General features: G+C 42.7%; 50 protein-coding genes and 2 pseudogenes. 21 read left to right on the plus strand and 31 right to left on the minus strand.

Annotated elements, in window-relative coordinates; genetic code table 11:
* Positions 1 to 69: 69 nt before the first annotated feature.
* The 9 genes from LN995_RS04495 to LN995_RS04535 form a co-directional block, all read right to left on the minus strand.
* The gene (locus tag LN995_RS04495) at positions 70 to 1,686 is read right to left on the minus strand and encodes an Ig-like domain-containing domain (RefSeq protein WP_229958801.1); all 1,617 of its coding nucleotides are present in this window, start codon (positions 1,684 to 1,686) and stop codon (positions 70 to 72) included.
* 83 nt (positions 1,687 to 1,769) lie between these two features.
* Complete coding sequence (locus LN995_RS04500; protein ID WP_229958803.1) at positions 1,770 to 2,657, minus strand: class I SAM-dependent methyltransferase; 888 nt, start codon at positions 2,655 to 2,657, stop codon at positions 1,770 to 1,772.
* The gene (gene mnmG / locus LN995_RS04505; RefSeq protein WP_229958805.1) at positions 2,658 to 4,520 is read right to left on the minus strand and encodes a tRNA uridine-5-carboxymethylaminomethyl(34) synthesis enzyme MnmG; all 1,863 of its coding nucleotides are present in this window, start codon (positions 4,518 to 4,520) and stop codon (positions 2,658 to 2,660) included.
* A gap of 65 nt (positions 4,521 to 4,585) precedes the next feature.
* Positions 4,586 to 5,014, minus strand: a complete 429-nt coding sequence (ybeY, locus tag LN995_RS04510) for an rRNA maturation RNase YbeY (RefSeq protein WP_229958808.1) — start codon at positions 5,012 to 5,014, stop codon at positions 4,586 to 4,588.
* Entirely contained in the window at positions 4,998 to 5,423 is a 426-nt protein-coding gene (locus LN995_RS04515; protein ID WP_229958810.1) for an ATP-binding protein, read from the minus strand. Before LN995_RS04515 ends, ybeY begins: the two co-directional genes overlap by 17 nt.
* A 37-nt stretch (positions 5,424 to 5,460) precedes the next feature.
* Positions 5,461 to 8,775 carry a DUF4175 family protein gene (locus LN995_RS04520; RefSeq protein ID WP_229958812.1) on the minus strand — a complete coding sequence of 1,105 codons (3,315 nt, stop codon included), beginning with the start codon at positions 8,773 to 8,775 and terminating at the stop codon, positions 5,461 to 5,463.
* Between the two features lie 151 nt (positions 8,776 to 8,926).
* Positions 8,927 to 9,688: an exodeoxyribonuclease III gene (locus LN995_RS04525; protein WP_229958814.1), complete on the minus strand. Its 762-nt coding sequence runs from the start codon at positions 9,686 to 9,688 to the stop codon at positions 8,927 to 8,929.
* A gap of 161 nt (positions 9,689 to 9,849) precedes the next feature.
* Positions 9,850 to 10,197: a hypothetical protein gene (locus LN995_RS04530; RefSeq protein ID WP_229958816.1), complete on the minus strand. Its 348-nt coding sequence runs from the start codon at positions 10,195 to 10,197 to the stop codon at positions 9,850 to 9,852.
* A 124-nt stretch (positions 10,198 to 10,321) separates the two neighbouring features.
* Entirely contained in the window at positions 10,322 to 10,675 is a 354-nt protein-coding gene (locus LN995_RS04535; protein ID WP_229958818.1) for a carboxymuconolactone decarboxylase family protein, read from the minus strand.
* Positions 10,676 to 10,782: 107 nt separating this feature from the next.
* On the opposite strand from LN995_RS04535, the gene LN995_RS04540 reads away from it, so the two are divergent.
* Positions 10,783 to 11,457, plus strand: a complete 675-nt coding sequence (locus tag LN995_RS04540; protein WP_229958819.1) for a ComF family protein — start codon at positions 10,783 to 10,785, stop codon at positions 11,455 to 11,457.
* Between the two features lie 170 nt (positions 11,458 to 11,627).
* Here LN995_RS04540 and gldJ read toward each other — a convergent pair whose 3' ends face one another.
* Positions 11,628 to 12,857: a gliding motility lipoprotein GldJ gene (gene gldJ, locus LN995_RS04545; RefSeq protein ID WP_229958821.1), complete on the minus strand. Its 1,230-nt coding sequence runs from the start codon at positions 12,855 to 12,857 to the stop codon at positions 11,628 to 11,630.
* 63 nt (positions 12,858 to 12,920) lie between these two features.
* Positions 12,921 to 13,937 (minus strand): PorP/SprF family type IX secretion system membrane protein, encoded by a 1,017-nt coding sequence (locus LN995_RS04550; protein ID WP_229958823.1) that lies wholly within the window; start codon positions 13,935 to 13,937, stop codon positions 12,921 to 12,923.
* Positions 13,938 to 14,082: 145 nt separating this feature from the next.
* Here LN995_RS04550 and LN995_RS04555 point away from each other — a divergent pair, with 145 nt between their 5' ends.
* Positions 14,083 to 17,094, plus strand: a complete 3,012-nt coding sequence (locus LN995_RS04555) for an AsmA family protein (RefSeq protein ID WP_229958825.1) — start codon at positions 14,083 to 14,085, stop codon at positions 17,092 to 17,094.
* An 84-nt stretch (positions 17,095 to 17,178) separates the two neighbouring features.
* Here the strand turns inward: LN995_RS04555 and LN995_RS04560 are convergent, their stop codons facing one another.
* The 5 genes from LN995_RS04560 to msrA all read right to left on the minus strand — a co-directional run bounded on the left by LN995_RS04560 (position 17,179) and on the right by msrA (position 19,793).
* Positions 17,179 to 17,655, minus strand: coding sequence for a DinB family protein (locus LN995_RS04560; protein ID WP_229958827.1), 477 nt, complete (start codon positions 17,653 to 17,655; stop codon positions 17,179 to 17,181).
* 10 nt (positions 17,656 to 17,665) lie between these two features.
* Complete coding sequence (locus tag LN995_RS04565; RefSeq protein WP_229958829.1) at positions 17,666 to 18,046, minus strand: DUF6970 domain-containing protein; 381 nt, start codon at positions 18,044 to 18,046, stop codon at positions 17,666 to 17,668.
* Positions 18,047 to 18,149: 103 nt separating this feature from the next.
* Positions 18,150 to 18,536 (minus strand): diacylglycerol kinase family protein, encoded by a 387-nt coding sequence (locus LN995_RS04570; RefSeq protein WP_229958831.1) that lies wholly within the window; start codon positions 18,534 to 18,536, stop codon positions 18,150 to 18,152.
* A 117-nt stretch (positions 18,537 to 18,653) separates the two neighbouring features.
* Positions 18,654 to 19,136, minus strand: a complete 483-nt coding sequence (locus LN995_RS04575; RefSeq protein ID WP_229958832.1) for a GNAT family N-acetyltransferase — start codon at positions 19,134 to 19,136, stop codon at positions 18,654 to 18,656.
* Positions 19,137 to 19,247: 111 nt separating this feature from the next.
* Positions 19,248 to 19,793, minus strand: a complete 546-nt coding sequence (msrA, locus tag LN995_RS04580; RefSeq protein ID WP_229958834.1) for a peptide-methionine (S)-S-oxide reductase MsrA — start codon at positions 19,791 to 19,793, stop codon at positions 19,248 to 19,250.
* Positions 19,794 to 20,074: 281 nt separating this feature from the next.
* Between msrA and LN995_RS04585 the strand changes: the two genes are divergently transcribed.
* Positions 20,075 to 20,761, plus strand: a complete 687-nt coding sequence (locus LN995_RS04585; protein WP_229958836.1) for a peptide-methionine (S)-S-oxide reductase MsrA — start codon at positions 20,075 to 20,077, stop codon at positions 20,759 to 20,761.
* 24 nt (positions 20,762 to 20,785) lie between these two features.
* On the opposite strand, the gene LN995_RS04590 is transcribed toward LN995_RS04585, so the two are convergent.
* The 5 genes and pseudogenes from LN995_RS04590 to LN995_RS22145 form a co-directional block, all read right to left on the minus strand.
* Entirely contained in the window at positions 20,786 to 21,118 is a 333-nt protein-coding gene (locus LN995_RS04590; protein WP_229958838.1) for a peptide-methionine (R)-S-oxide reductase, read from the minus strand.
* Between the two features lie 91 nt (positions 21,119 to 21,209).
* Positions 21,210 to 21,605, minus strand: coding sequence for a methionine-R-sulfoxide reductase (locus LN995_RS04595; protein ID WP_229958839.1), 396 nt, complete (start codon positions 21,603 to 21,605; stop codon positions 21,210 to 21,212).
* 100 nt (positions 21,606 to 21,705) lie between these two features.
* Positions 21,706 to 21,870, minus strand: a pseudogene (locus LN995_RS04600) (PhnA domain-containing protein); the annotation flags it as partial.
* A 964-nt stretch (positions 21,871 to 22,834) separates the two neighbouring features.
* Complete coding sequence (locus LN995_RS04605) at positions 22,835 to 23,650, minus strand: TIR domain-containing protein (RefSeq protein ID WP_229959274.1); 816 nt, start codon at positions 23,648 to 23,650, stop codon at positions 22,835 to 22,837.
* 139 nt (positions 23,651 to 23,789) lie between these two features.
* Positions 23,790 to 23,897: pseudogene (locus LN995_RS22145) on the minus strand (hypothetical protein); the annotation flags it as partial.
* A gap of 357 nt (positions 23,898 to 24,254) precedes the next feature.
* Between LN995_RS22145 and LN995_RS04610 the strand changes: the two are divergent.
* Together LN995_RS04610 and LN995_RS04615 are read left to right on the plus strand one after the other, a co-directional pair.
* Positions 24,255 to 24,887, plus strand: coding sequence for a SusD/RagB family nutrient-binding outer membrane lipoprotein (locus LN995_RS04610; RefSeq protein ID WP_317206930.1), 633 nt, complete (start codon positions 24,255 to 24,257; stop codon positions 24,885 to 24,887).
* Positions 24,888 to 25,037: 150 nt separating this feature from the next.
* Positions 25,038 to 26,561, plus strand: a complete 1,524-nt coding sequence (locus LN995_RS04615; RefSeq protein WP_229958845.1) for a S10 family peptidase — start codon at positions 25,038 to 25,040, stop codon at positions 26,559 to 26,561.
* Positions 26,562 to 26,771: 210 nt separating this feature from the next.
* Here the strand turns inward: LN995_RS04615 and LN995_RS04620 are convergent, their stop codons facing one another.
* The 3 genes from LN995_RS04620 to LN995_RS04630 all read right to left on the minus strand — a co-directional run bounded on the left by LN995_RS04620 (position 26,772) and on the right by LN995_RS04630 (position 32,461).
* The gene (locus tag LN995_RS04620; protein WP_229958847.1) at positions 26,772 to 29,687 is read right to left on the minus strand and encodes a tetratricopeptide repeat protein; all 2,916 of its coding nucleotides are present in this window, start codon (positions 29,685 to 29,687) and stop codon (positions 26,772 to 26,774) included.
* 490 nt (positions 29,688 to 30,177) lie between these two features.
* The gene (fumC, locus tag LN995_RS04625; RefSeq protein ID WP_229958849.1) at positions 30,178 to 31,575 is read right to left on the minus strand and encodes a class II fumarate hydratase; all 1,398 of its coding nucleotides are present in this window, start codon (positions 31,573 to 31,575) and stop codon (positions 30,178 to 30,180) included.
* Positions 31,576 to 31,744: 169 nt separating this feature from the next.
* The gene (locus LN995_RS04630; protein WP_229958851.1) at positions 31,745 to 32,461 is read right to left on the minus strand and encodes a hypothetical protein; all 717 of its coding nucleotides are present in this window, start codon (positions 32,459 to 32,461) and stop codon (positions 31,745 to 31,747) included.
* Between the two features lie 377 nt (positions 32,462 to 32,838).
* Here LN995_RS04630 and LN995_RS04635 point away from each other — a divergent pair, with 377 nt between their 5' ends.
* From LN995_RS04635 to LN995_RS04655, 5 genes are all read left to right on the plus strand, one after another.
* Entirely contained in the window at positions 32,839 to 35,748 is a 2,910-nt protein-coding gene (locus LN995_RS04635) for a CHASE domain-containing protein (protein WP_229958853.1), read from the plus strand.
* Between the two features lie 221 nt (positions 35,749 to 35,969).
* Positions 35,970 to 37,349 carry a DNA repair protein RadA gene (gene radA, locus LN995_RS04640; protein WP_229958855.1) on the plus strand — a complete coding sequence of 460 codons (1,380 nt, stop codon included), beginning with the start codon at positions 35,970 to 35,972 and terminating at the stop codon, positions 37,347 to 37,349.
* A 232-nt stretch (positions 37,350 to 37,581) separates the two neighbouring features.
* Complete coding sequence (locus LN995_RS04645) at positions 37,582 to 38,778, plus strand: baeRF3 domain-containing protein (protein ID WP_229958857.1); 1,197 nt, start codon at positions 37,582 to 37,584, stop codon at positions 38,776 to 38,778.
* Between the two features lie 132 nt (positions 38,779 to 38,910).
* Positions 38,911 to 39,930, plus strand: coding sequence for an SPASM domain-containing protein (locus LN995_RS04650; protein WP_229958859.1), 1,020 nt, complete (start codon positions 38,911 to 38,913; stop codon positions 39,928 to 39,930).
* Positions 39,931 to 39,963: 33 nt separating this feature from the next.
* Entirely contained in the window at positions 39,964 to 40,905 is a 942-nt protein-coding gene (locus LN995_RS04655) for a mechanosensitive ion channel family protein (RefSeq protein ID WP_229958861.1), read from the plus strand.
* 107 nt (positions 40,906 to 41,012) lie between these two features.
* On the opposite strand, the gene LN995_RS04660 is transcribed toward LN995_RS04655, so the two are convergent.
* The 6 genes from LN995_RS04660 to LN995_RS04685 all read right to left on the minus strand — a co-directional run bounded on the left by LN995_RS04660 (position 41,013) and on the right by LN995_RS04685 (position 44,892).
* Entirely contained in the window at positions 41,013 to 41,354 is a 342-nt protein-coding gene (locus tag LN995_RS04660) for a hypothetical protein (protein ID WP_229958863.1), read from the minus strand.
* A 162-nt stretch (positions 41,355 to 41,516) separates the two neighbouring features.
* A complete protein-coding gene (locus LN995_RS04665; protein WP_229958864.1) occupies positions 41,517 to 41,699 on the minus strand; it encodes a FeoB-associated Cys-rich membrane protein in 183 nt (60 codons plus the stop codon).
* A gap of 33 nt (positions 41,700 to 41,732) precedes the next feature.
* Positions 41,733 to 42,536: an inositol monophosphatase family protein gene (locus LN995_RS04670; protein ID WP_229958866.1), complete on the minus strand. Its 804-nt coding sequence runs from the start codon at positions 42,534 to 42,536 to the stop codon at positions 41,733 to 41,735.
* 11 nt (positions 42,537 to 42,547) lie between these two features.
* Positions 42,548 to 43,774, minus strand: coding sequence for an Lnb N-terminal periplasmic domain-containing protein (locus tag LN995_RS04675; RefSeq protein WP_229958868.1), 1,227 nt, complete (start codon positions 43,772 to 43,774; stop codon positions 42,548 to 42,550).
* Positions 43,775 to 43,792: 18 nt separating this feature from the next.
* On the minus strand, positions 43,793 to 44,497 hold the full coding sequence (gene rsmI / locus LN995_RS04680) for a 16S rRNA (cytidine(1402)-2'-O)-methyltransferase (RefSeq protein WP_229958870.1): 705 nt from the start codon (positions 44,495 to 44,497) through the stop codon (positions 43,793 to 43,795).
* 149 nt (positions 44,498 to 44,646) lie between these two features.
* On the minus strand, positions 44,647 to 44,892 hold the full coding sequence (locus LN995_RS04685) for a 4a-hydroxytetrahydrobiopterin dehydratase (RefSeq protein ID WP_229958873.1): 246 nt from the start codon (positions 44,890 to 44,892) through the stop codon (positions 44,647 to 44,649).
* 113 nt (positions 44,893 to 45,005) lie between these two features.
* On the opposite strand from LN995_RS04685, the gene LN995_RS04690 reads away from it, so the two are divergent.
* The 7 genes from LN995_RS04690 (at position 45,006) to rpiB (ending at position 50,178) form a co-directional block, all read left to right on the plus strand.
* Positions 45,006 to 45,863 (plus strand): SDR family oxidoreductase, encoded by an 858-nt coding sequence (locus LN995_RS04690; protein ID WP_229958875.1) that lies wholly within the window; start codon positions 45,006 to 45,008, stop codon positions 45,861 to 45,863.
* Positions 45,864 to 45,947: 84 nt separating this feature from the next.
* The gene (locus tag LN995_RS04695; RefSeq protein ID WP_229958877.1) at positions 45,948 to 46,289 is read left to right on the plus strand and encodes a hypothetical protein; all 342 of its coding nucleotides are present in this window, start codon (positions 45,948 to 45,950) and stop codon (positions 46,287 to 46,289) included.
* Between the two features lie 94 nt (positions 46,290 to 46,383).
* Entirely contained in the window at positions 46,384 to 46,617 is a 234-nt protein-coding gene (locus LN995_RS04700; protein ID WP_229958879.1) for a hypothetical protein, read from the plus strand.
* A gap of 100 nt (positions 46,618 to 46,717) precedes the next feature.
* Positions 46,718 to 47,413 carry a metallophosphoesterase family protein gene (locus LN995_RS04705; RefSeq protein ID WP_229958881.1) on the plus strand — a complete coding sequence of 232 codons (696 nt, stop codon included), beginning with the start codon at positions 46,718 to 46,720 and terminating at the stop codon, positions 47,411 to 47,413.
* Positions 47,414 to 47,595: 182 nt separating this feature from the next.
* Positions 47,596 to 48,870 carry a serine hydroxymethyltransferase gene (glyA, locus tag LN995_RS04710; RefSeq protein ID WP_229958883.1) on the plus strand — a complete coding sequence of 425 codons (1,275 nt, stop codon included), beginning with the start codon at positions 47,596 to 47,598 and terminating at the stop codon, positions 48,868 to 48,870.
* A gap of 31 nt (positions 48,871 to 48,901) precedes the next feature.
* Positions 48,902 to 49,741, plus strand: coding sequence for a twin-arginine translocase subunit TatC (tatC, locus tag LN995_RS04715; protein ID WP_229958885.1), 840 nt, complete (start codon positions 48,902 to 48,904; stop codon positions 49,739 to 49,741).
* Positions 49,741 to 50,178 (plus strand): ribose 5-phosphate isomerase B, encoded by a 438-nt coding sequence (gene rpiB, locus LN995_RS04720; protein ID WP_229958886.1) that lies wholly within the window; start codon positions 49,741 to 49,743, stop codon positions 50,176 to 50,178. Before tatC ends, rpiB begins: the two co-directional genes overlap by 1 nt.
* Positions 50,179 to 50,188: 10 nt before the next feature.
* Here rpiB and LN995_RS04725 read toward each other — a convergent pair whose 3' ends face one another.
* Entirely contained in the window at positions 50,189 to 51,589 is a 1,401-nt protein-coding gene (locus LN995_RS04725) for an LTA synthase family protein (protein ID WP_229958889.1), read from the minus strand.
* Positions 51,590 to 51,691: 102 nt separating this feature from the next.
* Here LN995_RS04725 and rbfA point away from each other — a divergent pair, with 102 nt between their 5' ends.
* From rbfA to LN995_RS04745, 4 genes are all read left to right on the plus strand, one after another.
* Entirely contained in the window at positions 51,692 to 52,090 is a 399-nt protein-coding gene (rbfA, locus tag LN995_RS04730; protein ID WP_229958891.1) for a 30S ribosome-binding factor RbfA, read from the plus strand.
* Between the two features lie 20 nt (positions 52,091 to 52,110).
* Positions 52,111 to 52,920, plus strand: a complete 810-nt coding sequence (locus tag LN995_RS04735) for a class I SAM-dependent methyltransferase (RefSeq protein ID WP_229958893.1) — start codon at positions 52,111 to 52,113, stop codon at positions 52,918 to 52,920.
* Between the two features lie 223 nt (positions 52,921 to 53,143).
* On the plus strand, positions 53,144 to 54,367 hold the full coding sequence (locus tag LN995_RS04740; RefSeq protein WP_229958895.1) for an ABC transporter permease: 1,224 nt from the start codon (positions 53,144 to 53,146) through the stop codon (positions 54,365 to 54,367).
* 324 nt (positions 54,368 to 54,691) lie between these two features.
* Entirely contained in the window at positions 54,692 to 57,598 is a 2,907-nt protein-coding gene (locus LN995_RS04745) for a DEAD/DEAH box helicase (RefSeq protein ID WP_229958896.1), read from the plus strand.
* Positions 57,599 to 57,671: the final 73 nt, after the last annotated feature.

The following is a 57,671-nucleotide window of genomic DNA, read 5'->3' on the forward strand; positions in this document are numbered from 1 at the left end:
CCATCATTACTTCTGAAGGAATACCAAATTTCTCATGATGTTATTTTCTGTACTCAAGTTAAATATAATTTAAAACTCCAGGTTTACATCTTCCCTTATCCAATTAGCTCTAACCTGAATTGCTTCTGGATATATATAAACCTTTTCTGGCTTTTTCTCAAGGTTAGGATCTCCCGAGTACCAGGTACCATCATTGTTTTCATCCACCAGTACTCTAATCCTGTAGGTTTCTGGATCTACATTTTTAAACTCAAACCTAGACTGTACATCCTTTAATTCCTGAACAGGTTTAAAATCTTTATTGATTAACTGAAGCACAAAGTTTGTATAGTTTGAAGTGACTTTACCAGAAATGCTTCCTGTACCTTTGCTTTCAGATATGCTCAATGGCAGTACAGGGAACTGTAGTCTTTCTCCTTCTATCGGTACTATGGCTGTGCTATCTATTACCAGGCTTAAATTTTTATTCCTGTTTTCAAGTTTGGGAAATGTAAAACTTAATTCTGTAGCAGTTCTGTCTAACATTATTTCCTTTGGATATTTTAAAGTCGTTAATGTGATGGAATCGGCTAAGATGCTTACAGGTGCTGCACCTGTGATAGTAATGGGTGTTTGAAATTCAATCGTTACCTGCTGATCTGGTTTGTATCCATTACTACTTCTGCTGTTGATAACTTTCAATTGAGCTCCTTTAATTTGTTGTGCTATCTTACCTTGAAAGCTTATTTCAATAGTATCTGTCGCTATATTTCCTGCAGAATCAACAGCTGAGAGTATCGTTTTTCCACCAGTGTAATTTGTAGTTTTAAACAGTTCTGCAGCCTTTCCGTTCGTGTTTATTTTGTGTGCCAAGGTATCATTTGCATTTCCTAATGGTTTAGCAAGGAAGCTTCTAATTCCTTCATTATAGTTAGCCCTAAATCTATCTGCATAAGTTTCACGCTGCATCAGGATTGGCTTCTTCGTATCTATTTTTATAGTTTGGAGTTTTACATTTTGCTCTTGAGCTGCTACATAAACTGTTGTGTCCAGATAAGCTATTTTCTCATTTTCATTATCATAGAAAGAGTTGTTGTTCTTATCTACAATAGCATACAACCTATACTCTCCCTCTTTAATATTCTCCAGATTATAGTTACCTGCTGAGTCAGTTTGAGTCTGGTAGTAAGGCCTGTTCTTTCTGACATTGAGCGTATCGTTTGTCGGATATAAGGCTACCACTGCCTCTTTTTCTGGCACTTGTGTAAGCAGATCTACAACAGTTCCGCTTACGCGACTAGAGTCAATAAATGACCCGGTACTAAAGGCAATTTTCAACCCTTGGGCTACATTCTTTTCTGTTATGTCCTGAACCCCTTTTCTAAAGTTAAAAGTGAAGGTCGTGCTATCCTGTAATTGATTATCAAACTCAAGTGTCAATTGCTCTCTTTTTGAGTTTACCGTGTATTTATTTTGAGTATTTGGAGTGATCAGCAACTCTCTTGTCAGATTATTTGGCTGTACTTCTTCATCAAAAGTTAGTGTAACCGTGTTTGTTTTTACATTTAACTGTTGGTCTTTTGGTGTGCTGCTTACCAATTTTGGAGGAACCAAGTCCCGTTCACCTCCCTCAGGTGTATTTATTGTTGCGCATGAATTAAGTGCGCCTATGGTTGCCACTGTTAATAATATCTGGCGTAGCGTCATATGTGATAAGGGTTCTTTTAAAGTAAAAGAGGCAAGCGTAAGTTTGCCTCTTTTACCATATTTATCTTTAATAAAAGCTTTTGCTATTTTCGCTTAGCTACAAATATCAGGCTGGAATAATCGTTACCGTTTTTCTCTGCGTAACTGTTCGACTTGTAGCCATTCATTACGCTATTAATAACGTTTGTTTTGCCGTCTTTATGTTTCTCGCTTAACATACTTACATAGTAAGCATCAAACTTCATAGGTAAAACCTCTTCTAACTTCATTTTATGCTTTTTCAGAAAGCGTTTCATAGTAGATTGAGTAAAATGGTACAGGTGGCGGGGCACATCATAAGCTGCCCAGTTTTCCTTGTACTGCTTTGCATCATGAGAATCTGCATTGGGTACTGCAATAATCATTGTTCCATCTTCCTGAAGCAGCGATAGAATACTGTCCATCGTCTCATTAAGTTTGTGGATATGTTCCAGTACATGCCATAGCGTTATTACCTCAAACTTCTCTCCTTCTATATCCTGCAAATCTGATGCTATTATCTCCTCCGTTTCTGTAGATGCGATTTCTCTTGCTTTTGCATTAGGCTCTACACCACGAATCTCCCACCCGTCTTTTTTACATGCTCCTAAAAAAACGCCAGTGCCACAACCATAATCCAGAATACTTCCTTTGCTATGCGCGTACCTGTTGATAAGTTCTACTTTCTGTTTGGTAGTAATTGAGCGTACCACATGGTACGCTCTGTTGATAATTCCTGTCTTAATGTTGCTGTGTGAGATGTATTCCTCAGATTCATAGTACTTACTTAAGCTTTCTTCATCTGGCCTTGGGTTCGTAAACTTGAACGTGCAGTTCTCACATTCAACAATTACAAAACTCTCTTTCGATACAGCATTATCATTTACTACTAAAAAATTTTTGAACTCTTGTTTGCCGCAGATCGGGCACTGTTCCAGTCTTTCGTAGCTCATTTATTTTCCCAGGTATACCATTAACACTGATATGTCAGCAGGTGTTACACCGCTAATGCGTGAGGCCTGACCTATAGTTTCCGGATTAACTTTCAGCAACTTTTCCTTTGCCTCAGCTGATAAAGCAGGGATGTTGCGGTAATTGATTTTTTCCTTGATAATGTAGTTTTCAAGTTCACTCATCTTCGTAGCCATTGAATACTCCTTCTCGATATAGCTTTCATATTTTACGGCTACACCTGCTTGCTCAATGCTATCTATCTTAAACTTGCTCAGGTATTCTTTTACTGATGGAACTGCAGCAGCAATGTGTTCTATCTCAATATTCGGGCGCTTTATAAGCTGACCCGCACGCTGCTTTTCTACAATAGGAGCAGAACCTAAGCTCTCTAGCATACTGTTGATATCTTCAGGATCAATCGGCTTATTATTCAAATAGGCGATGATTTCTCCTGTTTCTTCAATCTTCTTATCCACAGCTTTCATTCGGGTTTCATCTGCTAAGCCTAGTTTATAACCCATGTTGGTAAGCCTTATGTCGGCATTATCCTGGCGTAACAGAATGCGATGTTCTGCCCGAGATGTAAACATGCGATACGGTTCTTCTGTACCTTTATTTACTAAGTCATCAATTAATACACCAATGTAAGCTTCTGAGCGCTTCAGTACAAATGGCTCTTTATTGTTGATCTTATTGTGGGCGTTTATGCCAGCCATTAATCCCTGGCAAGCTGCTTCTTCGTAACCTGTTGTTCCATTAATCTGGCCAGCGAAGTATAGGTTTTCTACCAACTTTGTTTCTAATGTCAGGTTAAGCTGCGTTGGTGGGAAGAAATCATATTCTATGGCATAGCCAGGTCTGAACATTTTGGCATTCTCAAAACCGACAATTTTTCGCAGTGCTTTTAACTGTACATCTTCTGGCAAGGAACTGGAAAAACCATTTACATAAACTTCTACTGTACTCCATCCTTCGGGCTCTACAAAAATCTGGTGCCGGTCTCGATCTGCAAAACGATTGATTTTATCCTCAATTGATGGGCAGTAACGAGGACCTAAACCTTGGATACGGCCCTGGAACATTGGAGACTTTTCAAATCCTGTTTTTAGAATCTCATGTACTTCAGAATTTGTGTAAGTAATATAGCAGCTACGTTGTTGCTGTAGTGGTTCAGTATCGGTATAAGAGAATTTGGAGGGGTTCTCATCGCCGAACTGTTCTTCCATTTTACTATAGTCAAGTGAGCGTCCATCTACACGAGGAGGTGTGCCTGTCTTCATCCGACCTGCTTCGAAACCCAGATTTTTCAGATCTTCTGTAATACCTTTTGCTGATTTTTCAGCAGCTCTCCCCCCCCCTAGTTGTTTTTCTCCTATGTGGATAATTCCATTCAAAAACGTACCATTAGTTAAGACTACCGCTTTTGCGCGTATAGTTATCCCCAGGCTTGTTCGTATACCAACCGCTTTATCGTCCTCTACTTCTATACCTGTTACCATCTCCTGCCAAAAGTCTACATTTTCCGTTTGCTCTAAAGAAAGTCTCCAGGCCTCAGCAAAACGCATGCGGTCACTCTGTGCTCTTGGGCTCCACATAGCGGGCCCTTTTGATTTATTAAGCATGCGGAACTGGATCATGGTTTGGTCAGTAATAATACCGCTCATCCCACCCAACGCATCTATCTCGCGAACTATCTGCCCTTTGGCTACACCACCCATTGCCGGGTTACATGACATTTGGGCAATTGTATTCATGTTCATGGTTGCTAGCAGCACCTTTGAACCCATCTTAGCAGCTGCGGCTGCGGCCTCACAGCCCGCATGCCCAGCCCCTACTACTATAATATCGTATTCTGGAAACATGTACTTCTGATTTTATAGATGTTTCACGTGAAACATCTGCGGGAGAAACCTAATTCCTTTTTGAGTTAAAATTTTCTCAAAGATAAGGAAGAATCCTCTTCTTTACGCATAAGTGTCTCTTCCTCTTTAGTCTTATCTTTGAAGCCCAATAAATGAAGGACACCATGTATAATAACACGGTGTAGTTCATCTTCAAAATTAGTCCCTAAAGAAGTTGAGTTGTCGCGGACTCGGTCTATACTTATAAAAATATCACCTTCAACGGTGCCATCCTCATCGGCATTGTTGAAGGTGATTATATCTGTGAGGGTATCATGGAAGAGATACTCAACATTGATCTCGTGAAGGTAATCGTCAGAGCAAAAAATGTAAGTGAGATTAACTAAGTCGTGATCATGTTGCTCTACTATAGTTGCTATCCACTCTGATATTTGATCCTGGTTTTGTAGCGTGAACTCTATGTCTTCGCTAAAGAACTCAATTGGAAGATCCATTCTGTGAAGGAGCGATATTAAATATTAACTGTACTTTTTTGCCGTCTTCAGAAAAATTAACTTCATCGCAAAGGTTCCGCATTAGGAAAATGCCACGGCCACCAGGATTCTCAAGGTTCTCTGGTGCAGTTGGGTCAGGCAGGTTCTCATAGTCAAAGCCAGGACCTTCATCTTCTACCTCAAAAATTAACTGATTCTGATCAACCTGTAAAGTAAGATAGACGTTCTTGTCTTTATCAAACTTATTGCCGTGCCGGATGGCATTGTTTACAGATTCTGTAACAGCAACCATAATGTTGCCATAAATATCATCCTCAAACTCGAATTCTTCCTTAGAGTTATCTATAAAGCTTTCAATTACTCGGATGTTCTCGATTAAGGAAGGAATCTGAATTTTAACTTGATTCATATTAATCTACGTGTGTAACTATAGGTGCTTAATTGATTTATTTATTACTAATGCTTTGGAAATACTCATTAACCTTCTGCTTGTAATACGGAGACAAAGCCGGAGGTATGGTTTTAAGTAATTCCGTTTGCTTTTCTTTTGCTTTTAAATATTTCTCGAATTTTGGAGGTATTTTACGAGGAACATTCTGAGCTGTTTTAGCTTCACGTTTGTTATCAAGCTCCCGCTCTTTCATGGATTTCTCAGCCTCCAGCAAACGCGTCAGAATTTCTCGTTGGCGCATTATGGTTTGCTCAGTCAAACGTTTATTAACGAGATCAGTCTCGCTTTGTTCCATCATCTTACTGATATTTCCGACGTCACCATTTTTGCCCTGCTCACCAGGTTTACTACCCTGCTTTTCCATTTCTTTCATGGCATTTCGGAGAGCCTCCTGCTCAGCAGCCAATTTAGCTAATTCTTCAGAAAGAGCCTTGCCTGATTTGCCTCCTTTTTTTAATTCTTCCATTTTTTTATTCAAAGCATCCTGCATTTTACCTAGATCACCAGGTTGAGGCTTGTTTCCTTTCTGGTTTCCGGCCATGCCGCCCTGCATTTGTTGCATAGCCTGCTGCATTTGCTTCAGAGCATCGTTCAGCATCAGAGCAAGATTATTCATAGACGTCATGGCTAACTGTTGCTGGGCGGTGGCTTTGCCAACGTTCCGGTCGCGGAGTTCCTGCATACTGTTGTCCATGCTCTGATTCATTTGCGCTACCTCACGTGTAACATAGGACTGAATCTGGAACACTTTCTTTGCTAAAGAGAAAAGGCTATCTTCAATAACTTTTGAGTTATCACGAAGGTTGAGCTGTTGCTGTGACAGCGTGATAAAACGCGGGTCGCTCTGGTTTACTCCACGGAATTGCTTCATCAGAGCTTCCTGATCAAAAGAAAGCTTAATAAGGTTTTCTAATATATCCCGAAGATGGTCTAAGTTCTGCTGCATGCCCGACATGCTCATGCTAGTGTTCATCTGCTCCATTTGCTTAGCCATTTCCTGCATCTTCTGCCCTGTTTTCTGCTGCGATTCGCTGGCTTTCTGGTTTTGCTGCTTTTGGAGCTGTTGCTGACTCTGTTGCATTTGCTGTTCAACCTGCTTCTGATCCTTTTGCTGCTGCTCTTCATCCATAGCATTAGGGTTTTGCAGCTTTTTATTTAGCTCCTTCATCTCTTCCATCTGCTCTTTCAAGCCTTCAAAGTCCTGCTTTATCTCCTCTTGCTCCTGTTGTAGTTGCGCATTGTCTTCCTGCTTTTGCGCTGTTTTTTCAGATAACTCCTGTTGTTCCTTTGCCATCTCCTCTAGCTTTGAAGTTACATTGTCTAGCTTCTGTTCAAACTGAAGTTGTTTAAAGAGTTCCAATGCACGGTCAAGCTCTCGTTCCAGGTTTCGTTCCCGATTGTCAAGCTTGCTTAACAGTTTCTGTAATTCAGGGTCATTGGCTTGTTTCTCCTGCAGCAGTTTCTCTAGTTCTTCGTACAGCTTTTTTGTTTCCTCATCTAAGAGGTCCTCCATTAGTTTCTGAAGTTCTTGGCTTTTCTCTGCAAGTTGTTTGTCCTGCTCGCTTAATATGTTTTGCCTTTTATTAAGCTCATCAAAAAGCGATTTCATGGAGGAGATATCCTGCTCCAGTTGTTTCTTCTTCTGAACGAGATCTTCCAGCTGCTTTTTGTCCTGCCAGCTTAGCTCCCGCTTTGTTTTCATTTTCTCTTCTGATTTAGCCAGTTCATCTTTTAGTTGAGTTGATTTCTGTAAAGACTTACTTAGCTGGCTCGCCACCGATTGGGCATTATTATCCAGTTCCTTTTGTAGTTCGTGCTTGCTAGGTACTTTTAGCTCGAATGTGCGGGTGCGGGCACTTTTATGACCGTGGATACCATCATTATCCCACACCTGTACAAAGTACTCCAGCTTATCGCCAGGCTGCATATTTAGAGCAGTTGTATTCCACTGATAGTAATAAGTCTGGCTTAGCTGTTGCTTGTTGAGCGGAAGTGCCTGTGCTTTATATGTTGCCTCCGGATTAGAATCGTTGCTGACGCGGTAGTTCAGCGTAAGCCGGGTTAAACCATAGTCATCCGACACATCTCCACCTAAAACCAAAAAGCTATAAAGGGTAGTATCCTGGTACTGCTCAATGCTTATCTGAGGCTGACGATCAGGAATAGTGCTTACTTGGTAACTGATCTGCTCTTTGTTGCTGCTATGGTTGTTTGTAAGCTTAATACTATAGTTCTGGCTCTGGTTAAACTTTTTACTTGCATCAAAAGAATCTCCGTCTTTTTTAGTAGTTATGGTTTCTCCTGGTTCTTCAAAAATAAGGCTGACTCTTTCTGTTTCTGTAGCTTTAAAGTTCCAGGTAAGGGTACTTCCTTCGGGTATGGTGGCATTACCAGTGTTTTGCACCACTTCTGGTTTACGGTTTAGGTAAGCCGGGTACTTAACCTCCATCTGAAAGTCTTTAAGGTTAGGGCGGGACAAAAGCTGTAGCTGATAACTATCCGACATAAAACCTGAGCCTTCCAACTGAAACTCTACAGGTTTTTGTGGTTGCTTAAAAGTGTAGGAATAAATGTTGTTGCCATTGCTGCTTAACTTCTGACGACGCCCATTATAGTTAATGTATACCTCATTAGGAACAGCTGTTCCCTCCACTCCTACATTTAAAACGAAGTCTTCGCCCCGGTAAGTCCGGAGCTGGTTGTTTTGCACTACAAACTCAAATGGTGCCAGCGGGGCATAATATTTTTTATAGTTAACGATACGCTCTGTGCCCTGTACAAAAATGGCGGGGTAAACCAGCGCTATAAGTAGGGCCGCTACTACCGGAAGTGCTATGTATTTGAGCAGAGGCTTGTTCTCTTTATATGTGACAGCCTCTGAAAAACGAAGATTATTTAACTGCCCTGTTCGTTGTTCTATACTGGCAGCAATAAGCTCATTGGTTTTATCGAAGTTCTTAAGCTGAATAGCGTTTAACAGCTTATCCCGTACGTCAGGGTAATGGGTACCTACATTAAGTGCTGCCTGTTCATCGGTTAATAGCTTCTTCAGGTTTGCAATGGCGGAAAGCGGTATGGCTATCCAGCGAACAAAAACATAAATTACTAATGCAACAAAAGAGAACAGCAGGAAAGCCCGCACATACTGCGGAAAGTAAAATAGGTATTCCAGTAAGCTATAAATAATATAAATGGAAATAAGCATTCCCACAGCAAAAATGCTACCTCTGAGCAGTAGGTTAAGGTAGAATTTCTTTTTGTACTTCTGGAGCTGATGCAGCAGCCTGTCAAGGGCATCGTTGTTTTTCATCTCTCTGCTTTTAATACTTTTAAGGCATGATAACTACAGTTATTGGTTAAGCCTGTGCATTTAACTTGTTGCAGATTAATGCATAGTGGGTTTAACAGGTGACTAAAGTATAAACTATGAACGTTTATACTTTAGTATACTACCTCTCCTCCTACTCTATTTCCAATAACACGGGGCAATGGTCTGAATGTTTGGCTTCTGTGAGAATGGCCGCCCGCTTCAATCTATCGCTTAGGTTTTCTGTTGCCATGTTATAATCAATACGCCAACCAAGGTTTTTGTTCCGTGCTCCGGCACGATAACTCCACCAGGAATAATTATGCGGTTCTTTGTTGAAGTGCCTGAATGAGTCTATAAAACCGCTTTCTATAAATTTGCTCATCCAGCTTCGCTCCTCAGGTAAAAAACCAGAGTTGTTAGCATTAGACTTAGGGTTATGTATATCAATGGCTTGGTGGCAAATATTATAGTCTCCGCTTACCACAAGTCCGGGCAATGTTTCTTTTAAGTTATTAATGTAATTGTAGAAATCATCGAGCCATTGCATCTTAAATGCCTGCCGCTCATCACCACTAGACCCTGATGGCATGTATACGCTCATCACCGAGAAATTGTCGTAATCAGCACGAAGTACACGGCCCTCATTATCATAGCTTTCTATGCCACAACCAACTTCTACATGATTAGGTTTCTGTTTAGACAGTATTGCTACGCCACTATAGCCTTTTTTTATGGCTGGGTGCAGGTACACATGGTATCCCAGATCTTCAAAAATAGTGCGATCAAATTTTGTTTCGTCTGCTTTTATCTCCTGCAGGCAAAGTACATCCGGGTTTGCCGCTTGTAACCATTCTGTAAATCCTTTGGTAATAGCAGCTCTAATGCCGTTAACGTTGTAGGTTATAATTTTCATGGGTGATTTAGAGAATCAGGTAGCACATATTAAGTAACACAGCTCAGCTTCCAGTTAACTATCATGAAGTAAAAACTAGCTGTACTTATATTTTCATTAAAAAGCACAAGTAGGTTTAAAGTGCTACTACTTGATACGGGCTACGTGATTCTTATAAAGTTTTAAAATTCATCGGCATGGTCAAAATACTCCAGTATGTGCCACTTTAGCATTTTTTCCTGTTCTTTAAGATTGGTAAATGGCAAAGGTTTAGCCGATCGGTAGTGAGGCCACCCCTCTTCGTCTATGCCTGTTAGTTCGTAGTAGCCGGACAAGCTGAACACTTTGCAGGTGGCAATGTGCATCAGGTCCTGCTTCTCTTCTTTGGTAAAGTTACGGATACCTTTCCCTAGCTCCTGAATTCCGATCAGAAACAAAATAGCATTCAGGTCGGGCTTCTTGCCAAAGGTTTTCATCATAGATGCCCGTAGGTTCGTCCATCTATGATCTAAGTTATCAGATTGTTCCATAGTTTAATAATGTAGTTGCTGATTTGTATTACTGCTCCGAAGAATTTATAACTTCATTTCGGGAGAGCCAATAAGCCATAACAATCAACAACTACATTATAGTTTAATATCAAACATTAAGTGCCTATTCTGCGCTACCCCGTTCTTTCAGTTCCTCCCAGTATTCTACAGCCCTTCTGAAATGAGGGATAACTATGGAGCCTCCTACTAAGTTAGCGATAGAAAAAACTTCCATAATTTCTTCGTCCTTGATACCTTGCTCGTAGCATTTGCCTACATGGTACTTAATACAGTCGTCGCAACGAAGCACCATGGAGGCAACTAAACCCAGCATCTCTTTTGTCTTAACATCCAGGGCACCTTCCATATAAGTATTAGTGTCAAGGTTAAAGAAGCGTTTAATTACTTTATTGTCATAAGACATAATGCGCTCATTCATGCGCATGCGGTAGTCATTGAATTCTTCTACTAAGCTCATTGTTGTGTAAAATATCGCTGATTCAGCATTAAAAAAGTGTTACATTAAAGTTACGCGAAATTATCAAGAATTCCTTAATACGACTGCCCCTTGTAGCTTTAGACGACTTGCTTTCGTTGCTGTTTCCACAGGTTTGCTATGCCTGTGACGGCGCCTTAGTACGTGGCGAGAAGTTTATCTGCACCGATTGCAATATAAAGCTGCCTTATACCGATTATCATGTTCATGGAGCTACAGCGCTTAATCCATTGCAACAGAGGTTCTGGGGTAAGGTGCCTGTGCGGTTTGCTTTCTCCTATTTACATTTTCGATCTAAAGGAAGGGTACAGCGGCTTTTGTTTAAGTTAAAGTATAAGGGAGCACAAGAGCTCGGAGAGTTTTTGGGGCAACATTATGGGGCTCTCCTTTTCGACCACCAATATGCTTCGCAGTTCGATTTAATTTTACCAGTACCGCTGCATAAGCTAAAGCTGCGCAAACGTGGCTTTAATCAGTCTGATAGCTTTGCTAAAGGTTTGGCAGAGGCGATGCAAATACCATGGAGAGGTAATGTACTGGAGAGAACAGTTAATACTTCTACACAAACAAGAAAGAACAGATTAGACCGCTGGCAAAATGTAGAACAGGTATTTCAGGTGCGGCAGCCAGATCAGGTAAAAGGAAAGCGTGTTCTTTTAGTAGATGATGTGCTGACAACAGGTGCTACTTTAGAGGCGTGTGCTGTGGCATTACTCAAGGCTGGTGCTGCCGAAATAAGCGTGGCAACTATTGCTGCAGCTTAAGCAAAATTGAAATGGTTTTCCAGAGAAACAAGTTGCTAAGTGCTGTTCTATATTACTTTAAAGATAAATTTAAAAGTAATATAGAACAGCTCCTTAAAAGGAAAGTAGCCAAAAGCAAAAAGGCCCGGAACTACCCGGGCCTTTTTGCTTTTGATTATCTAGTATCTATTTTATTTGTTAGAGCCAGCGTTGATCATGGCGCAACGGAAACCGATTGTTGCAGTTGCAGAGTCCTGAGTCATAAAGCGGCGGGTACCTGGTGATAGCCAGTAAGCCACATCTTTCCAGGAGCCTCCTTTGAAAACGCGTACTTCATCATTTATCAATGAATGGAAACCTTCATTAGCATCATAATTTTCAGCAGCATCCTGGTAACCATCACGACGGAATGGGTTTAAGTCTTCAACATCCTGGTAAGATAGTGGACGGTAAATATCCTGTACCCACTCGTTTACGTTACCAGCCATATTGTACAAACCGTAGTCATTTGGAGGATAACTGTAGATATAGTCAGTAATCATTGCTCCATCATTCAGCGAGCCAGCTATACCGGCGTAGTCACCACGGCCACGTTTAAAGTTTGCCATAAACTGACCCATTTGCTTTCCGTAAGGGTTACGCACCTGATGACCATCCCAAGGGTAAAGCCTCCTGTTGTTCTGGTTTTCATCTTCGGTGTATTGTGTACCGATCATAGCCTGAGCTGCATATTCCCACTCCGCTTCTGTTGGGAGACGGTAATTCGGTAATACATAGCCAGACTCAATAGATGGTGCAGCGCCTTCTGTAGCTCCATCATTGCCGCCACCTCTGCCAAATAAACCTCTTCTGCCGCCACCGCCGTTAGCTTCTTTGGCAAGGTTCTCATTAACCTTAGCTGTACGCCAGGTGCAGAAGTCGTTTGCCTGTAGCCAGCTTACACCAACAACCGGGAAGAAACGGAAACCGGGGTAACGCAGATAATATGTTACGTAAGGGTCGTTGAAAGACAATTGGTTAGACCAAACAGTTGTATCTGGTAGTGCAGCCTGATAAACCTCTGGTAATGAGTCGCGCTTTAAATCGTGCAGATACTCCAGCCAGTGAATGTTGGCTACTTCAGTTTCATCCATATAGAAAGAAGCAACAGTTACAGTTCGCTCAATATTGTCACGTGTCATGGCAATATCTTCTTCCATAGAACCTAAAACAGTACGACCGCCTTCAATAAATACCAACCCCGGGCCACCTGGTATATCAGCATATTCTGCTACGTCAAAAGCATTCTCATCTTCTCCATACCTGGCACCTGTGGCGGAACTGTATTCGCCAGGGCTTGTACTGGTTGGATTAGATTTGGAGCAGGCTGTTACCAAGAAGCCACCCACAACCGCAACCGATAAATACTTAATAAATTTCATAAAATAGCACCCAATTAAGATAAGGTTCTTGTAATGTAGTTTAATATGCAATTATAAATAAAATTAGAATGCCGGACAAGCAATGTTATTCTTTGTTTGATGCCCTAAGCGGCTTTTAAACAACTTATTAAAATCAATTTGTTCAAAAACAAGTGAAATTTCGTTAGCACCCCCTGCCTGATTACTAAATCCTTTTAATCCAATATCGTGGCTGAAGCCTACCTTAAACTGTTCCAGTTTCAACCCTACAATTACGGACAAGGCTTGGTCCTGGTTAGTTCCATTTACTACAGGTACACCTTTATATATTAGTCCTAACGTAAATGGAGTATAGATAGTGTGCACCCCTAAGTCAATTCTTCTGAAATTTTTTTGTTGAATATAAGTTACAGAAGGTGTGAAGCTTAGTTCAAATAACTGACCCTGTGTTTGGTAAGAACTAACATACAATTTATACCCGGAATTTAAAGTAAATCGCCTTGGAAGTGCAATCGTTTGCCCTATCCCATACTGTGGTTTATTTAAATTTGTTACTGTTAGTCCGAGCCAGAATTGGTCTGTAAACACCAGGCCTCCTGTACTGAAACTCATGTAACTGGTAGGCTCAAAAACATTTGCTTCGGCAGAGGCCAGTGCAATTTGCCCATTATCTGATAACTGATCTCCGAACACAAGATTATCATAATTTACCCGAAGGGAGGCTATACCTGCCTGTAAACCCGCTGACATAGCCCAATTTTGATTTATCTGTGTTTGGTAAGCATAACCAATACTGGCCTGTAATTTTTGCAATCCTCCAACACCGGCTTTATCTTGTTGCAACACCAGCCCGATTGCACTTTTTGTACCTGAAACCCTGTAGTCGGCAGCTAGCTGGTTTGTTCTGAAAGAGCCGTTTAAGGCAGGCCACTGGTCGCGGTAGGCAGCTGTTACACTCCAACTGTGGTTAAGACCGGCAAACGCTGGGTTCAGGTACAAACGATTCGCATACTGCTGCGTAAAATGCACGTCCTGGGCAACCGCTATAGAACAGCTCCAAAAACAAAACAAGCAGTAACAAATCTTTATTTTCAACTTCATATTAAATACTAAACTACAAACATAAACGCTTATTACATGCACTACATAAAAAGGTTATGGATAAATTAGCACGGTTTTAGCTATAATATGTAATGTAGTTAAGCCTTAAAAATAAAGAGTTACACCAGATATACCACTCAATAATATGAAAAAAGTAGTAATTGGTTTTTTTATCTTTCTGGCACTGTTGCTTGTAATTGCAGCTGTAGTACCAGTTCTTTTTAAAGATAAGATAAAACAAGCCTTAGACAAAGAGATTACCAAGAACATAAATGCAATCGTTATTTACGAGACAGATGATGTAAGCCTTTCGCTTTTCAGAGATTTTCCTAATCTATCTTTAGGTGTAGATAATCTTTCTGTAATTGGTAAAGACTCTTTTCAGACAGACACGCTGGCACAGATTCCCTCCTTCCGCTTAGGGCTGAACCTTGCCAGTGTGTTTGGAGATAAATTGAAAGTAAACAGTATTGCACTGAACGAGCCTACAATTCGTCTTATAGTTCTTAAAAGCGGGAAAGCCAACTGGGACATTTTTATAGAAGATACGACTGCCACGACTTCTGCTGATACGGCAGCCAGCGAGTTTAACATGGCTATAAAAGGATGGGAGATTAATAACGGTACCTTCTTTTACGACGACCTTACTATTCCTTTTGGTATTGCAGCTTATAACGTAAACCACACAGGCAGCGGCGACTTTGAGAAGAGCGTGTTCGATATGGATTCCAGAACTACTGCCGATCGCTTTACTATGACTTATGCCGGAGCTAATTACATAGAGAATGCTAAGCTGAACGCCGATGTAACGCTGGCGATGGACCTGGAGAAATCGCTTTATACCTTTAAAGACAATAACATCAGAATAAATGAATTCCCTTTTCAGTTTTCAGGTACCATTCTGTTGCCAGATGCTGATTACATGGATTATGACCTTACTTTTAAAGCAACAGAAACTGACTTTAGAAATGTGCTGTCGATAGTGCCTGGCATGTACAGCGAGCAGTTCGAAGACATTAAAACAGAAGGAAAACTAAGCTTTGACGGCTTCTTTAAAGGACGCATGACTGATTCCTTAATGCCCAGCTATGGTGTTGATCTCAAAATTATAGAAGGGATGTTTAAATACCCTGATTTACCTGAAGCTGCCCATAATATTAACGTAGATATGAGCGTGGCCAGCCAGGATGGCACTCCTGCTGCTACTAACGTTAATGTGCGTCAGTTTCACCTCGATTTAGGTAAAAATCCTGTGGATGCCAAGGTTGTAGTGAATGGGTTAGAGCCGATGCAGGTAGATGGTAACGTGAAAGCTAATGTAGACCTTGCCGAAATAACCAAGGTGTTTCCGGTGGAGGGTATGACATTGCGCGGACTACTAAAAGTGGATGCAGATGCCAAAGGTACCTATAGCGAAACCAGTATGCCTGTGGTTAATGCCGATATGCGCTTGACGAATGGCTATGTGAAATCTGCTGATTTCCCTGCGCCTATTCAGAGCCTAAATGTCATAGCTAATATTCTGAATACCACTGGCAACACCGACGATACCCGCATCAACATACAGAATTTTAATATGACACTGGATGGTGAGCCACTGGAAGGTCGTGTTTTGGTACAGGGTATTGATCAGCCTGCTTTCGACGCAAACGTTAAAGGTATACTAGACCTGACGAAGCTTACAAAGATATTCCCGCTGGATAACATGACTGTTTCCGGACGAATAAATGCGAACATTGCTGCGAAAGGTAAGGTGAGCGATATAGAGGCAGAACGTTACAACAATGTTACTGCAAACGGTAGCATGGCTGTGAACAACCTTAACTTTGTGAGCACTGATTTGCCCCAAGGCATTAAAATAGACAAAGCGAATGCTGTGTTCAACAATGAACGTATCGAACTTCAGAACATGAGCGGTTACCTGGGCAAGAGCGATATTCAGGCTAGTGGTACTATCTCTAACTACCTGGGCTATGCTTTGGCAGAAAATCAATCATTACGCGGAAACTTTAACCTGAGCTCTAACAAATTTAATGTAAATGAGTGGATGGTTGACCAGAACACAGGTGAAAGCGTGTCTGCCTCGCAGGAGGCTGAGGGCGTTGTGGAAGTGCCCGCGAACTTAGACGTAACGCTTAATATTGATGCCAAGCAGGTTGTGTATAATAACCTGAACCTGAATAACGTAAGTGGCCGTGTTCTGGTGAAAGACCAGGTGGCGCGCCTGCAGCAGGTTTCTTTCAATACACTTGGTGGTACATTTGCCACCAGTGGTAGTTATAATACCCAGAACCTGCAACAGCCTCTGTTCGATGTGAATCTTGATATTAAGAATCTGAAGTTTAAAGAGGCGTTCAATGCTTTCAGTACAATTAAAACACTGGCTCCTATTGCTGGTTTACTGGAGGGTACTTTCTCTACCAAGTTCAACTTTGCCGGAGAACTTGGTCAGGACATGGCGCCGGTTTTTAAAACTTTAGACGGACAAGGTATTATAGATGTTGTAAGGGCTGCCGTGAGTGATGTGAAAATTGTAGACAAGATCAGTAGCCTGACAAATTTTGAAGAGCTTAAAAACTTTGTGGTGGAAGGCAAGAGATTAGAAGCTGAAATTGTAAATGGAAGCTTAGTCGTTAAGCCGTTTGACCTGAACATAGGTAACATAGATATGACTGTGGGAGGATCTAACAACGTGAATGGCCAGATTGATTATGTAACAGCTTTGAAAGTGCCTGCCGGTAAAGTAGGCCGTGAGTTAAATACGAGGCTAGCCAGCCTGTTAGGTAACGACCAACTACAGAACTCGGAGCGTATTACGCTAAACCTTAATATAGGAGGTACTTTGTCAGACCCTCGTGTTGCTTTAGCTGGCGGTTCTGTTAAGGAACAGGCAACAGAAGTTGTGAAGAATGTGGTGCAGGATAAACTGAACAATGCCAAAGCCCAGGCAGAACAGCGTAAACAGCAACTTCAGGATAGTGTTACAGCCGAGTTGAACAGGAGAAAAGAAGCGGCTGAACAAAAAGCCCGTGAAGAGCTGGAGAAGAAGCGAAAAGAAGCTGAGCAGGAGGTGAAAGGCAAAGCAACCGATCTGCTGAAAGGCCTTCTTAAACCAAAATCAAATACTCAGCCTGATACAACCAAGACAGGTAATTAATGATATCATCAATACAAACCAAAACGAGCTTTCCAAATGATGGAAAGCTCGTTTTGGTTTGCTAAATGGTGGTTTTGCATGTTATCAATAAACCTGCCCCATTAGCTCCCGCACATAAGTAACATAGTCAGTGTTAGGAGGGGTGTGCCCGTTTTTACGCAGGTCAGTAGCTACCTGAGCACGATGGTAAGAAGCATGGTTAAATGCGTGCGTCAGGATGTCCAGTACTCGGGTACTGTACTGGTTGCCAAGGCTGTTAGAGTAGTCGATCAGGCGGTTAAACTCTGTTTCGTCGCTGTTAGCTACCAGCTCAGCTATTTTGTAAGAAGCTGATTGGTGTAGTTCTTTCAGTTGCTCCAGGTTATGCTCCTGCCATACTTTCACAGGGCTATCAGTGCCGGTGATACGAGCAATCCAGATAGCCTGTGCATTCAGAACATGGCTAAACAGTCGCAGCGAGTTTGCTGGCACTTCCGGCAAGCTGCTAAACACATCCAGCATTGTTTGGTTTGCCCAGATGTTATACTCCGACAGGTTTTTTAATACGTCGTTTCCAGTCATTTTTATTTGTCTATCGTTTATCTTCCCAAATTAAAGTTTCTTCTGATCTTTTTTCAAAAAAATCGGTACAACGACCGTCTCCCTTGCCCGTTATGCCTCCGTCTGGTTCACAGAGAGTGTTACTCTTTACATCGTAAAGCTTGCCTGGTATATCGCAGCAGCGGCCTGTAAGGTAATATACTTCCTGATCGTTATAGGTATAGCGGTAGATTTTAGCAGGTGGGTTGGCAGGGCCTTCTGCTTCTAAGTCACGAATAAGATCGCTTAGCCACGGTGCACTTTTTGCGTTGGCATTCTCACCAGCAGAGCCTTGAATAGACTTTCCTGGTGTGCAGGCAACTAATAAGCATAGCAGCAGGACTATTAGAAATGATTGTTTTACGGTAGCCATACAGGCGCTCAGAAAGTAATAAGCAAAAGTAAATATTTAATTACGAATTATGAGCCTATATTGATGAATGTGTAGGTCTGATAAGACAAGCAGATACCAAGCTTTACGTGTGCTTTGCCAGGTTAAGGAAGGATATCACATAAGGTACAAAGATGATAAGCCCTACAATAGCAACGGCAATGGACGCGGCTAGTACCGCACCAGCGGCTAAATCTTTGGCTTTTCCTGCCAGGGGATTATATGCAGGAGAAACTAAGTTTACAACAGTCTCAATGGCTGTGTTAAAAACTTCAGCTGTAAATACTAAGCCAATACAACCAATTAGCAGACACCACTCTGTCTTTGTCACATCAAAAAAGAAACCTGCTCCTACTACTCCTAAAGTAGAAAGCACGTGCAAACGCATGTGCGGCTCAGACCTTACGGCAGAGTTCAAGCCCCTGAAGGCAAACTTAAAGCTGTTGTAGCGTTTTTTGAAGTAGGTCTGCAACCTTGTACAGTTATAGATTTAAAATATGAATGGTTATACTTAGCCGTGGCAGATGGAGTTAAGCTAAATTATATTTCATGAAACTTATTAGTTGCTGTAGTTCATCAATATTCTGAATTACAGCTTACGGTACATAATATATGCGTCCACCAATCCTTTTTCAGCGTGATTAAAGCCTTCAGGTATAATGCCTACAATCTCAAAGCCTGCTTTTTGCCAGAGGTTTACTGCTGGTGTGTTTGTACTAACCACAATATTGAACTGCATGGCTTTAAAGCCTTGGCTTCTGAGCTCTTCCAGAGAGTGTTCCCATAGCCTCTTCCCTATTCCTTGCCCGTGTGCCTTCGGGTGCACCATATAAGATCCGTTGGCAACATGGGAGCCTAAGTCGATCTGGTTTGGCTTTATGATGTATGTACCTAATATTTCATCATCCACTTCAGCAACATACGTATGCATGTAAGGAGCAAACCAATGTTTGGGTAAATCAGCTTTTGGTGTATCCGGCGAGAAGACGTAGGTATCTCCTGACTTTATCACTTCTCGAAAGATTTCCCACACAGCATCCAAGTCTTCAGCTGTGGCTTTTTTAATAACCATAGGTTTTATTAAAAGAACATTAATATAAGAAAACGACTGTAAAAAATTGCTTATAAAGCAGCAGAGCCGCAACTTTTGCGGCTCTGCTGCTTTATAAGCTAAAGTCTCAGGTTAATTGTCTGTATATTCTGACTTCAATTTATGGCCGAATACTTTTCTGAACTTGTCTACTTTCGGGCGTATCACAAAGCTGCAGTAGGGTTGCTGCCCGTTGTTCTCAAAGTAATTCTGGTGATAGTTCTCCGCCGGATAATAATTTGTAAGTGGTTCTATGGCCGTAACAATAGGATCATTAAAAGCCCCGGATGCATCTAATTCCTGCTTATATTTCTCCGCTAGCTGCTTTTGCTCTTCGTTATGGTAGAAAATAACGGAGCGGTATTGCGGGCCCACGTCATTTCCCTGTCGGTTTAAAGTGGTAGGGTCATGGGTTTCCCAGAACACTTCCAGTAGCTCTTCAAAGCTTATTTTCTGCGGATCGTATGTGATTTGGAGCACTTCAGCATGCCCTGTAGTTCCTGTGCAAACCTGCTTATAACTAGGGTTTTCCACATGGCCTCCTGCATAGCCTGATGCCACTTTTTCTACTCCTTCTAATTGTTGAAAAACTGCCTCTGTGCACCAGAAGCATCCGTTACCAAATGTTGCTATTTCCATATTTATTTTTTGTTTGAATAAGGATGCTGGCATTAGTTTAACCAGTTCCTGATACCGCTACCATCTATGCCTTTGCTTGTTTGCCTGAACACCTCTTGAGGCTATCAATATTGCGGTTTCCTAATTTAAAGATAACTCAAAAATCCCTTATGATTGCTATTGTCTGCTATACGTTTCGTAAACCAGAGTGGGTTGTTAAGCTATATAAGAACAAATTCAAAGCAGGATAGTTTGAAACATTTTGTTAGGAACTGACTGTTACTAACAAAACAATCAGACGAATGACAAAGGCAGCAGACACTCATAAGCCTCTTATAGAGCAGAGCATTCCGAAAGATTTAGAAACGGCAACCTTTGCTATGGGTTGTTTCTGGCGCCCAGATGCACTATTCGGAAGCATCGAAGGCGTTGTGCGAACCCGGGTAGGTTATACAGGAGGTACTACAGAAAATCCGACCTACTGGATGCTGGCAGATCATATTGAAACCGTTCAGATAGATTATGACCCTGCTGTGACAGAGTACAGAGCCTTACTAAATATATTTTTCTCCAGCCACAAGGCTACACAGGAGGCGTGGAAACGGCAGTATATGTCCGCTGTGTTTTTCCATAATCGGGAGCAGGAAGGATTGGTTTACCAGGCAAAAAAGAACCTTGAAGCACAATCAGGAAGTAAAGTTTATACTACTATTTACCCTTACAGGCAGTTTTATCTGGCAGAAGATCGGCATCAGAAATATAAACTACAGCGCCGACTTACTTTGATGAGGGAGTTTAGGAGTATGTATCCGGATATGATGAGTTTCATTAATTCTACAGCCGCAGCACGTGTAAACGGCTACCTGTATGGCTACGGCAACAGAGAGCGCTTACAGCAAGAAATCAATAGCTTTGGCTTATCTGCTACTGCCCAGGACATGTTGTTAGATAAATTGGAAGTGCCTAGAGTGATTAACTGTGGTAGTTAGCATAATTCCCAAAGTGCACTTACATTACCTTTGGCTATTGTTCTCTTCAAGCTTAAGGGAATCTGCATTAATACAGTATCTGACATTAGTTGGAGTCCTGCTGTCTTCAAACAAATGGCCCAAGTGTTGCTTGCACTGGCTACACAGTAGTTGAACCCGATGCCGACCATAGGTATCCAGCGGGTTCTGTTGTACATTATCTCCAACGTGCGCCCAAAAGCTGGGAAAGCCAGAACCGACATGAAACTTCTTTTCTGCCTCAAACAACACACTTCCACAACGGGAGCATGCGTAAACTTTGTGCTGCTCTTCCGGGTTTTGTTGTTTTGGAAGTTGTATCTTCTGGTTTCTGACCATACCTTAATATTGAAAGAGCGTAGAAGTTTAAAGAAGGTTTACAGTTAATAAAAAAGCAGATGCTTCTTTACATCTGCTTTCTACTGCTAGGTTATTTCTCTAGTTCTTCTGCTGGCACAAACTGCAATGAGAGTGAGTTTACGCAGTGGCGCAGGTTTTTTGGTGTCAGGTACTCACCTTTGAATACGTGGCCTAAATGTCCTCCGCAGTTGGCACAAACAATTTCTGTTCTTCTGCCATCAGCATCAGGTATGCGCTCTACAGCTCCTGGTATCTCATCATCAAAGCTTGGCCACCCACAGTGCGATTCAAATTTAGACTCAGATGTATAAAGTGGCGCATTGCAGCGTTTACACAGGTATATACCTTCAGCTTTATGGGAATCATACTTACCTGTACCCGGATACTCTGTTCCTTTATGAACTATAATTCTTTCTTCGTCTCTGGTTAGTTGATTATATTCTGATGGATCTTTCGCTACTTTCATATTACTGTTCTGTTTTTTTCTTTTATACGTGTACTTGTATAAACAAATAATAGGCCGAAAGGGTTTGGAATGACGAAGTGTCGGAAGCGTAACTGAATATCTAGGCTTTCTTCAAGTACATGGTTTTAAGCACCACTTGGCTCTTCCCTATTCTGCATTCTACTTCTTCCGGGCTGTTTGTCAGGCGGATGTTTTTTATTACATTGCCTCTTTTCAGGGTTGTAGGCATGCCTTTTACCTTCAGGTCCTTTACTACATGCACAGAGTCTCCGTCTTGCTAGATGTTGCCGTTGCTGTCTTTTACGTCCATTGTTTTGCTATTTAGAGCGCCAAAGGTAGCAAACTTCTAAAGAATGCTTGTGGGTAAACTCAGAGCAGAAGATAGTATGCTCCTTTACAAGCAACTGCAGCCAAACAGGCCTTCCTCTGCATACCATAAATGAATTATATTATTACCCATTTGCATAACTGATCCTCTTGATGGTGTGTCTAAAGTATTGTTCAGCGTAAAAGTATCTGCGTAGGTAAAATAAAGGCCTTCAACTTCCTCCAGAGCAGCATATTAAAAGAAGATGCTGTTATCTCCTTTAAATCTTTAGCCTCACCCGCTTGTTTACAAGAAACTGTGTCGGGCAAAATCAGGAACAGAGAAAGGTATTTGTAGTGCTGTTTCATATTTTATCTGTTAAAGATTATGCGGCAGTTGTAACTCCTTTTTTATTTATGGCAAGTCAACTTCAATAACAGAAATATAGCTAAAAACAACGTTAAAATGTTTGTAGAACCTTTCTGACATCAATGATTCACTTCTAAAACTATGCGCTATGAAAATGCAGCACTATTTATTTTTTAGGAATCTTTTTGGCGTTCAGTAATAGCTGTCTTATCAATGGCTGAATAGACATTTACTATAGAGCTCTTAATACTTAAGTTAGCAGTCGCTAAGCCACAACTTAAATATTGGAACTATGGTTTAGCTATTATTGGCTTTTCATTCTTGTTAGAGTTGAATGATAGGAAAAAGGTAATATAATATAATGTATTTACAGTAAGGATTTACTCCTCTCCGCACATGCCGTAAGCTTGTGTACAGCGGTAACTTATAAAGAAGTATGGCAGCAAGTTAACAACTTGCAGAAGTACATAGGTAGGAAATGCCGTTTACAAACTGGCTGCAAAATATAGCCATAAGTTACGCTATTGCCAAGCTTGCGGAGTGTGTGAATGAACTAAAACGGTAGATCATCCTCCTCTACTTCATATAGCTTATAAAGTCTTTGCTCCTCTTTAAGAAGTATACTTAACCCATCTTGAGAAATTTTATATGCATAAAAGTCTTCACCACGTCCATCAATATCATTTTCTTTTTGGATTAGACCTAATTTTTCCAATTTGATAGATGATATGTCAATTCTCGGATCCCTAATTTTTAAAGTTTCTTTGATATACCATAAATTTAACCCAGTTGGAGAGTCAGTTGCTGTTGCAATAAGTACAGCTAAAAATTTAAAATCAATTTCAGATAAGTTTATGTTAGTGATATGAAAGTTAGGACTTGAAGCTTTGTAAGTATTAACAGTTTTTATCAAGCCCAATGTTTCAATTTCCCTTTTCATAAGTGAACACGCAAAATTTAGAGCGGATGTAATATCTCCATCAGATCTTTTTGGTTCATAATCAGCAGTTGTTACTCCAAGTAGATCGGTAGGGAAGTGTAAATCAACATTCCTTGGTTTTACAATAAAGCTCCTTTGTTTACCGATAGTTCCAATAAATAGTCCAAGCTCAAAAATCACGTTGTCTCTAACAACTTTCTCTTCAATATTTCTAATTGTTGCTATATCATCTTGAGAAAAAATGAAAGCTGCAAAATCAACAGAAGAAGCCTTTTCTATTAGAGAATCAATAGTGTTGTTTGCTAGTTTAAATGTACCATTTCTCCAAATAGTAACTTCACATGAATGATCTAAATTCTCATTGATAGCATCAGCTATACTTAAGCTTTCTGTTGAGCATCCAATAAACAACCTTGGCTTTCTTTCCATCACGTCTAACATTAAGTAGAAGTATAAATATAGCAAAAGATGTAAAGAATTGTACTAAAAAAAGCAGCTCCTGCAAAAGCTGCTTTGCCTTTATCTACAATACAAGCAAAAGTCTTGTATCAAAATCTAACACTAATAATTACTTTTTCAAGCTGCCGATCATTTCTTCTGGCTTTACCCACTCGTCGAACTGCTCGTTGGTTAGCAGGCCAAAGTCGGTAGCTGCCTGGCGAAGTGTAGTGCTATCGAAAGCATACATCCCTGCATTTGGTAAAAACTTAGGAGTATCAGATAAATCTGATTGATTACTAATCCAAAGTTATGAAGGCTTTTTATTGACCCGGGCACAGCACCTCCTTAAAAAAGGAAAATTTTTTCCTGTAGCTATTCAGTTAGTAGATTCTTAAATACACAACTACCATTTAATTTATATTTCTAAATTTGCTTTCCAGCAAATCAGTACTTTAATCAATAGCGGTGCCGAGTTTATGGAGTCAAACGAGGATAATTTTCAGATGATGTTCTTAAATCAGCCACAAAGGCAAAACCCTATTGCCAGTATAGAAGGAGGACAATTTAGAAACCAATTTTTCCTAATCGTTTCATTGTTAATCTAATGAATGAAAAAGAAGATACAAGGCAACCCTCTTATTTTGTGGCTTTCCCATACAACTCAGATTCCTATAAAGGGTCAACTGTACTGGACTTTGAGCCCTCCGCGCAATATTCAAGGTTACACAGTTATCTGAAGGGAACTCCATCGGCTGTGAGTCAAGAAATGATTAACGAAGACGGCAGCTTGGAAGGTGGTGCTACAACTTATGGCGGAGATGCCCCATCCAGGTTGTTGCTTTATTCAGAATATAATTTTATAAGAGCAGAAGCTGCCTTAAGATTAGGTGCATCGGGCAATGCTGAAACGTTCTTTCAAGAGGGAATAAAGGCTTCTATGGCATATGCAGGGGTGCCTGCATATGTGGCTGAATTTGGCTCACTGGTAGGCACCGAAGAGGAGATGCTAGAGCAAATTATCAATCAAAAGTACATTGCAAACTTTGGTGTTCTCATGGAAAACTGGACTGACTGGAGAAGAGCGGGTTTTCCTGATATTACGCCTATTCCAACTCCTATAGCCGTTTATAATGAAGTTCCAAGATCTCTGTTTTATCCTTTTAATGAAGTAAGCAGCAATCCAAATATTGAGCAGAAGGAGTCTTTACAGGAAAGAGTTTTCTAGGATGTTCGGCAGTAGATAAAAAGCTACTAAAAAGTCGGAGCAGCACTTTTATCTGACTTGTTTGTCCTCCCTATGAAAAAGTCACCTCAATACTTTTTGTCAAGTATATTTAACCGACACAGGAATACCTGAATTTAAACGTTAACATTTATGAAGCACTTTTTTACGCTAGGATTTCTTCTCTTGGCACTTACAGTTCTTCCATTATCAGCGCAGGAGCACTTGCTGAACATGGATTCTACGGTTACCACAAAACATGAAGTTACGATCAAAGGCCAACGCATTCGCTATACTGCCACGGCAGGTACCCAGCCTGTCTGGGACGAGAACGGCAAACCAATTGCAGGCTTATTTTATACTTATTATGAGCGGTCCGATGTAAAAGACCTAACATCTCGGCCGTTGGTAATTTCCTTCAACGGCGGGCCAGGCTCGGGCTCGGTATGGATGCACATTGCCTACACCGGACCGCGCTTGTTGCAGATTGACGAGGAGGGATACCCTGTGCAGCCTTATGGTATCAGAGAGAATCCCTATTCTATATTGGACGTAGCCGACATCGTTTACGTGAACCCGGTTAACACTGGTCTCTCTAGGGCTTCTGATACACTTGACAAAGATGCTGTGAGTAAAAAGTTCTTTGGCGTAAACGCCGATATTAAGTACCTAGCCGAGTGGATTAATACCTTTGTGAGCCGTGAAAGCCGATGGGCTTCGCCGAAGTATCTTATTGGAGAAAGCTATGGCACCAGCCGCGTCTCGGGCCTTGCCTTGGAACTTCAGAACGCGCAGTGGATGTACCTGAATGGTGTAATACTGGTGTCTCCCACTGAACTGGGAATTGAGCGGAAGGGCCCCGTGGAGATGGCTCTTCGCCTTCCCTATTATGCTGCCACGGCCTGGTATCACAATGTTCTGGACCCTGAATTGCAGCAAAAAGATTTAACAGCCATGCTGCCGGAGGTAGAAGATTTTACTATTAATGAGTTGATTCCGGCTATAGCAAAAGGATGGTCTCTTGATGAACAAAAGAAAAATGAAATAGCAGCAAGAATGGCCCGTTACTCGGGTTTATCCGAAAAGGTGATTCTGCAGCACAATCTGGACGTGCCCACGTCCTTTTTCTGGAAAGAGTTGCTTCGCGACCAGGGCTACACCGTAGGCCGCCTAGATTCACGGTATCTTGGCATAGATCGACAGGAGGCTGGAGAGCGCCCCGACTATGCCCCCGAATTGACTTCGTGGTTGCATTCATTCACGCCAGCCATAAATCTGTACATAAAGGAGGAGTTGAAGTACAACACCGATATAAAGTATAACATGTTCGGGCCGGTTCGCCCTTGGGACAATAGCAACGACAACACTGGAGACAATCTACGACAGGCAATGGCTCAAAATCCGAACTTGTACGTAATGACACAATCAGGCTACTATGACGGCGCCTGTGATTACTTTAATGCCAAGTATTCTATGTGGCAGTTAGACCCTAGCGGCAAAATGAAAGACCGCATAAGCTGGAAGGGCTACCGTAGTGGTCATATGATGTACCTGCGCCAAGAGGATTTGGTAACTGCCAATGAGGATATTCGTGCGTTTATCCGAAAGACTCTGCCAAAGGCTAACCAACCTGCAAAATACCAACTATCTGGCAAGCGGCACTTGGGTAGCAAATAGGCTCAATATTATTATTCAGGCTGGGGCTTTCAAAGCAGCCCTAGCTTGAGTATTTCAACAATAGCCTAAAATTGTATTAAGGAAGGCTACTGATTCAGGTTGATAATCGGGCCTTCTGCCCTCTTTTATGCTCTAGGCACAGTCTCTCAAAAATTACCTTTATTAGTTGTCTGCATGAAAGTAGAATACTTGAAGATGCTAATACTTCCATTAACCTGCCTTTGCTGCGGTCGTTGTATACGTTCCCTCCTGTTTCACCTCCTCCGCTCGTTTTAGCTTTCCGCGTTGCTGCAGAAGCTTTACCAATAGCTGCCTCGCCTCCCAGTTTTGCGGATTACGGAGTAGTAACTTCTCATAAGCCCGCTGGGCTTTCTTTACTTCTCCCTGCGCTGTCCACAGCTTTGCCCACGCCAGTTGGTTGGCTCCTGTCTCGGCAAGGGTTACTGGTTCAGGTAGTTTTTGCAAAATTGCTTCGGCTTTTGCCGTCTCTCCTAAGCTAGCATATAGCCCTGCTAGGCGGTATTCTTCACCGCGAATCTTTACCTTACCTACCAGCAGTGGTTGTATAGCTGCCTTAGCACCGGCCTCATCGCCTTGTGCTAATTTGTAACTAGCCATCCGCAACATGTAGTCGGCACGCGGTGAACCTGAGGCAGCCAGAATCCGCTGTGCTTCCAACAAAGTTTTATAAGCAGTTTCATAATTACCTAGTGCGGCCAGCACATCAGCATATTGCCGTCGCAACTCGTAGTTTTGAGGCTTCATGGTTACCAGCTTCGCCAGTGGCTGTACGGCTGCACTATCTCTGTAAATTGAGCCTTTCAGCCAGTATGCATAAGCCTGTGCCTCATCCCTGCGGCCACGAAGATAAGTAGAGATAGTTGGCGCATCCTGCACATATTCTTCTGCCACGGCAATAGCCTCAGGCACCATACTGTAGCTGGCGTAAAATTCCCGAAACTGTTGGTTGACGGAAGCCCGTAGTAGCAAATCACCCTCAAGTTCTAGTGCTTTTCGGTAAAGTTGTACCTGCGCTTGCAGTGCCTCTTCCTCTTTTAGTTGGCCATCTTGCTTTTGCGCTTCTTTTAGCTTTGCCTCCGCTAGGTAAGTTGGTGCAAAATTTGGATTTATACTCTTTGCCTTCTCCAGCCACTTTTGCGCCGAAGTATAAACTTTCTGTTGCTGCTTTACTCTGGCGTAAGCAAGTATAGCCGGTTGATATTGAGCATCCCAGGTAAGGGCCGTGTCAAGCAAAGCAGTGGCTTTGGCTAAACTCTCCGCCTGTTCGGCTCGCTCCGCCAAGTTCAGGTACACCTGTGCCCAATTGCTGGCCATCGCCTGCTGGTCGCCTGCCAGATAGGCTTGCTGCCGCTTTACCATTTTATCTAGAAAGGTGTATAACTCCGGGTCTTTGGCTTTCAGGTCGGTAGTGGTGTTAATGGATTTATGGTTAAGCGGATGTACTTTCACTGGCTCAAAATAGGCTGGGTAGGTCTGGGCCAAGTACTCGTGCTCATTGTTAGCAGAATAATAATCGAGGGTTCGACCATCTTTCATAGCATTCAAATATAGCCGCCTCACCTCGCGCTTTTCGCCATCTGTAAACACCATCTGGTGGTACAGGTGCGTGTACTCATGCAACACCACATTTCGCTCTAAATAGGATCCGCGCATTACATACTCAATGGCTGCCGCACCGCTTCCCACCCCACGGATGTCCATCCACTGCCGGTTGTCAAACGTGGTGGCCTGCCGGAAATAGGGTGATTGCATGGCCATGGCCAAATCATGGTGCAGCGGCGGAATCACGAACGTTTCGCCTTGCCTGGATAAAAAAGGAAAATAGACAATGCTTTCGTATAACTGCGACCACACCATCTTTTGCACCTCACTGCCCGGGTAGTAGGCCACATCCGGGAATACCTTAGTAAAATTTACCACGTCTTTGATATCTGTTTGCTGGACTACTTGCTGCAATGAGTCATAGTCGTGCAGATAGGTAAGCTGTTTCTGTTTGATGACAGCAGCAAGGGCATTATGCGCCGGGCCATAGTGTTCTTTCTGTTGGAGGATGTGCTGGAAAATAGCCTGTGCCGAGTCGAGACGCATTTGGCGGTTCATATTAAAAGCCATGTAATAGGCAGATCCACGCAGCATTGTTGGCAAAACCGACATCGGATATGCTTGCTGCACATCAGTTGCTGCCTGGAGAGCTTCCGTTATTTTGTTTTGGGAAATTAATTCATCTGCCGCTTTTAATGCCTCACGCACTTCTTCATCTTCCGTTTGCGCATAGTCAGCATAGGTGAGGTTTGTGTGGCCATTGCCCCAGTGCCAATGGGTAATGTAATGTAGTGGGTTCAGCGCCAACGCCAGCTCCCATTGCGCGGCCATGTCGTTGAGCTGCGAAGCATCTATACGACGCCAGATGGCGTAGCCATAGTTAAAGCGGGCATCAGCGTCAAAAGGATTGATGGTAAGGCTTTTGATGAGCGGCACTTCTGCCAGCTCCGGTTTTTGGTTCCAGAAGTGTACGTCCGATTCCAGTAAATAAGCCGCCGCGTTTTCTGGATTCCACTGCATTACCTTTTTTGCCCAGGCAAGTGCCTCATCATATTTCTTTTGGAGCATCAGTATGCGCCCAATGGCCAGCGCTGCTTCCTCATCTTTTGAATTCCCCTCCCATACTTGCCGGGCCGCAGACATCGCTTTAGGTAGCTCCCAAGCCTGTACCTGCAGCTTGCTTTGTAGCAGCAGTGCTTCCCGCTGTTTTGGGTTTTCTTTTAGTACCTCCTGCACTAAATCCTCAGCGTGACGAAACTCATTTTGAAGGATGAATAGTTTTGCTTTTGCTAACTTGGTCTGACTTGATGGCTTTGTAGCTAAAAGTATTTGCGCCGCCTCCTGCCATTCGCCCAGTTCCAGTAACCTAGTGGCTTTTTCAGCTGGGTTTATCTCTTGGTTCTGACGCACTCTTTCTCTTTCTTGCTCCAGCTTCTGACGTACAGCCGCTACATCGTCAGGATGCTGGGCAAAAGCGGGATAGACAAGAAGTAGAAAGAGGTTAAGAAATAGAAATGCTTTTTTAGCGGAGGAAAACGCAACAGTAAGCAGCGAAAGTATCATAGGCAAAGAGTTAGGGGATTTTAAATAAGAGTTTATCTTATAACATGTTATGAAGGAATCTGAACTGGAAACCTAAGATAATCAAATATAAAACAAGTCAGTATAATATACCTATATTAATATGTTTACATTTTTAAGATCATCCTAATATGGAATTGCAATGTTTTACTGTAGAATTTTTTCAGACAGTCCCTGCTGGTTATACAATAGGTTTTCATATTGGCAAGAAGTTAGGAGCCAAAAGTAAAATGCTTCCTTTTCCGGTTGCAGAAGCTAGTCTCTCGAGGTATTCATGAAATCAACCCCCAACTCATCAGCTACCTCTTTTACCGAGCCTCTGGCATAGGAGAGGTCGAAAGCCGTCCACCTGATTGAGGAGTCAAATACGCATCTTCAATATAAATATATCAAACAAAAAAGCAGCTCCTGCAAGAGCTGCTTTTCCTTTATCAACAATACAAGTGTAAAAGCTTGTATCTAATACTAATAATTACTTTTTCAAGCTGCCGATCATATCCTCTGGCTTCACCCACTCGTCAAACTGCTCGTTGGTGAGCAGACCTAGATCAATGGCAGCCTGGCGAAGTGTAGTGCCTTCTTTGTGGGCTTTCTTCGCAATCTTAGCAGCGTTATCGTAACCGATGTGTGGATTCAGAGCAGTAACAAGCATCAAAGAGTTCTCCAGGTTATGCTTAATGCGCTCTCTGTTTGGCTCTATACCTACCGCACAGTGCTTATCGAAAGAGTCGCAGGCATCACCGATCAATTGGGCGCTCATCAGCAGGTTATAGATCATTACTGGCTTGAACACGTTCAGCTCAAAGTGGCCGTTCATGCCCCCTACTGAAATAGCCACGTCGTTACCTATTACCTGGGCGCAAACCATGGTCATGGCCTCAGCCTGTGTAGGGTTTACTTTACCTGGCATTATAGAAGAACCCGGCTCGTTCTCTGGGATGGTAATCTCAGCGATACCAGAACGAGGGCCGGAAGCTAACAAACGAATATCGTTGGCTATCTTCATCAGGCTAACTGCCAGTTGCTTCAGGGCACCAGAAGTTTCTACAATAGCATCGTGTGCTGCAAGTGCCTCAAATTTGTTTGGAGCTGTGATGAACTCATGACCGGCAAACTCAGAGATCTTTTGTGCCACCAGCACATCGTACCCTTGTGGTGTATTAAGGCCTGTACCTACAGCAGATCCACCTAAAGCCAGCGTGCTCAGGTGATCGAGTGTATTGCGAAGCGACTTCATGCCGTAATCCAGCTGTGCTACATAGCCGGAAAGCTCCTGGCCTAGTGTCAGTGGAGTAGCATCCATCAGGTGCGTACGGCCAATCTTCACCACATCCATAAAAGCTTCGGACTTGCTGTGCAGCGTGTCGCGCAGTTTCTGCACCATTGGCAGGGTATGCTCTACTACTTTTTTGTAAGCAGCAATGTGCATTGCTGTTGGGAAAGTATCGTTAGAAGACTGCGACTTGTTTACATCGTCGTTCGGGTGGATTTTCTTTTTCTCATCCGTCAGGTTGCCGCCCAGCAATACGTGTGCACGGTTAGCTACCACTTCGTTTACGTTCATATTAGATTGTGTACCGGAACCCGTCTGCCACACAACCAGCGGAAATTGATCTGCCAGCACGCCCTGCAAGATCTCGTCACAAACTTTACCAATAATATCTGCTTTCTCCTGTGGTAAAACGTCTAACTCTGCGTTAGCAAAAGCAGCTGATTTTTTAAGAATTGCAAAAGCATCAATCACTTCTGTTGGCATAGTTTGGCCGCCAATAGTGAAATTTTCTTTAGAACGCTGTGTTTGTGCGCCCCAGTATTTGTCTGCAGGCACCTCTATAGGGCCCATGGTGTCTTTTTCTACACGAACTTGCATATCGTTTTATATTGAGTTTGAAAGAAAAATCTTCTATGGCAAAGCTATAAAATTAATCTTAAAGATGAGGCCCGGCTTGTTGTGCAATGCTTATTAACAGCAGCAATACCTCTTTAGCACTAACTCTTCTTCACGCCGAATAACATCGGTAAATATTCTTTAATATAACTTATCGTATTACCCGATTACCCGACTCCTGAGCTAGTAATGCTATCATCTCAAGCTGTACAGTTTTCAGGTAAGTAGTGTTTAAAATGGTCTGGTCGTTAAACGTAATCAGGTACTCCCCCTCCTGCCCTAGGTAATGAATACTTTGTATTTCCTGCATTGGGTAAACACGTTTTTCCATCAGAAAATTTGTAACAACCAGGCTTTCTTCGTTTATGCTTACGTGCCAGCGTGTGGCCAGCCAACCTACGGCTCCTGAAATCAGGAGCAAGACAAGCAGTAGCAAAGCATAAACCCTCTTAGAGTTGTGCCCTTCCTGTTGGCGCAAATAGCTTTTATACAATTCGTATTCTTGTCCTAAAAAAGCTCTTTGTGTAATGCGCAAGGGTATGAGCGCCAGCGTTAGCCCTACCAGCAGGCCAGGGGCAAACATAGCCCTGAAATTTGGGGTAAGCAGAAAAAGGCTATTTCCGGAGTTGTGAATAATGCTTGCAATAAGAGACAACATACCTGCACTAAAGACAGACAAAATACAGGCAAAGAAGTAATAGACAATCGTTAACTTAAACTCCTGTTTTTGGATGTATTTTACTTCTTCAGCTGTCAGCGATTCATTTTGTCGTGAGGGCGACAGCCTGCGCAGTGCAAACCGAATAACAGGTAGCAATACGGCTATTGCAAAAAAACTGAGCAAAAGGCTCTCAATAATTTCCAGCATGGGGTTGACTTAGTTGCTACAAAGTTAATACGCTATTCTCAATTTCCTGTACATAAAACCTTGAAGCCAAAGAAAGACGCACTTTTTAGGTGTTGCTTCTGTTATGCCTGAAATTTCCGGTTAGTGTTTTAAGTAGTGCTTCAAAATGTAATATTTCATTTCTAAATGAAAAAGTAAGCTTTTACCGTACATATAGCCTTTAAACCTTAATTACACAAGCTATTAAGAGCAAGAAAACTTTTGGTATGATGGCTTTTTGTTTATATTTGACTATATACTCTATAAACCTATTACTGGGCTGCAGCCTCTGAATTTTTTGTGAAGAATGTTTCGTGATCAAGCCTCGGTATAAACTTAATAGCATGCAACTTGCCAGGTTGGCTCAATTCTTGAAAGATCATGTAGTAGCTATTGCTTCTTTTCTACTTATCTTTTTACTAACGCTTTTCATTTACACCGAAACTAAACAGAAATCTGAAGAGCGTAGGCACAAACTCTTTACGTTTAAGGCCGATCAGGCTACTGCGGACATAGAGCAACGCATGCGTGATTACATTCAGGTACTGATTGGGGCTAAGGCGCTATATATTGCCTCTGATACAGTAGACCGCAGTGCTTGGCGCGCCTATTATGAAACACTTAACCTGGAGCAAAACTACCCGGGCATACAGGGCATAGGCTATTCTCATGTGGTGTGGCCACATGAACTGGAGCAACACACGGAGCAAATCAGGAACGAGGGTTACAGCGAATATACGGTCTATCCAGAGTCTAAGCAGCCGATGTATACCTCAATTATTTTTCTGGAGCCATTCGAAGGCAGAAATCTGCGGGCCTTTGGGTACGACATGTTCAGTGATTCTATCCGGCGATCGGCTATGACCATTGCCCGTGACACTAAGCAACCCGCCTTAACAGGTAAAGTGCGCCTGGTACAGGAAAACAACAAAGATGAACAGGCGGGCTTTCTGATTTACCTGCCCATTTATGATAACAATGCCGATCCCGAATCAATATGGGACAGGCAGCGCCTTATAAAGGGATATGTTTACAGCCCTTTTAGAGCAATAGACTTAATGACAGCCATCTTAAAGAATGATTTTGATGACCTGGACATTGAAGTATACGATGGAGTCACAATGGATAAAGAGTCTTTACTCTTTAGTACAGATACCACGCTTTACAATAATGCTTCTGAAAAGAGACTGTTTAGTAAGGTAAACACACTTAGCATTGGCAATCATACCTGGCGCATCTACTTATCAGGTAAACCCTCATTAGGAAAGTCAGGCGATATAGAGTTGCCGTATTTTATACTGGCCGGAGGTTTTATTATTGCTATGCTGATGTTCTTTGTTACTTGGTCGCTTAGCAATACGCGTCATTCAAACCACCTAAAGCAAACCATCACCGATAATGCCACAGCTGCCTTGTTTATTATCGATTCGAAAGGCTATTGCACCTTTATGAACCCTGCTGCCGAGGAAATGACAGGGTATACCTTTGAGGAGATGCAACAGGGAAAGTTGCACGATATGATTCACCACAGCCATCCCGATGGTTCTCCTTACCATGCCGACCAGTGCCCTATACGTACATCACTTGCCATAAGCAAACCACAACGTGCTTATGAAGATGTGTTTGTGCGTAAAGATGGCAGCTTCTTTAACGTATCGTGCGCTGTACAGCCAATACAGGAGAGCGGTAAGCAGAACAGCTATGCCATTATTGAAGTTCGCGATATTACAGATGAAAAGCATGCACAACAGGCGCTTATAGAGAGTGAGGCCCGCTTTAGAACCATGGCTGACAATGCTCCGGTAATGATCTGGATGTCGGATGCCTGGGGACACTGCATTTATGTTAATAAACAGTGGACAGATTTTACAGGCCAGTCGTTTGAGGATAGTATAGCAGACAACTGGAAAGAGTTGATTGACGAAACAGATTATAAAGACTTTAGAGAAGTTTATAAAAAGGGCGTTGCAGAAGAAAAAACTTTTAAAAACGAAATGCACCTGCGCCGTTACGATGGCCAGTTCCGCTCTATAATAAATACAGGGAGTCCGCGCTTTGGGGCAGATGGAGAGTATCTGGGCCACATTGGTTCTATTATAGATATATCAGAAATAAAGGAAGCAGAGCAAAAATTAAAACAAAACGCTGAGTTGCTGCAAAAGCTGTTCCTGGAAGTGCCAGCAGTGGTTGGCCTTGTGCGGGCACCGGATTACCAGTATGTACTGGCTAACCCTCTCTACAGCACGTTGTATGGTAACAGATCTTTGGTTGGCAAAACTATTTATGAAGCACACTCTGAAGTAGAGTTAACAGAGTTTCATGGTCGCCTGCAGAAGGTTTTTGAAACAGGTGAGCCATTTGTAGGAAATGAGGTGCTGTCGTCTATAAACAACGGTGATAACGGAGGGCTTATCAGTGGCTATTTTAACATGGTATATCAACCTCTGATAGATAGTGTGGGCAAGGTAGAGGCCGTTTTAATCTTTGCCGTTGAGGTTACTGAGCTTATAAATGCCCGTAAAGAGCTGTCTTCTATAAATGAAGAATTGAGCAGTAAAAACAAGGAGCTGCTCCGCATTAACACCGACCTGGACAACTTTATATACACTGCCTCACACGACCTGAAATCTCCTATTGCCAACATGGAAGGCCTGTCTGTTTTGCTTCGCGATATTTTACGGGGCAAGCTTGGTGATGGCGATAAGCAAATACTGGATATGATTAGCCAATCAATAGAGAAGTTAAAAAGAACTATAGCAGATCTGGCTGAAATTACCAAGGTACAGAAGGAACTGGATTCAGCTGTAGAGCCACTTTGCTTTAATAATCTCTTAGAAGATATTACCGCTGATATAAATAGCCAGTTACAGGAGGCTGATGCTACTATAACCACAGATTTTCAGGTTAGTTCTGTACTTTACGCTCGAAAGAACCTACGCAGTATCATTTATAATTTAGTTTCTAATGCTGTAAAATATAAATCTCCTGAACGGCCGGCAATAGTAAGTATTCAAAGTTACCAGGAAGATGGCTGTGTGGTGTTACAGGTTTCAGACAATGGTTTAGGCATACGGAAAGAGCAACAGCACAAGCTGTTCACGATGTTTAAACGCTTGCATAACCACGTAGAAGGTACCGGTATAGGGCTTTATATTGTTAAGCGTATAGTAGAGAACAGCGGCGGGCGTATTGTGGTAGAGAGTGAGTTTGACCAGGGAACCACTTTTAAAGTGTACTTTAAGCAGGAATTAGTAAAGGAAAAGGTATGATCTATGGAAGTATCTGATTCATAACCTGCTTCATTCAAGCCCATCAAAGCTGTGATTTAGAACTGCTTCGGGATGGTTAACACTAAGAAAGCCCAGTTACATCAAATGCAAAATCTAAAATTTATCTGTTGCTGATTGATCATTAAGTGCCTTCTTTTTGTTTTAGTTAGATTGTGTCCTGATCAATAAATGATCAGTTAGAAAAAGAATAATTATCCTTAATGGCTAAAATAAGAACATCATACTTCTGTCAGAACTGTGGGGCGCAGTCTGCAAAATGGATTGGCAAGTGCCCTGCCTGTGGCGAATGGAATACCTATGTAGAAGAGGTAGTGCAGAAAGAGGAAGTAACTCCAACAAGTGCCTGGAAAGTAGGCAGTGGCTCTGCCCAGGTATCCAGCAAGCCTAAACCAATAGCAGATATAAGCTATCAGGAGCAGCTGCGCATACAAACACAGGACCAGGAACTGAACCGTGTGTTAGGCGGTGGCATAGTGCCAGGCTCTATGGTACTTATTGGTGGCGAGCCAGGCATAGGTAAGTCTACCCTGATGCTGCAAATTGCCTTGAGCCTGACAGGGCTGCGGGTGCTGTACGTAAGCGGCGAAGAAAGCGAGCAGCAAATAAAAATGCGGGCAGAGCGCCTGGTGGCACAGACATCCGACTGCTTTATATTAACAGAAACAGGTACACAGAATATATTTAAACAGATAGAACTGCTGCGTCCGCAGGTGCTGGTAGTAGACTCCATTCAAACGCTGCACTCTTCTTTTATTGAGGCAGGCGCAGGTAGCGTAAGCCAGGTGCGGGAGTGTACGGCAGAGCTACTAAAGTTTGCCAAAGAAAGCGGGGTGCCTGTTTTCCTGATCGGGCACATTACAAAAGAAGGTAACCTGGCCGGTCCTAAAATATTGGAACATATGGTAGACACAGTGCTGCAATTTGAAGGCGATCGCCACATGACCTACCGTATTCTAAGAACCACTAAAAACCGCTTTGGTTCTACATCGGAGTTAGGAATTTACGAAATGCTTGGCTCAGGCCTGCGCGAAGTAAGTAACCCCTCCGAGATTCTGATTTCTCAGCGCGAGGATGCCTTTAGCGGTATTGCTATTGGTGCTACTCTGGAGGGGAACCGCCCGCTGTTGATTGAAGTACAAAGCCTGGTTACTCCTGCTACTTATGGTACACCACAACGCACTAGCACCGGTTTCGATGCCAAGCGCCTGAACATGTTGCTTGCTGTGCTGGAGAAGCGCGGAGGGTATCGGCTTGGCACACAGGATGTGTTCCTGAACATTGCCGGTGGCCTTAAGGTAGAAGACCCGGCACTGGACCTGACAGTATGTGCATCCATACTTTCTTCTTTCGAGGATATGGCTATACCAAGTACTGCCTGCTTTGCCGCAGAGGTAGGTTTAGGTGGAGAAGTGCGTGCTGTTAATCGTGTCGAAAACCGCATCAGTGAAGCAGAAAAACTTGGCTTTCAGGATATTTATATCTCCAAGTACAACAAAAAGGGACTGGACTTTAGCAAGTTCTCTATCAATATACATCCTTTCGGAAGGCTGGAGGAAGTGTTCGGCAACTTGTTCGGGTAAAGAAAGTTGGCCAAAGTCAGACTGCTACAACTGTAGTAAATGCACTATAAAAAAGCCGCCTGATACTATGTAAAGTGTCGGGCGGCTTTTTTTGTGGCTCATGTTTAAATACAAACTCATCTTAAAGCCATAAATAACCGTTAAATAATTAGATGCGTACTTTAATTCACACCTCTGTATAAAGTAAGAGGTGATTTAAGAACGATTTTGTGAAATATTAACAGATAAATATATGGCATTAATAAATAAAAAAGACATTGAAGAGTTAGTAAATGTGCAAAGCAACACAAATGCGTTGTGCATTTCTTTTTTCTTACCAACTCACCGTGCCGGCAAAGAAACGCTTAATGGCATGGACAGCCTTGCGTTTAAAAACCAGATACGTAAAGCCAAAGAGCTTCTAGAGACACATGATCTGACTAATGAGGAAATAGACGAATATCTGAAGCCTGCCGACGAGCTACTAAACAGCAATGGCTTCTGGAGGCACCAGGGAGAAGGATTGGCCGTGTTTATCACGAAAGGGTTTGCGACACATTACACGCTGCCGGTAACTATGCCAAATGAGGTGTATGTGCTGAATCAGTTCTACTTTACTCCTATCCTGCCAATTCTGAGCCAGAATGGCCGCTTCTTTATACTTTGGCTGTATCGTGAAAACATAAGCTTTTACGAAGCAACATTAGACAGCATCAGGGAAGTAGATACAAGTTCTTTCTTACCCCCTAACATGAGTGAGACACCTTCTTTGAAATTTGACGAACGTAGCAATGACCAAGACTTTAACACCAGTAGAACAACCGTAAACGGTTCAAATATACTAGGTAACCCTCGTGGTTTTGCTCAAGCTGATCAGCAGCATGACCGTGTAAGAGAATTTATGAAAGATGTGTCTACTGGTTTACAGGAAGTACTACATGATGCTCATGAACCATTAATTCTTGCTGGTGTAGACCACTACTGTACTCTTTTCAGAAAGTCCAGCAACTATAAAAACATTGTGGAAGATGTGATAAATGTGGATGAAAACACAGATGTTACCACGGCTCCTAAAACACTACACGAAAAAGCTTTGGCTATTATGAAGCCGCTGATGCACCAAAGCCACATAGAATCGCTGGACCGTTACCAGAATGTGGCAGGTACAGGAGTAACTTCAGAAGATATTGCTACTGTGGCAGCTGAGGCAGTACATGGCCGTATCGACACTCTGTTTATAGCACCGAGCCAACCTGTCTGGGGTACTTATGATGCTAAAAGTGCCACAGCCGAGGTGCATAGCGAATACCATAAAGGTGATTATGATTTAATAAATCTGGCAGCAGTTAAAACTATTGCCCAGGGCGGTAGAGTTTTTGTAAGCGATTACAACGGGATGGCTGAGGTTAGCGACAATGGGGTTAATGTAAAAGCACTTTTCCGTTACTAACCAGTGTCACTTTTGGCCTTTCGAGCCAGATGTTATAATTTAGTGGGGCAGCCATTGCGGCTGCCCCACTGTTTTTTTAGCAGAAAGAGTTTTATCTATATCTTAAACAGCCTCAGGAGCGCTCTATATAAAATGCCGAATTTTACAGATGGGTTTAATTTTTTAAGTAAGCTTACGCCGTTACGTGTACTGAATGCGGCGCAGGTGGCAGGCAGTTACATTCTTTCGCGGATAACACGAAAGGCAAAGCATTCAGGTTATCCTATAAGTATATCGCTGGAGCCTACAACCTCTTGTAACCTTCGCTGCCCTGAGTGCCCTAGCGGTCTGCGTTCCTTTACGCGCCCCACAGGTATGCTGCAGGAGGGCCTGTTTAAGCAAACTATAGACCAGTTGCATCGCCGACTGCTTTACCTTATCTTCTATTTTCAGGGAGAGCCGTACTTGCATAAGAACTTTCTGGAGCTAGTAAAGTACGCTTCTGACAGAGGCATCTATACAGCCACATCTACCAATGCACATTTTCTGGATGATGACATGGCTCGCAAAACAGTAGCCTCCGGTCTGGACCGTTTGATTGTATCGATAGATGGCACTACGCAAGAAACGTATACCGCTTACAGAATTGGCGGAAAATTAGACAAAGTGCTGGATGGTGTGCGGCATGTAGTGAAGTGGAAGCAGAAACTAAAAACAAAAACACCGCATATCATGTTTCAGTTTTTAGTGGTGCGCCCCAACGAGCATCAGCTGGAAGACGTAAAAAAGCTGGCAAAAGAGCTGGGGGTAGATGAGGTGGTATTTAAAACGGCTCAGATTTATGATTATGAGCAAGGTTCACCGCTTATACCCACTATAGATTATTATTCCAGGTACAAGAACAACGGAAACGGGAGCTATTCAATTAAAAACAAGCTGCTGAACCACTGCTGGCGTATGTGGCACTCCTGCGTCATTACCTGGGATGGCCTGGTTGTACCTTGTTGCTTTGATAAAGATGCTGAGTACAGGCAGGGCGATTTAAAGCTTAGCTCGTTTAAAGAGGTCTGGCGAGGGGCAAAGTACAACCAGTTCAGGCAAGCCTTGCTGCGCTCACGTGCCGAAATAGAGATGTGCAAGAACTGTACAGAGGGTACTAAAGTGTGGGCTTAAAACTGCAAAATCAGCATAATATAACCATTATAAATGAAGATGAAAGATATTGATGATGCATTAGCATTGCTTTTAGATAAGCTGGAGGCGTGGGGTAGGCATTTAGTGCTGATGCTACCTAACATTTTTGTAGCGTTGATAATATTAGTACTCACTTTTATTATTGCTCGCTTTATCAGGGGCTGGATAGATAAACTTACTGCCCGCTTTTCACATAGCAAGGCGCTCAATAATCTTATCTCAACTATCCTATATATAGCGATGGTGATGGTTGGGTTCTTTTTTGCTCTCCAGATGTTAAACCTGGACAAAGTAGTTGTATCGCTTCTGGCTGGTGTCGGTATTATTGGTTTGGCTTTAGGTTTTGCTTTTCAGGATATTGCTGCCAACTTTATCTCCGGTGTAATCATAGCCATTCAAAGGCCGTTTGGGGTGGGCGACATGATTGAGACTAACGACTACTTCGGGACAATTGAGCGCATTACGCTCCGTACAATAGACGTAAGGCAGGTAACAGGAGAGCTGGTGCGCTTACCTAATAAAATGGTGTTTGAAAACCCAACTACTAACTTCTCCATTAACGGTGTGCGCCGCATTGATCTGGATGTGGGTATATCTTATGGAGAAGACCTGGAGCGTGTGCAGCGTGTGGTAATTGATGCGCTGCAGGAAGTGAAAAACCGTGTAAAGACCCGGGACATAGAAGTAATGTACCATGAGTTTGGGGACAGTTCTATCAACTTTAAAGCCCGCTTCTGGATTACGTACAGTCGCCAGGTAGATTATGTTTCAGCAAAAAGTGATGCCATTATCCGCATCAAGAAAACCTTCGATGCAAACGATATTCTTATCCCATTCCCAATCCGTACTTTGGATTTTGGTATAAAAGGCGGAGAAAAGTTAAACGAACAACTACAAAGCCTGAACCTTTCAATAAAGAACGGGCAGCAGTTAAGGGGAAGTGATAACAGTTAGTAAGCTCATAATAACCAAAGTTGCTTTATAAACAGAAAAGGCTGAGGTATACCTCAGCCTTTTCTGTTTATAAGATTATACGTTACTTAACTTTAGTAAATCCTGACTTACTTATCATCCTTGTCAAGGTTCTTACCTAAGTCTTCTACTTGTTTCATGAAGTTTTCAATATTCTCATCAGCATAAGGTCCATAAGAGTTAGAAATGGTACCTTTCATTCCAGAGCTAGTCTCTACAGCATAAAGTATAGACATATCATCAGGGTTGCTTTGCCCCTCAAAGCGGTAGAAATCTACTATTCTTACCTCGTGTGGGCCAAATGTACTTTTATCATCCATGGTGCACAGGTGGTTTCCATCAGCAGTTACTTTAAAGTCTGCTTTGTAACCATCTTTAAAAAGGCGGTTGGTTACATTAACCAAAGATCTTTCTTCAACTTTATCTGACATAGCATATAGTTTTTAGAGTATCAATTCATAAGTATTAGTATAGAACTATACGCAAAAACAAACTTAGGATACAGATAAAGCTGGAAAAATATCAGTAGCTTAGGTGAGTGGCCTGCTCAGGGTGTATGCAGTTCCAGTATGCTTCAGTATAAGCAAAGGCTACTACTTTACAGTTGCAGCCTTCTGATCTAACTCTCTCTGTATCTTTTTAAAGTCGATAGAAGAACAGGCTCCGCCACAACCTTTTGCACAGCCGCTTTTAACTGCAAAACTACGGTACAGCACACGGGCAATATAAAATGCCGCTACTAAGAATATAACAAAGATGATTATTTCCTGTATCATACAATCTAATAACTAAGCAAAGGTATAAATAGTTTACTTTTGTGCGCCTTGCCAGTGTCCTGCTATAATGTCCTGTATTTCTGTATGCACTTTGCCATTGCTGGCTACTATTTCGCCTGTAAATATATAGTCTCCCTCATCGGCAAAACGGGTGACCTTACCCCCTGCTTCCTGCACAATAAGCACACCGGCTGCTACATCCCAAGGTTTCAGGTTATATTCAAAGAAACCTTCAAAGCGGCCAACTGCTACATAAACAAGGTCCATAGCTGCAGAGCCTATGCGTCGCAGTCCCTGCGATTTCATCATAAAGTTGCCCATTACCTGGAGGTACTGCTGCATCAGGTTAAAGTCATAATAAGGGAAGCCAGTGGCTATAAGCGAGTCTTTTAATTCAGGAGCTTCTGACACATGTATAAGCTTGCCATTCAAATAAGCTCCGCCGCCTTTGTAAGCATAAAAAGATTCATCGCGGTTAGGTTCATACACCACCCCTACTATAACCTGGTCATGTTCCATTAAGGCGACACTTACGCAATAGTCCGGCAGGCCATGCGTAAAGTTAGTAGTTCCGTCTAAAGGGTCTATTACCCAGTTATAACGTTCTCCGCGTGTAGTTTCAGTGCCTTCTTCAGTTATAAAACCTGCTTCAGGCAAGAACTCTTTAAGCTCTGCTACCAATTGCTTCTCAGCCTCCTTATCCACATATGATACGAGGTCGTTAAAGCCTTTCTTTTCTACTTTAGAGAGATCAAAAGTTTCGCCTTCTTGTTTTATAAACAAGCCAACCTTTTTGGCTAGCACTGTTACATTCTGGCAAAGTTGTTCAAGATTCATAATTATATATGTTATTTAATTGTCTGCCAGTGTGCTCTTCTTACTGGCTGTTTGGAAAACCATACAATGTACGCGGCTCGCATGCCCAGGGCCAGTACTAACGGGAAAAATGCTACATGGAACTGCTGTGGCCACCACGGCCAGGCTACTAAAAGCACTAACGATATAACAGCTGTAACGATTAAATACGTTCTGACCCAGCTAGGCAGATGGTATTTGCCCAGGTATACAGCTACTACAATATGTGTAGGTATAGCCCATAGCAGGTTATAATTGTTTGCTGTAGCCTGATGATCTGTTGCTGTCCAGAGTAAAAGTAATATAATGCCCAACAAACCAATAATAAGGTAAAATGTCAGGTCGGATGTTCGGCTTCTGCGGCGTTTGCTTAAATCAAGCAGCGTTACCGCCAGCACCAGGGCAAAAATTACCCAGCAAAGCACTACTGGTGTAAAGAAAGTGTCTGGTACAGTAAGCTCAGGGTCCCGTTCAAATACTACCCGCACTTTGCCGGTCAGTGGTACAGTGCTGCCGTTTTGCTCAATGGTGGCATTGGCAAACCCTTTAGAAAGGTAGTCTGGCAAAAACATGTACTCGTAAGGTGTTGCTTCACGGTCTATGGGAGCACCTAAGGCTAAATCTATTCCAAAATCACCCCAGGGCTGTGGCGGCAGGTACAAGTCAATCAGGTTCCTGAACGTCATGTCCTTATCAAAATGGCTGATGTTAAACTTAACCTTGCCCGGGAAAGTAGCTTCTACGCCATCTCTGATGCGGGTAGCACAGTTGTCGAAAAAGAAATCGTAGAGGTAAAAGCGGTTAGCAGGCAGGTAATTATTGGTCAGGAACTGCCAATACTGTTCCCGCTGCTCAGGTGTCAGGTTAAGGTCCTGCTCATAAACAGAGCGGTTTTCCATGGTGTAGCTGTACACAAAGTCCCGGAAGTAGGCCGCAGAAAGTTTATAGTTGAGCTTTCCCCTGGCAAATTTCAGGTAAAAGTTCGGTTCATTAAAGTCAAAGGTGCCATAGTTGAAAACAATGTCCATGCCAGTAACGGGGTCTTTTACTCTCACGGCACTATGCCCGAATACCGCATACAGCTCATTCCCGCTGGAGCAGGTAATCAGGCTTATGCGGGCAGCCGGCGACAGGCGCATGCCTTCAAACTGTGCCCATCCCTGGCAGGTCATAAGGCACATAGTTAGAATCAGGAAAAGCTTTTTTAAATATTGATTCATAAACATTAAAAGGCTGATTTATGCCTTATTTCCTTTAGTTGTTGCTCCTGCCACTACTAGCACGAATTCTCCTTTTATGGCTTTTGTAGTAAAAATCTGAATAAGCTCCTCTAACGTGCCGTTGATAGTTTCTTCGAACATTTTAGAGATTTCACGTGAAACAGAGGCCATGCGTTCGCCCCCGAAGTACTCCTGAAATTGGGTAAGTGTTTTTAGCAGGCGGTGCGGCGATTCATAGAAAATCATGGTACGCTCCTCCTCTGCCAAGCTCTGCAGGCGGGTCTGGCGGCCCTTTTTGAGAGGCAGAAATCCCTCAAACGTAAACCTGTCGGTGCTGAAGCCAGACTTTACCAGTGCCGGAACGAAAGCCGTTGCACCCGGCAGGCATTCTATCTTAAGGTCATGCTTCAGACACTCCCGCACCAGGTAAAAACCAGGGTCCGATATACCGGGTGTGCCGGCATCTGAAATCAAAGCCATTACCTCCCCTGCCTTCAGGCGGTCTACCAGGTGCGATGTAGCCTTGTGCTCGTTGTGCAAGTGATGGCTGTGCATGCGCTTCTCAATGCCCAGGTGCTGGAGCAGCTTTCCACTCGTGCGGGTATCTTCTGCTAAAATCACATCTACCTCTTTTAGCACCCGGATAGCGCGTAAAGTTATATCCTCCAGGTTACCGATAGGTGTTGGTACTAAATATAAATTCGTTTTTTCCTGTTCCTGCATAATGCTCAAAGATACTACAAATTAGTAGAGGGTCTGAAATTATGGATCTTGAGTTAAAGAAGAAATAACGTAAAAAAGTATGAGAGTAAGAGCCCATAGACAAAGCCTTGAAAAGAGACAGCCTCAACAGCTTTATCAGCTAACTGGGCTCAGGCTTCATAGCTCTTATAAACCTCATCAATCTGAGCAGCCAGTTTATGATCCAGCTCTGTTATGGTGTTGCCTGCATCATGTGTGGTTAGCTGTATTTCAACTTTATTGTACACATTGCTCCACCATGGGTGATGATTTAACGCTTCAGCTATTTCTGCCACATCGTTAATAAAAGCCATGGCTTCTTTAAAGTCTTTAAATTGAAAGCTTCGCTTCAGGTTATTGTCTTCTTCTTTCCACATAAAAGGTAATGTTTAATTGCTATATAGTTCTCAGTCAGAAACAAGCCTAAGGGCTAGGCGTATAGTTTAATTCATACTTAGTACGACAAATCAACATTAAACCTATAAAAACTATGGAAAACAAACCAGATTCTTTTCCAGGACAAACTATGGAGCAGCCGGGTAAGGAACATAAAATGACTCCGGAGCCAGAAATCATACGAGGCTCATATAAAGGAAGCGATAAATTAAAAGATAAAGTAGCCCTGATAACAGGAGGCGATAGTGGTATCGGGCGTTCAGTAGCGGTACATTATGCCCGGGAGGGCGCCGATGTGGCTATTGTCTATCTGAATGAAGATAAAGATGCGCAGGCTACCAAAGAAATGATCGAGAAAGAAGGGCGCAAGTGCGTGCTTATTGCCGGAGATGTAGGTGATGAAGAGTTTGCCCGTTCTGCTGTTAAAAAAACAGTTGATGAGTTAGGCAAGCTGGATATTTTAGTGAATAACGCAGGTGAGCAGCACGAGCAGCACGATATTCGCGATATTTCGGACGAGCAGCTGAAGCGTACTTTTTCGACAAACATATTTGGGATGTTCTACTTTGTGAAAGCCGCGCTCGATCACTTAAAAGAAGGTAGTACCATTATTAACACCACTTCTGTTACTGCCTACCACGGTAATAAACTGTTGCTGGATTACTCTTCTACGAAAGGTGCTATACTGGCCTTTACACGTACGTTGGCACAAATGGTGGCTGATAAAGGTATACGTGTTAATGGCGTAGCGCCAGGCCCTGTCTGGACACCACTTATTCCGGCTTCCTTTAATGAAGAAAAGGTAAAATCATTTGGGTCTAAAACACTTCTGAAACGTGCTGGTCAGCCATCAGAAGTAGGTCCTGCTTATGTGTATTTAGCCTCAGAAGACTCAACGTTTACTATTGGCGAAATTATACACATAAATGGTGGCGAAATGGTAACAACCTAAGCCATTACCCGAACCTGATTGGCCAAAAAGGAGTACAATTAACAAGAGGCTTCTTTTTAGCAGCCAAATAAAAAAGATTATATTATGGAAGATAATAAAGATAATAAATCTCAAGATAACCAGGCACAGCAGGAGGGGCAATATCAGCAGCCAGAGGGGCAGTTCGACCCACACAGCCGGCCTGTGCGAGTTATTGACGAAGACACAACAGAACAGGAACTGCGGGCAGGATACGTTATTCCTGGTGCAGACGCGCCTAAAAACGAACATCAGCGTGGAGGTTTCGGTAACCGCGATGGCAAAGAGGGATATGGTAGCGACACAGCTGGCCAGGGCCCATCTGCCACAGGTGTTAATGATTACTCTGATGATGGAGTGCCACCGCCTGATAACCTACGCTCAGAAGGTGAAGGGCGAGGCACCTGAGTTCTGTTGAATACATAAAGTAAATTTTTAGGCACTGCAAGCATTTATTATAATAAAGGCAGTGGATTTTTAACTATTAAAGAAGGAGGATATTATGCCATCATATAAGCACACCCAGCCTGGTGGGGCAGACGCGGGAAAACCAAGTGGAAGAGGACAATCCAAAGCAGGCGTAAAACCTGTTGACCCTAACCAGACGCGTGATGAACACGAAGATCTGGCTAAAAAGTATACCGATGCACCTGATGAGCAGATTGCAGGTATCAGAACTAACAACCCGAACCGAAATCTGGACAAACCGGATATAGACAATAATAAGTATAACTAAATATTAGTATAAAAATATCTTTTAAAAAGCATCTGTTACAGCAGATGCTTTTTTTATGCTATCTTAGCCCCTGCAACCTATGTTGTAGCAAATAAACATTATGGCCCGATACGCCCTTACAGACATACACGGCTGTGCTAAGACCTTTAAAGCATTAGTGCTAGACCAGTTAAGGTTAGAAAAAGAAGACGAACTTTATGTTTTGGGTGATCTGGTAAACAAAGGGCCAGATAGCAAAGGAGTTCTTGATTTCATCCTGCATCTGCAAAAGCAGCACTACCAAGTGTACTGCCTTCGTGGCAACCACGACCACATGTTGCTAAAGGCTATTAAAAAAGGCGCTGATGCTGTAAAGCTCACTCCCACTGAAAAAGAGCACCTCCTGAAAAGCTTTGATATAAAACATGTGGAAGACATTCCTAAAAAATACATCAAGTTTTTAAAAAAGCTTCCTTTCTACCTCAAACTGCCAGATTATCTGCTCGTACATGCAGGCTTTGACTTTAGGCAAGCTGATATTTTCAGTGACACCGATGCCATGCTTAATATCCGGAATTATAAAGTTGATTGGGAAAAAATAGAAAACAAGCGTTTACTGCACGGTCATACTCCTACCCCTTTGCACAACATTAAGAAGACTGCTTCACATAACGACAACCGTCTGAACCTCGACGCAGGCTGTGTCTATTATAAGAATGCTGCTTATGGAAACCTGGTGGCGCTGGACCTGGATACACAGGAGTTGTTCGTGCAACCTAATATAGACAGACCTTATGCTGTAGCACGTAAAAGCTAAATCTAAACCAAAGCCCCGGTACATCTTGTACCGGGGCTTTGGTTTAGATTTAGCAGACAGCTCAGGTGCTGAGCTGCTGCAAAATCTGGCCAGGAATTGGCAAGTGTATATAAACTTATGAAACATTGGTTTATTCGGGAGCATAACTTAATTTTGGAAGCTTAAATAACTCCATAGTAGTGATGCAAAAAGACACCGCCATTTTCGATTTAATTGCAAAAGAAAAAGCTCGCCAAATGCATGGCATAGAACTGATAGCTTCTGAGAACTTTGTATCGGAGCAGGTTATGCAGGCCATGGGCAGCGAAATGACAAACAAGTACGCTGAAGGCTTACCCGGAAAACGCTACTATGGTGGCTGCGAAATTGTAGATCAGGCGGAGCAGTTAGCTATAGATAGAGCAAAAGAGCTTTTTGGAGCAGCATGGGTAAATGTGCAGCCGCACTCTGGTGCACAGGCTAACGCTGCTGTTATGCTGGCTATACTTCAGCCAGGAGATAAAATACTAGGTTTCGACTTATCGCATGGTGGCCACTTAACGCACGGCTCACCTGTTAACTTCTCCGGTAAGCTGTATAACCCTACCTTCTATGGTGTAGAGCAGGAGACAGGATTAATTGATTTTGATAAAGTAGTTGAAACAGCACGCCGTGAGCAGCCAAAGCTTATCATTTGTGGTGCCTCTGCTTACAGCCGCGACTGGGACTATAAAAAATTACGTGAGGCAGCTGATGAGGTAGGTGCGATCCTGATGGCTGATATTTCTCACCCTTCAGGTTTAATTGCCCGTGGCCTTTTAAATAACCCGTTTGAGCATTGCCATATTGTTACCACTACCACACACAAAACATTGCGTGGGCCACGTGGAGGCATGATCATGCTGGGCAAAGATTTCGAAAATCCTTTTGGTATTAAAACACCTAAAGGAGAAACACGCATGATGTCTTCTTTGCTGGATGGAGCTGTGTTCCCTGGTACGCAAGGTGGACCGCTGGAGCATGTAATCGCTGCTAAAGCCGTTGCTTATTATGAAGCCCTTTCTGATGATTACCTGAGTTATGTAAAGCAGGTACAGCAAAATGCGCAGGCTATGGCTAAGGCATTCTTAGAGCGCGGTTACGACATTATCTCAGGCGGTACAGATAATCACATGATGCTGATTGATCTTCGATCGAAGGGCCTAACCGGTAAACTGGCAGAAAATGCGCTGGTGCAGGCAGATATAACCATAAATAAAAATATGGTGCCTTTTGATGATAAATCTCCGTTCGTGACATCTGGTATGCGTGTAGGTACGGCAGCTATTACAACCCGTGGCCTCAAAGAAAACGATATGGCACATATTGTAGAACTGATTGATGATGTGCTGGCGAACCACGATAACGAAAGTAAAATCAAATCAGTGCAAAAAGAGATAAACAATTGGATGGAGCAGTATCCGCTTTTTGCTTACTAATAATTAACCAATTTTCAAGAGCCCCCTTTTCATGGAGCAACCATATATGGAAGAAGAGCAGCAGGAGATGTCTTTTGTAGACCATCTTGAGGAGTTGAGGTGGCATGTTATCAGAGCCCTCGGCTCTATAATGGTATTTGCAGTCATAGCTTTTCTAATGAAAAGCTTTGTGTTCCATGATATTATCCTGGCTCCATCACGACCAGACTTTTTTAGTTACAGGCTTATGTGTGAGCTGGGAGAAAAGCTGGGGTCTCCGGCATTATGTATAGACGAATTGGGCTTCACTATACAAAGTCGCCAGATGAGTGGGCAGTTTACTATGCACCTGATGGTGTCTGTGTTGCTGGGTCTGGCCTGTGCCTTTCCTTATGCATTCTGGGAAATATGGCGTTTTGTAAGCCCTGGGTTGTATCCACAGGAGCGTAAGAATTCTCAGGGAGCAGTATTCTGGGTCTCTATACTGTTTATGATGGGGCTGCTGTTCGGATATTTTGTAGTATCGCCAATCTCTATAAACTTTTTGGCTGGATATCAAGTAGATCCAACAGTAGTGAATGAATTTGACCTGTCGTCTTACATTTCTACACTCACCACACTCTGTATCTCGTGCGCCTTTATGTTTGAGATGCCTGTAATTGTCTTTTTCTTTACTAAAGCAGGCTTGCTTTCGCCAGAAACAATGAAGCTGTACCGTAAGCATGCAGTAGTAGTTATACTCGTAGTATCGGCTGTTATTACACCGCCGGATGTTGTGAGCCAGTTATTAATTGCGCTGCCTCTTACAGGGCTGTATGAAATAAGTATTAGTGTATCCAGGTCTATTCGTAACAGAGACTTAAAGAGACTTAACGAAAACAACACAATATAATGGCTTATAAAATTGCTATCGGAGGAGACCATGCCGGTTTTACCTACAAAGAAATGGTGAAAAATGTGCTGGCAGAACTGGGCCATCAGGTACAGGATTTCGGCCCGGGATCAGATGCCTCAGTAGATTACCCGGACCATGTACACCCCCTGGCAAAGGCGGTTGTAAACAAAGAGTTTGACTTTGGCATTCTTATCTGTGGCAGTGGCAATGGTGTGGCAATAACAGCCAATAAGCACCAGCATGTAAGAGCCGCATTGTGCTGGCAACCAGAGCTGGCTCGCCTGGCTCGCTCACACAATAATGCCAATGTACTTTGTATACCAGCCCGCTTTGTGCCAGAATACGTGGCCGCAGAAATGGTAAGAGTGTTTTTAAGTACAGATTTTGAAGGTGGAAGACACCAGACAAGAGTTGATAAAATAGCTGCCTGTTAAGCGGCTATTTTTATTTTAACTTGTATATGCCATCTGTTTCCGTAGGTTCATATAAACCAAATACGGCTGGTACTTTATAAATTAGCTCAGGCATCAGACCTGCCTTGTCAACAATGTAGGCAGGTGTTTCCTTCTTAAAGTTTTGGTAAACCTCGTAAACAGCCATATACTCATTTAGCTCCCCAAAGTGGCGCTGAGCCAATTGCCAGTTTAGGTAAGGCGTAACAGGTAGGTTGTGTTCATAGAAGCTAATATCATCACCGAGTACTACTACAGTAGCGTTTGTTACCCTTGGGCTTGGCTTCTGTGGTAAAATCAGTTTTGACTCATTTATCTGTACAAGCTGGTTTAGGCCCAGTGGCTGTTTGTAACGTAGCAATACCACTGCTGTCAGCACTGTTACAAATAAGAGGTTCATCATCCATTTTTTCTTGCCAGTACTAAAGAAGAACTCACTGAAGTAAGCGATAGGTGGCAGCAAAAGCAGAAAGATGCCAGCTGAAATAACAGGTCTGGAAAAGATCACAATCAGGCTGGTTAGCAACCACACCCACATTACCTGCTGAAATTTAACCTGGAAAACCAATCGCTGAGGTAGCGAAAAAGTACTCATAAGAGATAAAAACAGCACAAGCATTGGCACAGCCAGAAGTTTAGCAAGGTCGGCTGGAGAGATCAGGAAATCAATATAAAACCGCCAGGCTCGCAACAGGTGCATTTCCAGAAACTCATCTACAGAGCCTATATAAAAGTAGTAAGTTACAAGCACGGCATAAGGAAAGGCAAAGCCGCAAAGCATAAGCAGAAAGCTTCTGAAAGAGCTGGAGGCAAATAAGATGACAGCAAACACGCCTACAAGTAGAAACAGAGACAAAGGCAGATAACTAAGTGCCGCTAGTCCAAGCATGAAGCCGCCAACAAAAAGCCGGTTGTTCTCAAAGCCTTCTCTCGAGACTGTAACAATATACGGTAGCGAAAGCACCACAAATGTATTCCCGATCAGGAGTGGTGTGAGCATGTTAAACTCAAAGGTAATGCTGCCTATTATCAGGTAAAGCAAGGCCGGCAGATAAGTTTTGCTGGCATAAACACTTAACCTGTTAAATGTAAGGTTCAAAAAAAGTGCCTGTAAAAGCACCAGCACCATGGCTGTTACTCTGAAAGTAACAAACGAGCGGCCTACCATCAAATCTATCAGCCAGTATACCATGGCCGACAGAGGGGCCGTATTATCATAAATATCACGGTACATGCTAAAGCCGTTGGCCATCCGCTCCCCTACCAGCATGTGTAATAACTCTTGCTGCGTTGCCGGTATGCCCAGTAATATAAGCGGGAGTTGGATGAGGAGGTACAACAAAATCAGCAGGACCAGGCGAGAAGGTAGTATGCTGCGGAAGTAACTAATCAAGGGAAGACTAAGTTAAAAGAAGCTATAGATTTACCTCACTTAAAATGAGTAAGGCTCTTTTGGGGTAAAAATGCGAAATTAATATGATATTTGCATCTTCATATGGAAAGTAAAAGACAACAGAAATTTTCGCGCCTGATACAGAAAGAATTAGCGGAAATCTTTCAGAGAGAAGTTCCGCACCTTTTTGGAGGCGCATATATATCCGTGAGTGTAGTACGTGTAGCTCCTGACCTGGGGCTTGCCCGTGTATACCTGAGTGTTATGAATGCACAGAATAATGAGAGCTTACTGCTGGAAGTGCGTGCCAACACTAAAACCGTTCGCCATTTGCTGGCCCAGCGTATTAAAAAGCAGGTACGCGTTATTCCGGAGCTTGTGTTCTACCTGGATGATACGGCAGAATATGCAGCACACATGGATAAAATATTTAATAACTTAGATATCCCTCCTGCCGATGAGGATGATAACAACGGTGAGGATGATACATACACCAAATAGTATAGCATTACTTCCCCTTTATGCAGTATGATCCGATAAAGCGGGTTCTTGGCGACGTGTTCAACAAGACCCCTTTCCTGCGTCGCGTATTCTATAATTTACTGGATCTTTTGTTATTGCGTACTTGGCACGTGCATAAAGAACTGCGGGCCTGGGCTGTAAATCGCCGTAACAAAGAGCAACATATACTGGATGCCGGCTCTGGTTTTGGGCAGTACACCTACTACCTCTCCGGTATGAGCACCAAGTGGAATATTCTGGCTGTGGATGTAAAAGAAGAGCAGGTATCTGATTGCAATCATTTTATCCGGTCTATTGGGCGGCATAACGTGCTGTTCAGAATTGCTGACCTGGTGAAGTATCGTGAGCCTAACAGCTACGATTTAGTGCTTTCTGTAGATGTAATGGAGCATATTGAGGAAGATGTGCAGGTTTTCCGAAACATTCATGCATCGCTTCGGCCTGGGGGCATGCTGCTTATCTCTACGCCTTCTGACCAGGGTGGCTCTGATGTGCATGGTGATAATGAAACTTCCTTTATAGAAGAACACGTACGTGATGGGTATAATATTCAGGAGATACAGGATAAGCTGCGTTTAGCAGGCTTCCGTAAAGTTGAGGCACGTTACTCATATGGCAAGCCAGGGCAGATATCGTGGAGGCTATCTATGAAATACCCATTGCTGATGCTAGGCGTTTCTAAAATTTTCTTCCTGGTGTTGCCGTTCTACTACCTGCTTACCTTTCCATTTAGTCTGCTGCTGAACTGGATGGATGTAAACGGAAAGTATTCGTCTGGAACAGGCCTTATTGTGAAAGCATGGCGATAGTATAGCTGTAAATAGAAATAAATAGGCAACGGATAAGAAGAAAAGATATAAGAAGTGAGTTAGCCAAAGACAGGATAGTTACAACTGCAAAGCTTTCTTTCTCTTTTCATAATCAAATGCCCTATTTGTGTAAGGCAAATAAGGAAGCCGCTTTTAAGTAAGCTAATGCTTACAGCTTTACAGTTGCCCTAATAAGATTAACGAATAAAGGAACAAACAGTCCATGAACGTACCTTTCCTGATTGCGAAACGGTATTTCTTCTCCAGAAAGAAGAGAAACATCATAAGCATTATTTCCAATATTGCTATGATTGGGGTGGCTGTTGGTTCTATGGCATTAATAATTGTGTTGTCAGTGTTTAATGGGCTGGAAGACTTAATCCGGGAAATCTATTCTAGCTTTGACCCTGATCTTAAAGTTTCTGCTGCAGAAGGTAAGTCTTTTGAAACAGATACTGAATTTATGAACCGCATTCGGCGTATGCCAGGCGTGGCTGTAGTATCAGAGGTAATAGAAGATAATGCTTTGCTGCGTTACAACGACCGCCAGATGGTAGTTAAACTAAAAGGAGTAAGCGAAAACTTCTTTCAGCAAAACGAGATAGATTCGGCAGTGGTAGAAGGCCATAATCAACTTACTGTCAATAATACTTATTATGCACTGGTGGGGCGTGGAGTACAGTATCAGTTATCAATACGGCCATCTAACCAGTTTGTGCCTTTGCAGTTTCTTTATCCACGCAATGTAAAGTTCAATCCTCTTAATCCAGAGGCTTCTTTTAACAGTCAGAGTGTTTTAGCAGGGGGCGTTTTTGCCATTGAGCGACAGTACGACGAGTCATATGTTTTTGTACCACTCAATTTTGCCGAAGAGCTGCTGGAGTACGGTAGTCGCCGTACCTCGTTGGAAATAAAAGTAGAAGATGGTTATAACATCGAGAACGTACAACAATCATTGCAGCAGCTGTTAGGTGAGAGATTCAACGTTCAGAACAGCGATGAGCAACACACAAGTCTTCTTCGTGCAGTTAAGGTCGAAAAGCTGTTTGTGTTCATTACTTTTGCTTTTATATTACTAATAGCTTCCCTCAATATTTTCTTCTCCTTATCTATGCTTGTTATTGATAAGAAAAAAGATATAGCCATATTAGCCTCTATGGGAGCTACAGCCAAAACAATAAGCAATATATTTTTATTTGAAGGAGCATTGGTTGCCTTTATAGGAGCCACCTATGGTTTAACATTGGGCATGCTGGTGTGTAACCTGCAACAGACCTACGGATTGGTATCTATGGGTATGGCTACCTCTGTCATAGACTCCTATCCTGTAAAAATGGAGGTCGAAGACTTTGTATTTACAGGTGTGGCCATTATTGTCATCACATTGTTGGTATCCATCAGGCCTGCCCGAAAAGCCGCAGCTATGTCTGTTACAGAAAACATCTAGTTCCTCCTCTTTTCCTTTTATACAGAAAAAATCAACTACATTAGTTTGGCAACTTGCCCGGTAAAGCGGCTAAGTCTTAATATATTACTTATTGGTGTGAACGCTTAAAGTGTTGAGGTGTCATGGCTTTTTTGTCAGCGAATAATACTGCTTAACTAAAGGTAAAAGTTTAAATACCGAATAATAGATATAGTAGTGCTTATATTATGGCGTAATAATACTTAACTTCTATTGAATTCATCTGGAAGCGTGTCAAAAACATAGGTTCTGATAGGAAATTAAGCTCTTTCAGATTAAATTTAGAGCCCTAAAAAATGTTTTGGTATGAAAGTCTACACCACGCAGCCTTTTCAGGTGATTTACTCGTTGTTTGAGCATGAGTACCTCGGATATCTGTTTGAGTCTTTTGTGGTGCAGGTAAATACGAAGGGCCAGCTTACCCTGCAGCATCAGAACATATCGGCAAAAAATGCCGACGAGTTTGCCGCCCGCCTGGATGCTAATGATTTTAAGCTTATTTCATTAATCGATCAGGTGCAGCAGGATGCAGTTCTAAAGAAGTTCTCCTCTAAAAGGTTGTCACCGGCTGATTTCTTTTTGAAGGTGTATGACCCGGAGAAAGGCGATAAGCAGCTCCAGGAGGAAATAAGCCATTACATACAGGTGCGCATGGGCAGAATATTGGATCTGCTCCAAGGCAAGATGACGTTTATTATGGGGAAAGATGGTGAGCCAACCTGGAAGCAGATTCAAGTTGCGCCAGAGAAAGCGACTGTTTTGTTTCATTTTATGCGCAACGAAGACAACACCCACTATTTCCCTACAATAAAATACGCTGGCCAGAAGCTTGACTTTCAGTATCGCGGAGCTGTGCTGATCTGTTATGAACCTGCATGGCTGATGCTGAATGACGTAGTGTATAGCTTTGAGAAGGATGTTGATGGCAAGAAGCTGCAGCCTTTCCTGAACAAAAAGTTCATAGTGGTGCCGCGCTCTGTAGAGGAAAATTATTACCGCAAATTTGTAACACCGCTTCTGGAGTCTTTTGATGTGCATGCGAAAGGCTTTGATATTCGCTCAGAAAAATTTACGCCTAGCCCGTTTCTGACTTTTTCTGAAATAAAAGCCGCAGATACTGCCGTGGCTAGAGTAAACAGTGTTGCTGATGCTGATAAGATTCTGTTTGACCTGTCTTTTAAGTATGGCGACTATATGGTGCAGACGCATGAGGCAAAGCGCATTAGCGTAAACATGGAAAAGACCGCAGAATCCTATATATTTCATAAGCTTGTACGCGATGTAAAGCACGAGAAATCTTTTGTAAAAGAGTTGGCCAAACGGGAGCTTGAGGTAAAGAATGGTACCGCTGTGTTAGATAAAAGCCTTGCTTTTTCCTGGCTGAACAGTAACCTGAACGAGTTGGAGAAGCTGGGCTTTACAGTGTTGCAACAAGAACAAAGCGGGAAGAACTATTTTATAGGTGACATTTCAGTAGAAGTAGGCATCACAGAAACCAATGACTGGTTCGACGTATATGGTACAGTGCGTTTTGGAGAGTTTGAGATTCCGTTCATCAAACTAAAAAACCATATCCTTACCAAAAATAACGAATATCAGCTACCTAACGGGCAGATAGCCATTATTCCGGAGGAGTGGTTTACGCAGTATGTTGAACTCTTTGCTTTTTCTGAGGGCGAACACCAGCTAACGCTGAAAAAGCACCACATGGCTTTGGTGAACGACCTGAAAAATGATAATCTGGCTACCGTAACCATGACCCGTAAACTGGAGAAATTACGGGAGTTCGAAGTAATAGAAGATCAGGCCTTGCCGGCAGGCTTTGTAGGGGAACTGCGCCCGTACCAGAAGGCAGGTTATAATTGGCTGCATTTTGTGCAGAACTATAAGTTTGGTGGCTGCCTAGCAGATGACATGGGGTTAGGGAAAACAGTGCAGACACTGGCAATGCTGCAACACCGAAAAGAGCATGGCGTGGAAGCAGCATCATTACTGGTAATGCCGACTTCACTAGTCTATAATTGGTTAAACGAAGCGCAGAAGTTCACGCCAAACCTGCGCATACTCAACTATACAGGTACATATCGTGATAAAAATGTAGAGCAGTACAAGGATTACGATGTAATTCTGACCTCCTATGGCATTGTACGCCTGGATGCTGAATTGCTTAAAACGTACTACTTCGACTACATTATTTTAGACGAGTCGCAGGCTATTAAAAATCCTGATTCTACTACATCACGTTCCGTAAGATCTTTAAAGTCGAGGCACAGACTGATATTGACAGGTACACCGGTAGAGAACAGTACTATGGACCTTTGGTCTCAGATGTCGTTCATTAACCCAGGGTTGCTCGGCAACCAGCATTTCTTCCGTAACGAGTTCCTAAAGCCGATAGAGAAAGAGAAAGATGAGCAGAAGATGCGGAAACTGCATGCGCTCATTAAGCCTTTTATATTGCGCAGACACAAATCGCAGGTGGCTACCGAGTTACCCGAAAAAATAGAGCATACCACCTACTGTAAAATGACAGAAGAGCAGGAGCATGCCTACGAAGAAACAAAGTCATATTACCGAAACAAAATTCTGACAAGCCTGGAGGAGCAAGGTGCGGGCAATACGCAGTTCCTGCTGTTGCAGGGGCTTACGAAACTGCGCCAGATAGCGAACCACCCACTTATGACCGATGCTGGTTATGAGGGTGAATCTGGTAAGCTAAAGGAGGTGATGCGCATGACAAAAAATGTTGTCACAAAAGGGCATAAGGTTTTGATCTTTAGCCAGTTTGTAAAGCATCTCGAGATTCTTCGCAATGCTTTAGATGAAAAAGAAATAACTTACACATATCTTGACGGGAATACCAAAAACCGGCAACAACAAGTAGAGCGTTTTCAGAATGATAAAAGTATACAGGTGTTCCTGATATCATTAAAAGCTGGTGGTGTAGGCCTTAACCTGACTGCTGCTGACTATGTGTTTGTGCTGGACCCTTGGTGGAATCCGGCTGTAGAGGCGCAGGCCGTAGACAGAGCACATCGTATCGGACAGCAAAACACAGTCTTTACATATAAATTCATTACAAAAGACACAGTAGAAGAAAAAATACTAGCCTTGCAGAACCGAAAAATACAATTAGTAACAGACCTGATCAGCACAGATGAAACAGTTATAAAGAGTCTTACCAAAGAGGATATAGATAACCTGTTAAGCTAAAGCTGCCTACTCCAATCTAAGGAATAAGTAAACTGTTAATACTGTTAAACATAAAGGCACTCCAGCAGCTACA

Origin of the sequence: Pontibacter silvestris (assembly GCF_020907275.1) — a bacterium.
Lineage (GTDB): Bacteria > Bacteroidota > Bacteroidia > Cytophagales > Hymenobacteraceae > Pontibacter > Pontibacter silvestris.

Excerpts from the sequence above, each read along its gene's own strand:
- rpiB (WP_229958886.1), top strand. The coding sequence starts at position 49,741 with ATGGCTTATAAAATTGCTATCGGAGGAGACCATGCCGGTTTTACCTAC.
- LN995_RS04495 (WP_229958801.1), bottom strand. The coding sequence starts at position 1,686 with ATGACGCTACGCCAGATATTATTAACAGTGGCAACCATAGGCGCACTT.
- rbfA (WP_229958891.1), top strand. The coding sequence starts at position 51,692 with ATGGAAAGTAAAAGACAACAGAAATTTTCGCGCCTGATACAGAAAGAA.
- radA (WP_229958855.1), top strand. The coding sequence starts at position 35,970 with ATGGCTAAAATAAGAACATCATACTTCTGTCAGAACTGTGGGGCGCAG.
- LN995_RS04515 (WP_229958810.1), bottom strand. The coding sequence starts at position 5,423 with ATGAATCAAGTTAAAATTCAGATTCCTTCCTTAATCGAGAACATCCGA.
- LN995_RS04620 (WP_229958847.1), bottom strand. The coding sequence starts at position 29,687 with ATGATACTTTCGCTGCTTACTGTTGCGTTTTCCTCCGCTAAAAAAGCA.
- LN995_RS04530 (WP_229958816.1), bottom strand. The coding sequence starts at position 10,197 with ATGGAACAATCTGATAACTTAGATCATAGATGGACGAACCTACGGGCA.
- LN995_RS04695 (WP_229958877.1), top strand. The coding sequence starts at position 45,948 with ATGGAAGATAATAAAGATAATAAATCTCAAGATAACCAGGCACAGCAG.
- LN995_RS04685 (WP_229958873.1), bottom strand. The coding sequence starts at position 44,892 with ATGTGGAAAGAAGAAGACAATAACCTGAAGCGAAGCTTTCAATTTAAA.
- LN995_RS04605 (WP_229959274.1), bottom strand. The coding sequence starts at position 23,650 with ATGGAAAGAAAGCCAAGGTTGTTTATTGGATGCTCAACAGAAAGCTTA.
- LN995_RS04585 (WP_229958836.1), top strand. The coding sequence starts at position 20,075 with ATGACAAAGGCAGCAGACACTCATAAGCCTCTTATAGAGCAGAGCATT.
- LN995_RS04550 (WP_229958823.1), bottom strand. The coding sequence starts at position 13,937 with ATGAAGTTGAAAATAAAGATTTGTTACTGCTTGTTTTGTTTTTGGAGC.
- LN995_RS04590 (WP_229958838.1), bottom strand. The coding sequence starts at position 21,118 with ATGGTCAGAAACCAGAAGATACAACTTCCAAAACAACAAAACCCGGAA.
- ybeY (WP_229958808.1), bottom strand. The coding sequence starts at position 5,014 with ATGGATCTTCCAATTGAGTTCTTTAGCGAAGACATAGAGTTCACGCTA.
- LN995_RS04675 (WP_229958868.1), bottom strand. The coding sequence starts at position 43,774 with ATGAATCAATATTTAAAAAAGCTTTTCCTGATTCTAACTATGTGCCTT.
- glyA (WP_229958883.1), top strand. The coding sequence starts at position 47,596 with ATGCAAAAAGACACCGCCATTTTCGATTTAATTGCAAAAGAAAAAGCT.
- LN995_RS04665 (WP_229958864.1), bottom strand. The coding sequence starts at position 41,699 with ATGATACAGGAAATAATCATCTTTGTTATATTCTTAGTAGCGGCATTT.
- LN995_RS04655 (WP_229958861.1), top strand. The coding sequence starts at position 39,964 with ATGAAGATGAAAGATATTGATGATGCATTAGCATTGCTTTTAGATAAG.
- LN995_RS04565 (WP_229958829.1), bottom strand. The coding sequence starts at position 18,046 with ATGGCTACCGTAAAACAATCATTTCTAATAGTCCTGCTGCTATGCTTA.
- LN995_RS04735 (WP_229958893.1), top strand. The coding sequence starts at position 52,111 with ATGCAGTATGATCCGATAAAGCGGGTTCTTGGCGACGTGTTCAACAAG.
- LN995_RS04560 (WP_229958827.1), bottom strand. The coding sequence starts at position 17,655 with ATGACTGGAAACGACGTATTAAAAAACCTGTCGGAGTATAACATCTGG.
- LN995_RS04645 (WP_229958857.1), top strand. The coding sequence starts at position 37,582 with ATGGCATTAATAAATAAAAAAGACATTGAAGAGTTAGTAAATGTGCAA.
- LN995_RS04630 (WP_229958851.1), bottom strand. The coding sequence starts at position 32,461 with ATGCTGGAAATTATTGAGAGCCTTTTGCTCAGTTTTTTTGCAATAGCC.
- LN995_RS04670 (WP_229958866.1), bottom strand. The coding sequence starts at position 42,536 with ATGAATCTTGAACAACTTTGCCAGAATGTAACAGTGCTAGCCAAAAAG.
- LN995_RS04740 (WP_229958895.1), top strand. The coding sequence starts at position 53,144 with ATGAACGTACCTTTCCTGATTGCGAAACGGTATTTCTTCTCCAGAAAG.
- gldJ (WP_229958821.1), bottom strand. The coding sequence starts at position 12,857 with ATGAAATTTATTAAGTATTTATCGGTTGCGGTTGTGGGTGGCTTCTTG.
- LN995_RS04615 (WP_229958845.1), top strand. The coding sequence starts at position 25,038 with ATGAAGCACTTTTTTACGCTAGGATTTCTTCTCTTGGCACTTACAGTT.
- LN995_RS04520 (WP_229958812.1), bottom strand. The coding sequence starts at position 8,775 with ATGAAAAACAACGATGCCCTTGACAGGCTGCTGCATCAGCTCCAGAAG.
- fumC (WP_229958849.1), bottom strand. The coding sequence starts at position 31,575 with ATGCAAGTTCGTGTAGAAAAAGACACCATGGGCCCTATAGAGGTGCCT.
- LN995_RS04535 (WP_229958818.1), bottom strand. The coding sequence starts at position 10,675 with ATGAGCTTAGTAGAAGAATTCAATGACTACCGCATGCGCATGAATGAG.
- LN995_RS04650 (WP_229958859.1), top strand. The coding sequence starts at position 38,911 with ATGCCGAATTTTACAGATGGGTTTAATTTTTTAAGTAAGCTTACGCCG.
- LN995_RS04660 (WP_229958863.1), bottom strand. The coding sequence starts at position 41,354 with ATGTCAGATAAAGTTGAAGAAAGATCTTTGGTTAATGTAACCAACCGC.
- LN995_RS04575 (WP_229958832.1), bottom strand. The coding sequence starts at position 19,136 with ATGGTTATTAAAAAAGCCACAGCTGAAGACTTGGATGCTGTGTGGGAA.
- LN995_RS04555 (WP_229958825.1), top strand. The coding sequence starts at position 14,083 with ATGAAAAAAGTAGTAATTGGTTTTTTTATCTTTCTGGCACTGTTGCTT.
- LN995_RS04595 (WP_229958839.1), bottom strand. The coding sequence starts at position 21,605 with ATGAAAGTAGCGAAAGATCCATCAGAATATAATCAACTAACCAGAGAC.
- msrA (WP_229958834.1), bottom strand. The coding sequence starts at position 19,793 with ATGGAAATAGCAACATTTGGTAACGGATGCTTCTGGTGCACAGAGGCA.
- LN995_RS04705 (WP_229958881.1), top strand. The coding sequence starts at position 46,718 with ATGGCCCGATACGCCCTTACAGACATACACGGCTGTGCTAAGACCTTT.
- LN995_RS04690 (WP_229958875.1), top strand. The coding sequence starts at position 45,006 with ATGGAAAACAAACCAGATTCTTTTCCAGGACAAACTATGGAGCAGCCG.
- LN995_RS04700 (WP_229958879.1), top strand. The coding sequence starts at position 46,384 with ATGCCATCATATAAGCACACCCAGCCTGGTGGGGCAGACGCGGGAAAA.
- LN995_RS04745 (WP_229958896.1), top strand. The coding sequence starts at position 54,692 with ATGAAAGTCTACACCACGCAGCCTTTTCAGGTGATTTACTCGTTGTTT.
- LN995_RS04525 (WP_229958814.1), bottom strand. The coding sequence starts at position 9,688 with ATGAAAATTATAACCTACAACGTTAACGGCATTAGAGCTGCTATTACC.
- rsmI (WP_229958870.1), bottom strand. The coding sequence starts at position 44,497 with ATGCAGGAACAGGAAAAAACGAATTTATATTTAGTACCAACACCTATC.
- tatC (WP_229958885.1), top strand. The coding sequence starts at position 48,902 with ATGGAGCAACCATATATGGAAGAAGAGCAGCAGGAGATGTCTTTTGTA.
- LN995_RS04500 (WP_229958803.1), bottom strand. The coding sequence starts at position 2,657 with ATGAGCTACGAAAGACTGGAACAGTGCCCGATCTGCGGCAAACAAGAG.
- mnmG (WP_229958805.1), bottom strand. The coding sequence starts at position 4,520 with ATGTTTCCAGAATACGATATTATAGTAGTAGGGGCTGGGCATGCGGGC.